Origin of the sequence: Streptomyces antibioticus, from assembly GCF_002019855.1 — a bacterium.
GTDB classification, from domain to species: Bacteria; Actinomycetota; Actinomycetes; order Streptomycetales; family Streptomycetaceae; genus Streptomyces; species Streptomyces antibioticus_B.
The window spans coordinates 1,408,250-1,464,715 of sequence record NZ_CM007717.1 but is presented as its reverse complement, the minus strand read 5'-3'; the positions used below and the strand labels follow the sequence as shown (position 1 = coordinate 1,464,715).

Below are 56,466 nucleotides of genomic sequence, written 5' to 3'. Positions count from 1 at the left end.
CCTGGTACATGCGCTCCAGCGCGACCTGCGGCGGCACCCCGAACACGGCGGCGACGGCGGCCGAGGAGGCGGCGTTGGCCTTGTTGGCGCGCCCCGGGAGCTGGAGCCGGATCGGCCAGGCGGAGCCGTGCGGGTCGAGGACGTGGTCCCCGGACAGTGCCCAGCTCGGCTGCGGCCGGCGGAATCCGCACTCGCCGCAGAACCAGTCGTCGCCGGGGCGCTGCATGACACCGCCGCAGGACGGGCACGACCAGGCGTCGTCCTTCCACATCTGCCCGGCGGCCACCCAGACCACGTTGGGGGAGGAGGACGCGGCCCACACCACCAGCGGGTCGTCGGCGTTGGCGACCACGACGGCCTTGGAACCGGCCAGGCCCTCGCGCCAGTTCTCCGCGAGCATCCGGGTCTCGGCGGCGCGGTCGAGCTGGTCGCGGGAGAGGTTCAGCAGGGCGATGCACTTGGGGTCGGTGTCCCGGGCGACGCCCGCGAGGTACTTCTCGTCGACCTCGATGACGCCGTATCTGGCCTCGGAGCCGCCGGCGAGGGCCGAGGTGATGCCGGCCGGCATGTTGGCGCCGAGCGCGTTGGACACGACCGGCCCGGCGGCGCGCAGGGCCTCGGCGATGAGCCGGGTGGTGGTGGTCTTGCCGTTGGTCGCCGAGACCAGGACGACGTCCAGGTTCTGGGCGAGGCGGGCGAGCAGGTCGGGGTCGAGTTTGAGGGCCACCCGGCCACCGATCACCGAGCCGCTGCCGCGTCCGGCCGCGCGGGATGCCGCAGCGACCGCCTTGCCCGCGGTCACGGCGATCTTCGCCCGCGGCGTGAGCGGGTCCGAGTTGCCTGCCATCAGTTCTCGATCCTCCTTGCGTACGCGCCGCGCCTTCGCCGTACGGCACCGTGGTGGGTGGTCAGCCTATCGAGATCCATTCACACTCCCGAATCGCGGCATCGTCCCACGCCCGTGCGGCATGCGCGTGTCAGAAAGGACCGTACCCTTGCCGCCATGCGACACGGCTCCATCCCGGGCGCCCACGGGCATGTCCGGCCTCTCACTCTGCTCGGTGACCCCGTCCTTCGGGAACCCTGCCGACAGGTCACCGACTTCGGTCCGGAACTCGCCCGACTCGTGGAGGACATGTTCGCCACGATGTACGCCGCCCAGGGCGTGGGCCTCGCCGCCAACCAGGTGGGTGAACCGCTCAGCGTGTTCGTCTACGACTGTCCCGACGACGAGGACGTCCGTCATGTCGGCCATGTGGTGAACCCCCGTCTGGTGGCGGCGGACGGCATCGTGCTGCGCGGTCCCGAGGGGTGTCTGTCCCTGCCGGGCCTGGAGGCGGGGACGGAACGCCACGACCACGCCGTGGTCGAGGGACACACCATGACGGGCGACCGCGTACGGATCCACGGCACCGGATTCTTTGCCAGATGCTTGCAGCACGAGTGCGACCATCTGGCGGGAACGGTGTACGCGGACCGGGTGGAGGGGTGGCGGAAACGCCGGCTGCTGCGCCAGGTGGCGCGGGCGCCCTGGAACCGGGGCTCCTGGAACCGGGGCTCCTAGAACGCGTGCCGGTGCCGGGCGGTGCTCAGAAGCCCGGGCCGCCGATCTTGTCGCCGGCGGCCGCGAGACGGCCCCACAGCAGGTCGGCGAGGCTGCGCACCAGCTCGGCGCGGGAGCAGGGGCGCTCGCCCAGCCACCAGTCGCCGGCCGCGTGCATCATCCCGACGATCCCGTGTCCCCACACCCGGGCGAGCTGCTGGCTGCCCGGTCCGAGGTCGACGCGCTCCTCGATGACCTGGGCCAGCTCCTCGCCCATCCGGCGCAGCAGCGGGGCGGAGTGCTTGCCGACGTCGAAGCCCTGGTCCCCGCCCTGGCCGCCCTCGGAGGGGTGCATCAGGAAGCGGTACACCTGGGGGCGGGCCTCGATCGCGGCCAGGTAGGTGTCGAGGGTGGACTCGACCCGCTCGCGGCGCTCGGCGGGGGCGTCCAGCGCCGCCCGCAGCGAGCCCAGCAGGGCGTCCGTGTGCCGCTTGGCGAGGGCGGCGTAGAGCCCGCCCTTGTCACCGAAGTGGCGGTAGAGGATCGGCTTGGTGATGCCGGCCTCGGCGGCGATGGCGTTCATGGAGGCTTGTGGTCCGTCGCGCAGCACCACCCGGTCCGCGGCCTCCAGCAGCTCGCGCCGACGGCGGTCGGCGGACCTCTGCTGCTCGGTCCGCTGTGTGGTGTCCATGTGCTCTCCCCACCCGTGCTGATTCGGTGACGCCTGCGCAAACTAACACTTGACGGCCCTCTCGCATCGAACGGGCTGCCGACCCGTCGTCAGGAGTTGACATTCCTTACTTGCGAGTAACAGACTTCGGGTTACCGCTAGTAACACGCACGCCCGCCGCTGGAGGGGACATGGCCGAGTTCACCATGGAGCTCAACGACGAACAGAAGGAGGTCCGGGACTGGCTGCACGGCTTCGCGGCCGACGTGATCCGCCCCGCGGCCGCCGAATGGGACGAGCGTGAGGAGACTCCCTGGCCGGTCATCCAGGAGGCGGCGAAGGTCGGCATCTACTCCCTCGACTTCTACGCGCAGCAGTACTTCGACCCCACCGGGCTCGGTATCCCGATGGCCATGGAGGAGCTGTTCTGGGGCGACGCGGGCATCGCCCTGTCCATTGTGGGCACCGGACTGGCCGCGGTGGGAGTCCTCGCCAACGGCACCGAGGAACAGATCGGCACCTGGATCCCCCAGATGTACGGCGACGCCAATGACGTCAAGGTCGCCGCGTTCTGCTCCTCCGAGCCCGACGCCGGCTCCGACGTGGCCTCCCTGCGCACGCGGGCCGTGTACGACGAGGCCAAGGACGAGTGGGTGATCAACGGCACGAAGACCTGGGCGACCAACGGCGGCATCGCCAACGTCCATGTCGTGGTGGCCGTCGTCGACCCCGAGCTGGGCTCCAAGGGGCACGCCTCCTTCATCGTCCCGCCGGGCACCCCGGGCCTCGCCCAGGGCCAGAAGTTCAAGAAGCACGGCATCCGCGCCTCGCACACCGCCGAGGTCATCCTCGACCAGGTGCGGGTGCCCGGCTCCTGCCTGCTCGGCGGCAAGGAGAAGCTCGACGAGCGCCTCGCCCGCGCCCGGGAGCGGGCCAAGGCCGGCGGCGAGCGGGTGAAGAACGCCGCGATGGCGACGTTCGAGGCGTCCCGCCCGGCGGTCGGCGCCATGGCCGTCGGCACGGCCCGCGCCGCCTACGAGGTCGCCCTCGACTACGCGAAGACGCGTGAGCAGTTCGGGCGCCCGATCATCGACAACCAGGGCGTCGCGTTCCAGCTCGCCGACATGCGCACCCAGATCGACGCGGCCCGGCTGCTGGTGTGGCGGGCGTCCTGGATGGCGATCAGCGGCAAGCCGTTCACCGCGGCCGAGGGCTCGATGTCCAAGCTCTACGCCAGCGAGACCGCCAAGAAGGTCACCGCGCAGGCCGTCCAGATCCTCGGCGGCAACGGCTACACGCGCGAGTACCCGGTCGAGCGGATGCACCGCGACAGCGCCATCTACACGATCTTCGAGGGGACGAGCGAGATCCAGCGCCTGGTGATCGCCCGCACGCTCTCGGGAATGCCGATCCGCTAGCCGCGACCGCGCCGTACGGCGGCGGGGGGTACGGGTTACGCCGTGCCCCCGCTGCTGTGCGCGATGCACGCGACGTCGATCCGGTCGGCCAGCTTCGCCAGCTCGATGGTCAGCGCGGCCACCGTGTCCTCGTCGAGTCCGTCCGCGCCCGCCTCGACCAGATGCAGCCACCGACCGCCCAGCGTGCGGAGCAGTTTGCTGACGTCGGCGGCCGACACCTGCAAGGTCCCCCGGTCGTCGACGATCAGAGGCAGAGTCACTTCGCGGTTCACATCCGGGATCGTAGCCGCGCGGCGCTCACGCACCGTGCCAAACCGTGGTGATGTTGCAGAACTCCCGGATTCCGTGCCCGGACAGCTCACGCCCGTACCCGGACCGCTTCACCCCGCCGAACGGCAGGGCCGGATGGGACGCCGTCATCCCGTTGACGAACACGCCGCCGGCCTCCAGATCCCGGACGAACCGGTCCACCTCCGCCTCGTCGCGCGTCCATACGTTGGAACTCAGGCCGAACGGCGAGTCGTTGGCGATGAGCACCGCCTCGTCCAGGCCGTCCGCCCGGTACACCGTCGCGACCGGCCCGAACGCCTCCTCGCGGTGGATGCGCATCTCACGGCCGACCCCGGCGAGCACGGTCGGCGGGTAGTACCAGCCGGGACCGTCGGGACGTTCGCCGCCGCACAGCACGCTCGCGCCGCCGCGCCGCGCGTCGTCCACCAGCTCCTCCAGATCGGCCCGGCCCTGCTCGGTCGCCAGCGGGCCGATGTCGGTGTCCTCCGCCTGCGGGTCGCCGACCCGCAGCGCCTTCATCCCTTCGGTGAACCGCTCGATGAACGCGTCGTACACGTCCGAGTGGACGATGAACCGCTTGGCGGCGATGCACGACTGGCCGTTGTTCTGCACCCGGGCGGTGACCGCGACCTCGGCGGCCCGCTCGACGTCGGCGGACGGCATGACGACGAACGGATCGCTGCCGCCCAGCTCCAGGACCGTCTTCTTCACCATCTCCCCGGCCGTGGAGGCGACGGCCCGCCCGGCCGGCTCGCTGCCGGTCAGCGTGGCCGCCTTCACCCGTTCGTCGCGCAGGATCTCGTCCACCGCGCCCGATCCGATCAGCAGCGTCTGGAAGACACCCTCGGTGAAGCCGGCCCGGTGGAAGAGGTCCTCCAGATACAGGGCGGTCTGCGGGACGTTCGAGGCGTGCTTGAGCAGCCCCACGTTCCCGGCCATCAGCGCGGGCGCCGCGAACCGCACCACCTGCCAGAGCGGGAAGTTCCACGGCATCACCGCGAGCACCGGCCCCAGCGGCCGGTAGCGCACCAGGGCGCGGGACGCGCCGGAGTCGCGTACGTCCGCCTCCGCCGGATGCTCGTCGGCCAGCAGCTCCGCCGCGCGCCCCGCGTACCAGCGCATCGCCTTCGCGCACTTCGCGGCCTCCGCGCGGGCCTGCCTGACCGGCTTGCCCATCTCGGTCGTCATGACCCGGCCGATCTCCGGCGCGTCCTCGTCCAGCAGGTCGGCGGCCCGGTTCAGCAGCCGCGCCCGCTCCTCGGACGATGTCGTCCGGTACGTCCGGAACGTGGCCTCGGCGAGCTGGAGCCGGCGTTCCAGCTCCTCCTCGCCCATGGCCTCGTACGTCTTGACCGTCTCGCCGTTCGCCGGATTCACCGTCGCGATGGGCATGACCGACCTCCCGCAGAGCTGGCTGTGCTTCGACCTTCCCGCGCCGCACCGGACGGCGCAACGCGTGGACGTCACACCGGGTGCTCCGCCAGCCGGTCCAGAAACGCGGCCTGCGCCGTGACGATCACCGCACGCGCCGCTTCCACACCGAACCAGGCGACCCGGTCCAGCTCGGGGAACTCCCGCTGCCGCCCGGACCGCGGCGGCCACTCCATGGTGAAGGTCCCGGGCACGACCGCCCCCGGATCGAGATCCGCCTCGATCGCCCATACGGTGACGATCTTGCCGTTCGTCTGCCGGACCTCCCCGAGCGCGATCGCCTCGCCGTCGGGCGGGGCCAGCCCCAGCTCCTCGCGGAACTCGCGCCGGGCGGCCTCCCAGGCGGGCTCGTCGGGCTCGTACTCGCCCTTGGGCACGGTCCAGGCGCCCGCGTCCTTCCGTGCGAAATAGGGGCCGCCCATATGGCCCAGCAGGACTTCGAGACCGGTGCCCGTGCGGCGGAACAGCAGCAGGCCGGCGCTGCGCCGGACGGTCACGGCCGTACCTCCGGATGGGCGGCCAGCAGCGTTTCCACGGTGTCGGCCTCCCCGGGCCGCTTGTCCTCGCGGTAGCGCAGCACCCGCGCGAACCTCAGGGTGACCCCGGCCGGGTAGCGGGTGGAGCGCTGGAGACCGTCGTAGGCGATCTCCACGACGAGTTCGGGGCGCACGGTGACGCCCCACGGATGCTCCTGCTCGGCGAGGCCCTGGAGCCGCTCGGTCTGCCAGGTGAGGAGGGCGTCGGTCATGCCCTTGAAGGTCTTGCCGAGCATGGCGAAGCCGCCGTCCGCGGTGCGCGCGCCGAGGTGCAGGTTGGACAGCTTGCCGGTGCGCCGGCCGTGGCCCCACTCGGCGGCCAGCACCACCAGGTCGAGGGTGTGCACGGGCTTGACCTTCAGCCAGGACGCGCCGCGCCGGCCCGCGCTGTACGGGGCGTCCAGGGACTTGACCACGACCCCCTCGTGGCCGCGCAGCAGGGTGTCCTTCAGGAACTCCTCCGCCGCGGGCGCGTCCGCCGGGCCGGTGACGACCGTACGGCGCACCCGCATCGGCTCCGGGACCAGCCGGGCCAGCTCCGCGTGCCGCTCGGCGAACGGCAGGTCGAGCAGGTCGCGGCCGTCGACCGACAGCACGTCGAAGAAGACGGGGGAGACCGGGACCGCCTCGGCGGCCGCCGCCACGTCCACCCGGGAGCCGACCCGGCCGGCCGTCTCCTGGAAGGAACGGGGACGGCCGTCGGCGCCGAGTGCGATGACCTCGCCGTCGAGCACGAACCGACGAACTGTCAGTTCGCTTGCCAGTGTGGTCAGTTCAGGGAGCCGGTCGGTGATGTCGTCCAGCGTGCGGGTCCAGACCCGGACGGTGTCGCCGTCGCGGTGCACCTGCACCCGGATGCCGTCCAGCTTCTCCTCCACCGCGCAGGCACCGAGCTTGCCGACCGCCTCGGTGACCGAGGACGCGGTGTGCGCGAGCATCGGCAGCACCGGGCGGCCGACGGTGAGCCGGAACGCCGCGAGCGCCTCCGGCCCCTCCGCGAGCAGCGCCCGCGCCACCGCGCTCAGCGAGCCCGCGAGCATCACCGCCCGCCGTACGTCCGCCGGGGGCGCCCCGGTGGCCTGGGCGAGGCCCTCGACGGCCACCGCGTCCAGGGCGCCCTGCCGGACCTCGCCGGTGAGCAGACCGAGCAGGAAGCGCTGCTCCTCGGCGGTGGCGGCGCCCATCAACTCCCCGACCAGCCGCGCCCGTTCGGCCTGCGAACCGGGCCCGGACACCTGGCCCAGCTCGGTGAGCAGGGCGTCCACCGCGCGCACGGTCAGCGTGGGCTCGGCGGCCGGGGCGGCCGGACGGCTCAGCGTCTTCCAGCCGACCCCGAGCCGCCCCTGCGGGAGCCGCCCGGCCAGATACGGGATGACGACGGGCGCCTCCTCGGCCTCCGCCTCCCGGAACAGTTCGGCGAGCAGGGCGATCTTCCGGGAGCGGGCCGAGGCGGCCGCGACCTCCCGGGACACATCGGCGAGCCGGGCGAGCAGCATGCAGCCATGGTGCAACGCCGGACGCGGGCGCACACCCGCGCGGCTCGGGGCAGCGGGCCTACCTGCGCTCCGCCGCCGCGTCCAGATCCGCCATCAGCAGCTCCCCGTTGATCGCCGCGCCGGACCGGTAGCCGCGGCTGGCGGCGTTGACGACCTGTTCGGCGAAGCCGGAGACGTTGCCCGCCGCCCAGAGGCCGGGGACGGTGGTCCTGCCCTGGGCGTCGACCACCGGATACGCGCCGAAGGGTGTCTCCGTCATCTCGGCGCCCAGCCGGGCCGGGAGGTCCGTGCGGGGTACCGCGCGCGGCGCGACGAACAGCACCTCGCGGTCGTACTCCGTGCCGTCCTGGAGGCGGACGGCGGTCAGCCGGTCGTCGGCGACGGTCAGCCCGGACACCTCGCCGGGGACCACGCGCACGCCCGCCGCCGCCAGTCGGCGCAGGTCGTCGTCGGACAGGTCCGCCTCGGCGACCGTGTGCAGGAACAGGGTCACGTCCTTCGACCACTGGCTCACCATCAGCGCCTGGTGCACGCTCAGCGGGGTGGTCGCGAGGACTCCGAAGGCCCGGTCGCGGACCTCCCAGCCGTGGCAGTACGGGCAGTGCAGCACATCGCGGCCGAACCGCTCGGCGAGCCCCGGCAGCGGCGGCAGCTCGTCCTTCAGCCCGGTGGCGACGACGAGCTGCCGGGCCCGTACGGTCCGCCCGCCCGCGAGGACGACGGCGAAGTCCGTGTCCCGCACGACGTCCACCGCCCGGTCCCGGACCAGATCCACGCCGTAGCGGGCGATCTCCTCGCGTCCGGCGGCCAGGAAGTCGGCCGGCGCCATGCCGTCCCGGGTCAGATAGCCGTGCATGTGGGCGGCGGGCGCGTTGCGCGGCTCGCCCGCGTCGACCACCAGGGTGCGGCGGCGCGCCCGGCCGAGGACCAGGGCCGCGGAGAGGCCCGCCGCGCCGCCGCCGATCACGATCACTTCGTATGTCTCGTCTGCCTCGTCGTATGTCTCGGTCATGCCGCCACGGTCGCTCCGCAGGCGCGGGATTGACAAACCTCTTTGCCGATCCTGCAATAAGAGACATGAGTGCTGACGATGTTCTGGCGGAGGTGGGGCCCCGGCTGCGCCGGATCCGGAAGGAGCGGGAGGTGACCCTCGCGGCGCTGTCCGAGACGACCGGCATCTCGGTCAGCACGCTGTCCCGGCTGGAGTCGGGGCTGCGCAAGCCCAGCCTGGAGCTGCTGCTGCCGATCGCGCAGGCCCACCAGGTGCCGCTGGACGAGCTGGTCGGCGCCCCGCCGGTGGGCGACCCGCGGGTGCGCTCCCGGCCGCTGGTGCGGCACGGGCGCACCTTCTGGCCGCTGACCCGGCAGCCGGGCGGCCTCCAGGCGTTCAAGGTGCTGGTCCCGCGGCGCGACGAGGAGCCGGAGCCGCGCACCCACGAGGGCTACGAATGGCTGTACGTGCTGTCCGGGCGGCTGCGGGTGGTGCTCGGCGAGCACGACGTGGTGATGACGGCGGGCGAGGCGGCCGAGTTCGACACGCGCGTGCCGCACTGGTTCGGGTCGACGGGGGAGGGCCCGGCGGAGTTCCTGAGCCTCTTCGGGCCGCAGGGCGAGCGGATGCACGTACGGGCGCGGCCGTCGGGGGCGTGACACGTCCGGCTGTTTCCCCGGGTTCCGCTGTTCCCTGATCGGCAAGCGACCGCTTAGTATGCGATCGACCCCGGTCGGAACACCGTCCGGGCACGCCGGTCGGGAACGCCGGTCGGACGACGCAGTCCCGTGGAGGCTCCGCATGCAGGCATGGCAGGTGCACGAGAACGGCGAGCCGAGCGAGGTGATGCGGCTCGAGGAGGTGGAGCGGCCCACGCCCGGCGACGGCCAGGTCCTGCTCAGGGTGCGCGCCGCGAACGTCAACTTCCCGGACGCGCTGATGTGCCGCGGCCACTACCAGGTCCGCCCGCCGCTGCCCTTCACCCCGGGCGTGGAGATCTGCGGCGAGACCGAGGACGGCCGCCGCGTCATCGCCAACCCGGCCCTGCCGTACGGCGGTTTCGCCGAGTACGCCGTCGCGGACGCCGCCGCCCTGCTGCCCGCCCCCGACGCGCTGGACGACGCCGAGGCCGCCGCCCTGCACATCGGCTACCAGACCGGCTGGTTCGGGCTGCACCGGCGGGCCGGGCTCGAAGCCGGCGAGACCCTGCTCGTGCACGCCGCCGCGGGCGGCGTCGGCACCGCGGCCGTCCAGCTCGGCAAGGCCGCCGGCGCCCGGGTCATCGGGGTCGTCGGCGGCGCCGACAAGGCCGCCGCGGCCCGGGAGGCGGGCTGTGACGTGGTGATCGACCGCCGTGCCGAGGACGTCGTCGCCGCCGTGAAGGAGGCCACCGGCGGCCGGGGCGCGGACGTGATCTACGACCCCGTCGGCGGCGACGCCTACACGCAGTCCACCAAGGTCGTCGCCTTCGAGGGCCGGATCGTGGTCGTCGGCTTCGCCAGCGGGACCATCCCGAGCCCCGCCCTGAACCACGCCCTGGTCAAGAACTACTCGATCCTCGGCCTGCACTGGGGCCTGTACAACACCAAGAACCCCAAGCTCGTCCTGCGCTGCCACGAGCAGCTCACCGAGCTGGCCGCGCGCGGCGCGATCAAGCCGCTGATCAGCGAGCGCGTCCCGCTCGCCGGGGCGGCCGCCGCCGTGCAGCGGGTCGCCGACGGCACCACCACCGGCCGGGTCGCCGTCGTACCGTCGCTGCGGAACGGAGCCGCCGCATGACGATCGACGCCGCCGAACTCACGCGCCGCACAGCCGAGTTGCTGGCCGCGCACCCGCCCGCCACCACCGACCGCCTCGACTTCCTCAAGGCCCGCTACGACGCGGGCCTGGCCTGGGTGCACTACCCGGAGGGCCTCGGCGGACTCGGCGCGCCGCGCTCCCTCCAGGCCGTCGTGGACACCGAGCTGGAGGCCGCCGGCGCCCCCGACAACGACCCGCGCCGGATCGGCATCGGCCTCGGCATGGCCGCGCCGACCCTCCTGAAGTACGGCACCGAGGAACAGAAACAGCGCTTCCTGCGGCCCCTGTGGGTGGGGGAGGAGGTCTGGTGCCAGCTCTTCAGCGAGCCGGGCGCCGGCTCCGACCTGGCCGCCCTCGGCACCCGGGCGGTCCGCGAGGGCGACACCTGGGTGGTCAACGGGCAGAAGGTGTGGACCTCCAGCGCCCATGTCGCCCGCTGGGCCATCCTCATCGCCCGCACCGACCCGGACGTGCCCAAGCACGCCGGTATCACCTACTTCGTCTGCGACATGACCGACCCCGGCGTCGAGGTGCGGCCGCTGCGCCAGATCACCGGTGAGGCCGAGTTCAACGAGGTCTTCCTCACCGACGTCCGCATCCCCGACTCCCGCCGCCTCGGCGAGGTCGGCGACGGCTGGCGCGTCGCGCAGACCACCCTGATGAACGAGCGCGTCTCCATCGGCGGCATGCGGCTGCCCCGCGAGGGCGGCATGATCGGCCCCGTCTCCCGCACCTGGCGCGAGCGCCCCGAGCTGCGCACCCACGATCTGCACCAGCGGCTGCTGAAGCTGTGGGTCGAGGCCGAGGTCGCCCGCCTCACCGCCGAGCGCCTGCGCCAGCAGCTCGTCGCGGGCCAGCCCGGCTACGAGGGCTCCGGTATGAAACTCGCCTTCGCCCGCCTCAACCAGGAGATCAGCGGCCTGGAGGTCGAACTGCGCGGCGAGGAAGGGCTGTTGTACGACGACTGGACCATGCGCCGTCCGGAACTGGTCGACTTCACCGGCCGGGACGCCGGCTACCGCTACCTTCGCTCCAAGGGCAACAGCATCGAGGGCGGGACCAGCGAGGTCCTGCTGAACATCGTCGCCGAGCGCGTTCTGGGCCTGCCCGCCGAACCGCGCACCGACAAGGACGTCGCGTGGAAGGACCTGTCCCGATGAAGCCGCAGCCGACGCAGCCCGACCTGCTGTACTCGGAGGAGGAAGAGGCGCTGCGCGCGGCCGTACGGGATCTGCTGGCCGACCACTGCGACGCGCCCTCGGTCATCGCGCGCGCCGAGTCCGACGCCCCGCACGACCCGGCCGCCTGGAAGGCGCTGGCCGACGGGATGGGGCTGGCCGGACTGCTGATCCCCGAGGCGCAGGGCGGACAGGGCGCCACGCACCGCGAAGCCGCCGTCGTCCTGGAGGAGTTGGGCCGCGCGGTCGCGCCCGTGCCGTATCTGACCAGTGCCGTGGTCGCCACCGAGGCGCTGCTCGCCTGCCAGGACGAGGAACTGCTCGGACGGCTGGCGTCGGGGCGAACCGTCGGCGTGCTCGCGGTCGGCCTCCACACCGCCCCCGGCGCCGCCTTCCCGGCCGTACGCCTCGAAGCGGGCGCCCTGCACGGCGAGTTGACCGGCATCGCGGACGCGGCGGCCGCCGACGTGCTGCTGGTGCCCGCCGCCGACGGCGGGCTGTACGCGGTCGAGGCCGCCGACGCGACCGTCACCCCGCAGATCTCCCTCGACCTGACCCGCCCGCTCGCCACCGTCACCCTCACCGGTGCCGCGGGCCGCCGGATCGGGGACGCCGAACCCGCCGTGCGGCGCGCGCTGTCGGCCGGTGCCGGGCTGCTCGCCTCCGAACAACTCGGGCTCGCCGACTGGGCGTTGACCGAGACCGTCCGCTATCTCAAGGACCGCAAGCAGTTCAACCGTCCGGTCGGCGGCTTCCAGGCGCTCAAGCACCGGCTCGCCCAGCTCTGGCTGGAGGTCGTCAACCTGCGGGCCGCCGCCCGGGGCGCCGCCGACGCGCTCGCCACCGGCCATGACATCGACGTGGCGGTCGCCGTCGCCCAGGCGTACGCGGCGTCCGTCGCCGTCCGGGCCGCCGAGGAGGCCCTGCAACTGCACGGCGGCATCGGCATGACCTGGGAACACCCCGTCCACCTGTGCCTCAAGCGGGCCAAGGCCGACTCGATCGCCTACGGCACGGCGGGCGCCCACCGCGAGGCGCTGGCCGAACTGGTCGACCTGCGCGCGCCCTGAGCGTCACGCGGCGAAGCCCGCCCCGGGCCGGGGCGGGCTTTTCCGTGCGCTCGCGCGGGAGGGGCGAAGAGGGGTGAACAAGGGGCGGCGGTCCGGCCAACTCCTCGCGTGCGGCGGTTCGTTGTGGTGCGCGCGGCCCCATACTCCCTGTGGTTCGGACCCGCCCCACAGGGAGGAACACCATGTCCTTCGTCACCCGTCGCCGAGCGCTCACCGGCCTCGCCGTCACCGCCGCCGCGGTGCTCGCCCCGCCCGCCGGCAGCGCCTTCGCCACCGATGCCTCGGCCGACGGCCGCCCGCCCGGCCCCCGCCCGCTGTGGCGGGCCCACGCCCACAACGACTACGAGCACCCCCGCCCCCTCCTCGACGCCCTCGACCACCGCTTCGGCAGCGTCGAGGCCGACATCTTCCTGGTCGACGGCGCACTCCTCGTCGCCCACTCGGCGGACCAGCTCGACCCCGCCCGCACCCTGGAGTCCCTCTACCTCGCCCCGCTCGCCGCCCGGGTGCGGGCCCACCACGGCTCGGTGTACCGGGGACACCGGCAGCCCCTGCAACTGCTCGTCGACATCAAGACCGAGGGCGCCTCGACCTACCTCGCGCTCGACCACCAACTGCGCCGGTACCACGGCCTGTTCACTACCTACGCGCACGGCAGGGTGTGGCCGGGCGCGGTCACCGCCGTCGTCTCCGGCGACCGGGCGGCCCGCGTCCCCCTGGCGGCGCAGGCCGTGCGCCACGCCTTCTACGACGGACGGCTCGCCGACCTCGGGACCACCGACGCCGCCTTCGCCCCGCTGATCAGCGACAACTGGACCCTGAACTTCGGATGGCTCGGCGTCGGCGCCTTCCCCGAGGCGGAGCGGCGCAGACTGCGCACGATCGTCGCGGCGGCCCACGCGCGCGGCCAGCGGGTACGGTTCTGGGCCACCCCGGACCTCGCCGGACCCGCCCGTGACGCGGTGTGGACGGAACTCCTCGCCGCGGGCGTCGACCACCTCAACACCGACGACCTGGCCGGCCTGGAGGCGTTCCTCGACGCGCGCCGGACGCCGTAGACACCACTCGTTCGGCGGACAGGTCAGCCGCCCTGACGAACCCTCCGTTACGCCACACTTGCGGCCGAACGCCGCGAAAGCGGACGTGGCGGAGGAGGTTGACGATGGCCGTTTCCATTTCCGTGGTGCTGTTGCTGCTGATCCTGGCGGTGATCTTCCTGCGCAACGGCGGACTGAAGATGTCGCACGCGCTGGTCTGTCTGCTGCTCGGCTTCTTCCTGGCCGGTACGAGCATGGCGCCCACCATCCAGAGCGGCCTCACGGCGACCGCCGACATCGTGGGCAGTCTCCGGCCCTGAGGCCGGGGCCGCCTATCGGGTGAAGACCCCGATGCCGTTCGGCACGGCACGCTCGGCGCCGCCCGAGGGACGGTTGCGGACCGTCACCCGGGCGGCGCCCGGCGCCCGGGTCACCAGGGTGGTCGAGCCGCCGCCGTCCAGGCTGAACCCCTCGGTGGCGCCGAGCGCCCTCAGCGCGGCGGCGACCTCGGCGACCGTCAGACCCGTGCGGTGAGCGGCCGCGCCGTCCAGCGCGAACAGATACACCCGCCGTCCGCCCGCGCCGATCCCGACGGCCGTCCGCACCGCCGTGACCCGGGTGTCCAGACCGGCCCGGGCCCTGCCGCCCGCCAGCACCGGGTACCCGCCGACCGCGAAGCGGTACGCCGCGGACGACGCGGAGTCCAGTCCGTACCGCACGGTCACGCGCTCGCCCACCCGGAGTGTCCGCAGGCGCGCCGCGCCCGCCTCCCGGCCGAGGAGCACCGTGGTGCCCGCGGCGACGGCACCGCTCCCGGGCCTGGCCGACGCCGACACCACCTGGCCCCTCCTGACCGTCACCTCGTAGGTCCTGGTGGCGCACGGGGCGGCCCGGTCGGTGTCCGTGCCGCAGACGGCCCGGGTGCGCGCGACGCCGCCCCAGTCGGAGGTGAAGGCGCCGATCGAGTTCTCCGGCAGCGCGTACTGGTTGAGCCCGCGCAACGTCAGCCGCCGTCCGAGGGCGCTCACCGAGCCCGACAGCGACAGACTGTCCACCCGGGCCCGGCCGCCGGTGTCCACGCCGACCACGGCCTCGGTGCCGGTGCCCGGCGGCAGCTCGGGCCCGAACCGCTGCCCGACCGGGACGGCCCCCTTGAGCACCCGGCCCTCGGCGATCGCCGGACCCACGCTCGCGCCGGTCGCCGGGACGCCCGGATGCTGGGTCTCCGAGATGTTGAAGAAGTCGCCGTTGATCCCGGCGACGGCCCGCCGGGCGTCGGCCAGCGAGGACAGGCGCGCACGCGCCGCGACCGCCCCCGGGTACAGCAGCCCGAGCCGCACCCGGCCATGGCCGAGGTCGACGTTCAGCACATGCGCGCGGGCCGTCCCCGCGGCCGCCGCAAGGTCGTACTGCCGGTACGTCACCCCCGGCGCCACGGTGGTCCAGACGGGCGCGGCGCCCGCCGGAGCCGCCCCCACCAGGACGGTCGCGGCGAGCGTCGCGAGCGCCGCCGACACTGCGGGCGTACGCTGTACGACCGTCCCGAACCATGTCCGACGTCGTGTCACGAAGCCGACCCCCCTGGGAAGTTCTGCCTGTCCGCAGCCATGGTCACGGGCAGGGGGAACGGCCGCCGGGAGCGCCGGGCAAGTCCACGCGGACGAGTGACAGCGGGGACACCGGCCGGTGCCGTCGTGGGGGAGGGGGCTCAGAGCACCCGGCCGCGCCGCCTGCCCCGGTTGCGGCGGCGGCGCAGCCGGGTGCGGCTGGTCCGCAGCAGGGCGGCGGACTCCGGGGCGCGCGCGGCCAGTTCGGTCAGGGCCGGATGGACGCCGGCCTGTCTCAGGTGTGCGGCGACCGGATCACCGAGGCGCGTGGCGGCGGCCTCCCGCCGTTCGCTCAGCCCCAGCCAGTGGAACTGCCCGAGCAGCGCCGCGCCGACGACGACGGACGCCGTCCAGTCGACGGCTCCCCGCGGCCGTCCGTCGAGCAGCGCGACCGTGGTGAAGGTCATCTCCAGGACCAGCAGCAGGACGCCGATCACCGTCAGACATCCGGCCGGGCGCGGCGGGCGCGGTCGCCCCGCCGCGAGCCGGTCCCGTACGGCCGTGTGGAAGTCCGCGCGGGCGGCACGGAAGGCGGTGTCGTGCGCCAGGAGGTTGCCCAGGGCGGCCGACGCGGTGCGGCGCCGCAGGGCGGTGAGCAGGGCGTCCGGCAGCGGGTGACCCGCCGTGCGGGCGGGATCGGCGCCCGCGGCGGTCAGGCTCAGATTGCCGCGGTGGTTGACGGTGACCAGCCCGTCCAGCACCAGTCGCGCGGCGGCGGCCTGGACGTCGTCCTCGGGCCACCAGCGGTCGTCGGCGCCGGCGTACGGATCGTCCGACAGCGCGGCGGCGCACCGCTCGGCCACCGCCCGCCGCCATCGTGTCTCCCGCCGGTGGCGCAGGCCGGACGACCCGTACAGCAGCGCTGTGACGGGCGGTACGACACAGGCCAGCGCCACGGAGATCACGGGCCGAGACTACGGGCCGCACCCATCGCGCCCGCGGCCCGTCCGAGATCTTTGTCCTGGGAGTGGAGAAAGTCGTGTCGAATTGCTGCACGACTTCTTCCCAGGGTCGGCGGCCGCTGCTACGTTCCCCTCGAAAGCCAGTCACCTGGTGGCCGAATCTTGGCGGGGAGGGGTTCGTGAGACGTATGACGGCACGACCTGCGAACGCGCACCAGTCCCGGCTGCTCACCCTGCTCCGTGACGGTGGCCCCAACTCCCGTGCGCAGCTCGGCGATCAGGTGGAGCTGTCGCGGTCCAAGCTGGCCGTGGAGGTGGACCGGCTGCTGGAGACGGGCCTCGTGGTCGCCGACGGACTCGCCGCCTCGCGCGGTGGCCGCCGCTCCCACAACATCCGGCTCAACCCCGGTCTGCGTTTCCTCGGCGTCGACATCGGCGCGACCTCGGTCGATGTCGCCGTCACCAACGCCGAACTGGAGATCCTCGGCCATCTCACCCGGCCGATGGACGTCCGCGAGGGTCCCGTCGCCGTCTTCGAGCAGGTCCTGGAGATGGCCGGGAAGCTCCGGGCCACCGGGCTCGCCGAGGGCTTCGACGGCGCCGGCATCGGCGTCCCCGGGCCCGTCCGGTTCCCCGAGGGCGTGCCGGTCGCGCCGCCGATCATGCCGGGCTGGGACGGCTTCCCGGTGCGGGAGGCGCTCAGCCAGGAACTCGGCTGCCCGGTCATGGTCGACAACGACGTGAACCTCATGGCCATGGGGGAGCAGCACGCCGGGGTCGCCCGGCCCGTCGCCGACTACCTCTGCGTCAAGATCGGCACCGGTATCGGCTGCGGCATCGTCGTCGGCGGGCAGGTCTACCGCGGCACCACCGGCAGCGCGGGCGACATCGGCCATATCCAGGCGGTACCGGACGGCAGGCCCTGCGCCTGCGGCAACCGGGGCTGCCTGGAGGCCCACTTCAGCGGCGCGGCCCTGGCCAGGGACGCCCTGGAGGCGGTCCAGCAGGGGCTGTCCGCCGAACTCGCCGCCCGGCTGGAGGCGAACGGCACCCTCACCGCCGTCGACGTCGCGGCCGCGGCCGCCGCGGGCGACGCCACCGCGCTCGACCTGATCCGCGCGGGCGGCACCCGGGTGGGGCAGGTCATCGCCGGACTCGTGTCCTTCTTCAACCCCGGCCTGGTGGTGATCGGCGGCGGGGTGACCGGCCTCGGCCACACCCTGCTCGCCGCGATCCGCACCCAGGTCTACCGCCAGTCGCTTCCGCTGGCGACCCGCAACCTCCCCATCGTGCTGGGCGAGCTGGGACCCACCGCCGGTGTCATCGGCGGAGCCCGGCTGATCAGCGACCACCTCTTCTCACCCGCGTAGCCGGCCGCCGCCCGCGCGGCCGCCCTCTCACCCCGCTCCGCCCCGTCGCGCTCACCCCTGCCCTGACACCGGCCCGCACGTCCGCCGAGGGGAACCACATGGCACCCGAACCACCCCTGCTCAGCATGTCCGGCATCACCAAGTCGTTCCCCGGAGTCCGTGCCCTGGACGGCGTCGACCTCGACGTCCAGGCCGGTGAGGTGCACTGTCTGCTCGGCCAGAACGGCGCCGGGAAGTCCACCCTCATCAAGGTCCTGGCCGGCGCGCATCTGCCCGACGAGGGCACCGTCCGCTGGCGCGGCGAACCCGTCGCCCCGCGCTCGCCGAGCGCCGCCATGCGCCTCGGCATCGCCACCATCTACCAGGAACTCGACCTGGTGGAGCATCTGTCGGTGGCGGAGAACGTGTACCTCGGCCATGAGCCGACCGCCGCCGGGTTCGTGGTCCGCGGCAGGGCGGCCAGGGCGTCGACGGCCGCGCTGCTGGGGCGGCTCGGGCATCCCGAGATCGATCCGGGCGCCCTGGTGGGGAGGCTGTCGGCCGCCCAGCGGCAGATCGTCTCCATGGCCCGGGCCCTCTCGCACGACGTGCGGCTCATCGTCATGGACGAGCCGTCCGCCGCGCTCGACCCCGACGAGGTCGACAACCTCTTCCGGATCGTCGGGGACCTCACCGCCGACGGGGTCGCGGTCGTCTACATCTCCCACCGCCTGGAGGAGATCCGCCGCATCGGCGACCGGGTGACCGTGTTGAAGGACGGGCGGGCGGTCGCGGGGGGACTGCCCGCCCGGTCCACCCCGACCCGGGACGTGGTCGCCCTGATGACCGGCCGCACCGTCGAGTACGTCTTCCCCGACCGGCCGTCCGAGCCGCCCACCGCGCCCGCCGTGCTCCAGGTGCGCGGCCTCGCCCGGGACGGCGAGTTCGCGCCCCTCGACCTCGATCTGCGGCCCGGGGAGATCGTCGGCCTCGCCGGCCTGGTCGGCTCCGGACGCTCCGAGATCCTGGAGACCATCTACGGCGCCCGCAGGCCGACGGCCGGTCAAGTCCTTGTTCAGGGACGGCCGTTGCGGCCCGGCAGTGTGCGCGCGGCGGTGCGGGCCGGGCTCGGGCTCGCCCCCGAGGAACGCAAGGCGCAGGCGCTGCTGATGCTGGAGTCCGTCACCCGCAACGTCTCCGTCTCCACCCTCGGACGCTTCGCGCGGGCCGGCTGGATCGACCGGGGCGCCGAACGCGCCGCCGCCCGGGCCGCCGTCCGTGAACTGTCGCTGCGGCCCGACGACCCGGACGTCCCCGTCCGCACGCTCTCCGGCGGCAACCAGCAGAAGGCCGTCCTCGCCCGCTGGCTGCTGCGCGGCTGCCGGGTGCTGCTCCTGGACGAACCCACCCGGGGCGTCGACGTCGGCGCGCGCGCCGAACTGTACGCCGTGGTGAGGCGGTTGGCCGACGAGGGACTGGCCGTGCTCCTCGTCTCCAGCGAGGTGCCCGAGGTCCTCGGCCTCGCCGACCGCGTCCTGGTGCTGCGGGAGGGGCGGGTCGTGCACACCGCGCCCGCCCGGCAGCTCGACGAACACCGAGTCCTCGATCTCGTCCTGGAAGGAAGCCCGGCGTCATGACGCAGCACGCCTCCCCGCCCCGGGACGCCACCGGCAAGCTCCCGCCGGCCGGCCGTCTCCCGTCCTGGCGCCTGATGTCGGCCCGCGCCGACGTGCGCACCCTGTCCCTGCTCGGGGTGCTCGCCGTCCTCGTCGTCATCGGCGGGGTCACCGAGCCCGACTCCTTCCTCGACGTACGGAACCTCCAACTCATCCTGACCCAGGCGTCGGTGATCGGGGTCGTCACCGTCGGCATGACCTTCGTGATCACCTCCGGCGGCATCGACCTGTCCGTCGGCGCGATCGTCGCCCTCGCCTCCGTGTGGGCGACCACCGTCGCCACCCAGGAGTACGGCTTCGCCGGGATCCTCTTCACCGCGGTGCTCGTCGGCCTCGGCTGCGGCCTGGTCAACGGCGTGCTCGTCGCCTACGGCCGGATGGTCCCCTTCATCGCGACCCTCGCCATGCTCGCCTCGGCGCGCGGCCTCGCCCTCCAGATCACCGACGGCCGCACCCAGGTCGTCACCGTCGACTCCGTCCTCTCGCTCGGCGAACGCGACGCCTACGTGCTCGGCATCCCGCCGCTGTTCCTGGTGTTCGCGCTGGTCACGGTCGTCGGCTGGCTGGTGCTCAACCGCACCACCTTCGGCCGCCGCACGGTCGCCGTCGGCGGCAACGCCGAGGCCGCCCGGCTCGCCGGCATCGACGTCCGCCGCCAGCGGCTCTACCTCTACCTGCTGTCCGGCCTGTGCTGCGGCATCGCCGCCTTCCTGCTGATCGTGCTCTCCGGCTCCGGCCAGAACACCAACGGCAACCTCTACGAACTCGACGCCATCGCCGCCGCGATCATCGGCGGCACCCTGCTCAGCGGGGGCCGGGGCACCATCACCGGCTCCGTCCTCGGCGTCCTGATCTTCACCACGATCACCGACATCTTCGCCCTGAACAACCTCCAGAGCGACGTCCAGCAGATCGCCAAGGGCGCGATCATCGTCGCCGCCGTCCTGGTCCAGCGCCGTACCGCGAACACGACCTGAGGAAAGGGTTCACCGCCATGCCAGAGCAGACCAGCCACGCCATGAACGGGCGCACCAGCCGCAGAGGACTCCTCTTCGGGACCGCCGCCGTCTCCGCCGGAGCCTTCCTGGCCGCCTGCACCAGCAACGAGCCCAAGGACCAGGGCCCCGCCGCCGACAGCGGGCCGGCCGCCGACGACAAGCCCGGCAAGCACGTCACCATCGGCTTCGCCGGACCCCAGGCCGACCACGGCTGGCTCAACGCCATCAACGACAACGCCGAGAACCGGGCGAAGAAGTACTCCGACGTCTCCCTGGAGATCACCGAGGGCTCCAACGACACCGCCCAGCAGATCGGCCAGATCGAGACCCTCATCAACAAGAAGGTCGACGTCCTGGTGGTGCTCCCCGCCGACGGCAAGGCGCTCACCCAGGTCGGCCTCAAGGCGATGCGGGCCGGCATCCCGGTCATCAACCTCGACCGCATCTTCAACTCGGCGCAGGCGTACCGCTGCTGGATCGGCGGCGACAACTACGGCATGGGCCTGAACGCCGGTCACTACATCGGCGAGAAGCTCAAGGACAAGCCCGACGCCAAGGTCGTCGAACTCGCCGGCCTCGACAACCTGGAGCTGACCAAGCAGCGCACCCAGGGCTTCGACGACGCCCTGCGCAACTACCCCAACATCCGCAAGGTGGCCCGCCAGGCCGCCGAGTTCACCGTCGAGACCGGCCAGGCCAAGATGGCCCAACTCCTCCAGGCACAGCCCGACTTCGACGCCCTGTGGAACCACGACGACGACCAGGGCGTGGGCGCGCTGCGCGCCATCGAGCAGGCCGGACGGGACGGCTTCCTGATGGTCGGCGGGGCCGGCGCGCTCTCCGCGTTCCAGGCCATCAAGAAGGACGACGGCGTCCTCAAGGCGACCGTGCTCTACCCGCCGACCATGGCCGCCTCCGCCATCGACCTGGCCCGCGCCCTCGGCCAGGGCAAGGGCGTCGGCGGACTCGCCGAGTTCGAGATCCCGGCCTCGATCACCCTCTACTCGGCCGTCGTCGACAAGGACAACGTCGACCAGTACATGCCCACCGGCTTCCGGTGAGCCGCCCCGCGGCAGGGCCGGAGGCGGAGAAGGAAGAAGACGAAAGGGAGGACGAGCGCATGGAACCGGACCCCGGGCAACTGCCGTTGCGCGTCGGGATGGTCGGATACGCCTTCATGGGCGCCGCCCACTCGCAGGGCTGGCGCACCGCGGGCCGGGTCTTCGACCTGCCCCGGCAGCCCGTCCTGGCGGTGCTCTGCGGCCGTAACGCCACCGCCGTGCGCGCGGCGGCCGACCGGCACGGCTGGGCCGACGTCGAGACCGACTGGCGGGCCCTGGTCGCCCGGGACGACATCGACCTCGTCGACATCTGCACCCCCGGCGACAGCCACGCCGAGATCGCCCTCGCCGCGCTCGCCGCGGGCAAGCACGTGCTGTGCGAGAAGCCCCTGGCGAACAGCGTCGAGGAGGCCGAGGCGATGGCCCGCGCCGCCGAGACCGCCCGGGCGCGCGGCCGCACCGCGATGGTCGGCTTCAACTACCGCCGGGTGCCCGCCACCGCGCTCGCCCGCCGGATGGTCGCCGCCGGGCGGCTCGGCACCCTGCGCCACGTCCGGGTGTCCTACCTCCAGGACTGGCTGGGCGACCCGGAGTTCCCGCTGACCTGGCGGCTGCGCCGGGAAGCGGCCGGATCCGGCTCGCTGGGCGACCTCGGCGCGCACATCGTCGACCTCGCCCAGCATCTGGCGGGGGAGCGGCTGGCCGGTGTCTCCGCGCTCACGGAGACCTTCGTACGGGAACGCCCGCTGCCGGCCGCGGAGGGGCCCGGCACCGGTCCGGTCACCGTCGACGACGCCGCGCTGTTCACCGGCCGCTTCACCTCCGGCGCGCTCGCCACCTTCGAGGCCACCCGGTACGCCACCGGCCGCAAGAACGCGCTGCGCATCGAACTCAACGGCGAGCGCGGCTCGTTGGCCTTCGACCTGGAGCGGCTCAACGAACTCTGGTTCCACGACGCCACCGGGCCCGGCACCGAGGCGGGGTTCCGGCGGATCCTCGTCACCGAGCCCGACCACCCCTATCTGGACGCCTGGTGGCCGCCGGGACACGGCCTCGGCTACGAGCACACGTTCGTCCACCAGGCCCGCGATCTCGTCCACACCATCGCCGAGGGCCGCCGCCCCGACCCCTCCTTCGCCGACGGACTCCAGGTGCAGCGGGTCCTCGCGGCGGTGGAGGAGAGCGCGGCGAAGAACTCCGTGTACACGCCCGTCCCCGACTGACGCCCGTCCCCGACCGAGGAGGCCCGCCCATGCCACGCCCCTTCACCCTCTTCACCGGCCAGTGGGCCGACCTGCCGCTGGAGGAGGTCTGCCGGCTCGCCCGCGACTTCGGCTACGACGGACTCGAACTCGCCTGCTGGGGCGACCACTTCGAGGTCGACAAGGCGCTCGCCGACCCCGGCTACCTCGCCTCCCGCCACCAACTCCTCGACAAGTACGGCCTGAAGTGCTGGGCCGTCTCCAACCACCTGGTCGGGCAGGCCGTCTGCGACGCCATCATCGACGAACGCCACCTCGCGATCCTGCCCGACCCGGTGTGGGGCGACGGCGACCCCGAGGGCGTACGGCAGCGGGCGGCGGAGCGGATGCGGGACACGGCGCGGGCGGCGGCCGCGTTCGGCGTCGACACGGTGATCGGCTTCACCGGCTCCTCGATCTGGCACCTCGTGGCGATGTTCCCGCCCGCCCCCGAGGCCATGATCGAGCGCGGCTTCGAGGACTTCGCCGAGCGCTGGGACCCGATCCTCGACGTCTTCGACGCGGAGGGGGTGCGCTTCGCCCACGAGGTCCACCCCGGGGAGATCGCCTACGACTACTGGACCACCCTGCGCGCCCTCGAAGCGGTCGGCCACCGCTCCGCCTTCGGCCTCAACTTCGACCCCTCCCACTTCGTGTGGCAGGACCTCGACCCGGTCGGCTTCCTGTGGGACTTCCGCGACCGGATCTACCACGTGGACTGCAAGGAGGCCCGCAGACGCCTCGACGGCCGCAACGGCCGCCTCGGCTCCCACCTGCCCTGGGGCGACCCGCGCCGCGGCTGGGACTTCGTCTCGGCGGGCCACGGGGACGTGCCCTGGGAGGACGTCTTCCGCATGCTCCGCTCCATCGACTACCGCGGCCCGGTCTCGGTCGAATGGGAGGACGCCGGCATGGACCGCCTCCAGGGTGCCCCCGAGGCCCTCACCCACCTCAAGAAGTTCGACTTCGACCCCCCGACGTCGTCGTTCGACGCGGCGTTCTCCCACTGACCCACCCCACGCCGGGGCCACGAGCGCCGCCGCCCCGCACAGGGGACGGGACGGCACGCGCCGAGCCCCGCTCGGCGTGGGGTGGGTGCCGGTGGTCCCGGCCGTGCGGATGCGGGGGTACGGCGTAACGTCGTCTGTGTGGACGTCAGTGCCGGTGAGCTGGTGGCCCGCGCCGCGCATCGGCTCGGTGCGGGCGCGGAGCTGTTGATCGCGGACGTGGAGGTGTGTCTGCGCAAGGAGGTCCCCGAGCTGTGGGACCCGCCCGACCTGGCCCGGATGGCGTCGGAGAACATCGCCGAGCACATCAACGGCGTCCTGACCGACGTCGCCCGGGGCGTCGACCCCGACCGGATCGAACCCCCGCCCGCGGACGCCGAGCGCGCCCGCCGGCTCGCCAAGCACGGCACCTCCGTCAGCGCGCTGCTGCGCGCGCACCGGCTCGCCCAGGGCATCGTCTTCGACCGGCTCCTCGCCGAGCTGCCCGCGCTCACCGACGACACCGCGCTGGTCGTCGAGGCCGCACGCCGGATGATCATGACCGGGACGGAGTACGTGGACCGCGCCTCCCAGCAGGGCGTGGCGGCGTTCCAGGAGGAACGCGACCGCAGACTGCGCTGGCGCCTCGCGCTGGTCAGCGAGGTCAGCATGTGCGTCGGCACCACCCTGGACATCGCCCGCACCACCCAGGAGCTGGCGGACGTCGTCGTGGAACACTTCGCCGACGCCGTCATCGTCGACCTCCTCGACTCCGTCCTCAGCGGCCACGACCAGCCCCAGGCGGACCCGCCCGTCCTGCGCCGCGTCGCCGGACGGGCCGTGCCGCCCGCCGTCGAGATCCCCGGCGGCACCGTCCCGCCGGACAGCCTGCACACCTACCCGAAGGACTCACCGCCGTACCGCGCCCTCACCACCGGCCGGCCCAGCCGCGAGCACCCCGAGGACGCCGCCCACGACGAACCCGGCGCCCGCGTCCACTCCACGATGGCCGTCCCGCTGCGCGCCCGCGGCACCACCCTCGGTGTCGCCCAGCTCTTCCGCTACCGCGACCCCGACCTCTTCCACGACGAGGACCTGCTGCTCGCGCAGGAGATCGCCGCCCGGGCCGCGGTGGCCGTGGACAACGCCCGCCGCTACACCCACGCCCGCGCCGCCGCGCTCGCCCTCCAGCACAGCCTGCTCCCGCGCCGCACCCCCGAGCAGTCCGCCGTCGAGGTCGCCTGGCGGTATCTGCCCGCCGGCGCCCTGTCCGGCGTGGGCGGCGACTGGTACGACGTCATCCCGCTCTCCGGCGCCCGGGTCGCCCTCGTCGTCGGGGACGTCCTCGGACACGGCGTGCAGGCCGCCGCCACCATGGGCCGGCTGCGCACCGCCGTCCGCACCCTCGCCGACATCGACCTGCCCCCCGAGGAACTCCTCACCCACCTCGACGACGTCGTCCTGCGGCTGTCCGCCGAGGCGTCCGACGACCCCCCCGACGAGACCGACGCGACGGCCCCGGACCGGGACGTGTTCGGCACCGGCGCCACCGCCACCTGCCTCTACGCCGTCTACGACCCCGTCTCACGGCACTGCGCCCTCGCCCGCGCCGGCCACGTCCTGCCCGCCGCGCTGCGCCCCGACGGCACCGCCGAGATCCTCGACCTGCCGCCCGGCCCGCCCCTCGGCGTCGGCGGGCTGCCGTTCGAGGCGGCGGAGTTCGACCTGCCCGAGGGCACCGTCCTCGCCCTCTACACCAACGGCCTGATCAAGGGCGGCGACCACGACACCGAGGCCGGGCTGAACCGGCTGCGCCACGCCCTGACCCTCGCGGGACCCTCCCTGGAGGCCACCTGCGACCGGATGCTCGACGCCCTGCTGCCCGACCGCCCGGACGACGACGTGGCCCTGCTGCTGGCCCGCACCCGCGCCCTCGGCGAACGCCAGGTGGCCGTGTGGGAGCTGGACGCCGACCCCGCCGCCGTCGCCGGGGCGCGCGCGGACGTCACACGCCAACTGAACGACTGGGGACTGGAGACGCTGGACTTCACCACCGAACTCGTCGTCAGCGAACTGCTCACCAACGCCATCCGCTACGGCCGCCCCCCGATCCGGCTGCGCCTCATCCACGACCGCTCCCTGCTCTGCGAGGTGTCCGACTCCGGCAGCACCACCCCGCATCTGCGCCGGGCCCGCCACTTCGACGAGGGCGGCCGCGGCCTGTTCCTGGTCGCGCAGCTCGCCGAACGCTGGGGCACCCGCCACGGCCGCGACGGCAAGACCGTCTGGGCCGAACTGAGCGAGTCCGACGGCCTCCTCGCCGCCCTCGCCCTCGAATAGAGCGTTCTCAAAAACACCTCACACCGCCCGCGCCACCAGCAGCGCCACGTCGTCGTGGTCGTCGGGGTGGCGCAGGCCGTACAGCAGGAGGTCGCAGATCTCCTCCAGCGGCCGCTGGGGTTCGTCCAGGAAGCCGAGAAGGACGTTCAGCCGGTCGTCGATGGGATGCTGCCGGGTCTCCACCAGGCCGTCGGTGTACAGCACCAGCAGATCGCCCCGGCCCAGCTCGACCGTGGCGGTCTCGAAGGGGACCCCGCCGACACCGAGCGGCGCGCACGGCGGCAGGTCGAGCAGCACGGGCTCCCGGCCGGGGCGGGCCAGCGCGGGCGGCATATGTCCGGCGTTGGCGATCCGGCACCGCCCGGTCCGCGGGTCGTACACCGCGTACAGACAGGTCACGATGTAGTGCTCCAGATCGCAGGTGATCTTGTCCAGGTGCTGGAGCACATCACCGGGGTCCAGGTCGAGATCGGCGTAGGCGCAGGTCGCGGTGCGCAGCCGGCCCATGGTGGCGGCGGCGTCGATGCCGTTGCCCATCACGTCCCCGACGACCAGCGCGGTCTTGTCGTCGGTCAGCGGGATGACGTCGTACCAGTCGCCGCCGACCTCGCTGGTGGCCTGCGCGGGCTGGTAGCGGGAGGCCAGCTCCAGTCCCGTGTGGTGCGGCGCGTGGTCGGGCAGCAGGCTGCGCTGGAGGGTGAGGGCGGTGTTGCGCACGCTCTGGAACCAGCGGGCGTTGTCGATGGCGACGGCCGCGCGCCCGGCCAGCTCGGTGGCGAGGACCACGTCGTCGTCGTCGAACGGCAGCGGATTGCGGGTCCGTTTGAGGTCGAGGGCGCCCAGCACCTCGCCGTGCGCGATCAGCGGCACCGCCAGATACGAGTGCACGCCCGCCCGCGCCAGCATCGCCGCGGCCTCCGCGTCCCGGGCGATCCGCGGGATGTCCCGTTCGCCGACGTGCCGCACCAGCACCGGCCGCCCGGTGTGCACGCACAGGGTCACCAGCCGGTCGCCCTCGTAGGAGGCGATGTCGCCCGGCGGATCGGCGGCCCGCAGCGCCACCGTGGGATGCGCCGCCTTGAGGGCGAGGGCCCGGAACAGCTCGGGGCCGTTGTCGGGACGGCGGGAACGGCGGCAGGCCAGCGCCGAGTCGAGGATGTCCACGGCCACGACGTCGGCGAGCTGCGGGACGGCGATCTCGGCCAGCTCACGGGCCGTGCCCTCCACCTCCAGCGTGGTGCCCACCCGCGTCGACGCCTCCGCGACGAGCGCCAGCCGCCGCCTGGCCCGGTCGGCCTCCGCAGCCACCCGGTGCCGTTCGGTCACGTCGACGACGGACACGGCCGCCCCCAGCACCCGCCCGCCGGGGTCCTCGAGGCGGTAGAACGACAGCGACCAGGCGTGCTCGTGGTCGGGATCGGTCCGCGGGCTGCCCACGTGGTACTGGTCGAGCAGCGGGGTGCCGGTGGTCAGCACCTGGCGCAGTGCGGACTCGATGGTGTCGATGTCCGGCAGCGGCAGGGTCTCGCCGAGCCGGCGGCCCACATGGTCCTCGGCGGCCACGCCGTCGATCCGCTCCAGCGCCGGGTTGACCAGGATGTACCGCAGATCGGGGTCCAGCAGGGCGAGTCCGATCGGCGACTGGTTGATCAGCCGCTCGCACAGCGCGAGGTCGGTCTCCACCCGCTGGAGCAGGGCGTGGTCGGCCGCGATGCCCAGGGCGTAGACGTCCCCCAGGTCGTCCTGGAGCCGCATGTTGCGGAACTCCATCAGCCGGCTGCTGCCGTCCTTGTGCCGGATGGGGAAGGCGCCGGCCCAGGACCGCCCGGTCTCCAGCACCTCGGTGAACAGCCGCACCACGGACGGCAGATGCTCGGGATGGACGAACAGCCGGGCCGCGTACGCGCCGAGCGCCTCCTCGGCGCTGTAGCCGAACAGCTCCTCCGCCTGCGGGGTCCAGAACACGATCCGGCCCTGGGTGTCGACGACCATCGCGGACACGCTCAGCACGTCCAGGAGCCCGGTGCTCGGCGGCGCCCCGGCGGGGCTCGGACCGGCGTCGGACCCGAAGGGTTCGGTTGTCATCCCATCCTCCTCCACCGTACGGCGGGGCGCGGCGCCACCTGTCGGCACGCACCGCCCGCCCGGGATCCCACCGCCGGTACCTCCATGCTCCCTCCGCCCCGCCGGGTGCGGTAACGCGACGGGCGCGCCGAGGGCGATGCGGCGGCCGGATCGGGCGTCGCGCCGCGGCCGGATCGGGCGTGACGCGGCGGTCGGATCGGCGGTGATGCGGCGCCGGATCGGTGGTGGCGTGGTGGGTGCGCCGGTGGCGGGGGGCGGGCGGATCGGCGGTGGCGCGGCTGGCGGACCGGCGGTGGCGCGGTGGGTGCGCCCGTGGTGACGCGGCTGGCGTATCGGTGGCGGTGCGGCGGCTGGACCGGTGGTGGCGTGGCGGGCGCGCCGGCGGCGACACGGCGGGTGGATCGGTGGTGACGCGGTGGGTGCGCCGGTGGCGGCGTGGCGGGCGGATCGGCGGTGGCGCGGCTGGCGGACCGGCGGTGGCGCGGCGGGCGCGCCCGTGGTGACGCGGCTGGCGTATCGGTGGCGGCGCGGCGGCTGGACCGGTGGCGACACGGCTGGCGTATCGGTGGTGACGCGGTGGGTGCGTCGGTGGCGGCGCGGCGGCCGCATCGGCGGTGGCGCGGCGGGCGGACCGGTGGTGACTCGCCGGGTTCCCCGGCGGCGGCGTGGCGGTCGTACCGGCGACGACATGGTGGGCGCCCGACGGGCGTGCCGTGCGCGCCGTGCGCATCGGGCGGACAGGCAGGAACATGGTTCGGGTAGAGGATGGAGCGATGGATTCTGCGCGTGAGGCTTCCGAGGCCCCGGCGGCCGCGGCGCCCCGCGATCTCCTCGACGCGTCCAGCGACGCGGCGGCGGTCGTCTCCGGCGACGGCGTCGTGACCGGCTGGACGCGGGGCGCCGAGGCACTGCTCGGTCTCCCGGCGTCGCAGGTGGTCGGCGGCCCCGCGGCGGCGCTGGTGGCGATGCCCGCCGACCCGTCCCGGGTGGCCGGTGTCGCGGAGCGCTGCCGTGCCGGCATGGGATGGAGCGGCCTGGTCTCCCTGCGGCACCAAGACGGCCGTACGGTCGACGTGGATCTGCGGGTCTCGGCGTCCTTCCGGATCGGTGAGGACGAGGTCTTCCTGCTGTCGGCCCGCCCGCAGCGCCGGCACTGGACGGTCGGCCAGTCGGTCCTCGACGGCTTCCTGACCCGCTCCCCGGTCGGCATGGCGGTGCTGGACCTGGAGCTGCGGTACGTCTGGCTCAACGACACGCTGGAACGCTTCGGCGGGGTGCCGCGGGAACAGCGGCTCGGCCACCGGCTGAGCGAGCTGCTGCCCGGCCTCCAGGCGGTCGCCATCGAGAGCCTGATGCGCAAGGTCCTGGAGACCGGCGTCCCGCTGACCGACTACGAGTACGTGGGGTGGAGCTGGGCCGATCCGCACCGCCGGCACGCCTACTCGACGTCGTTCTTCCCGCTGATGGGCGCCGACGACACCGTCACCGGCATCTGCTACATGGTGCTGGACGTCACCGAGCGCTGGACCGCCCGCCACCTCCTGGCGATGGTCAACGAGGCCGGGACCAGCATCGGCACCACCCTGGACGTGCTGCGCACCGCGCAGGAGCTGGCCGACTTCGCCGTGCCCCGGTTCGCGGACTTCGTCGTCGTGGACCTGCTGGAGCCGGTGCTCAGCACCGAGGGCCACGGCGCCTGGCTGCCGGACGCGGGACCGGCGCCCGCCTGGCCGGTGATGCGGCGCGCGGGGATGAGTTCGGTGCGCGAGGGCTGCCCGGAGGCGGTGGCCCGGGTCGGCGACCGGGTGGACTTCCGGCCGCCCCCGCCGCACGACGCGCATCTGCTGGGCGAGGGCGATCCGATCCTGGTGCCGGTCCTCGATCCGGCGGACGATCTGTGGGCCCGCCAGGAGCCGGAGCGGGCGGCGACCATCCGCGAGTTCGGTCTGCACTCCCTGGTCGCGGTGCCGATGCGGGCCCGCGACACCACCCTGGGCCTCGCCACCTTCATCCGGTCCCTCAACCCGGTCTCCTTCCAGCCCGACGACGTCCTGCTGGCCCGTGAGCTGGTGGCGCGGGCGGCGCTGTGCGTGGACAACGCCCGCCGCTACACCCGCGAGCACACGGCGGCCGTCACCCTCCAGCGCAGCCTCCTGCCGCACGCCCTGACCGGCGGCACCGCGCTGGAGGTGGCCTCCGCCTACCGTCCCGCCGACGCCACGGACGGGGTCGGCGGCGACTGGTTCGACGTGATCCCGCTGTCCGGGGCGCGGGTGGGCCTGGTCGTCGGCGACGTCGTGGGGCACGGCATCGCCGCCGCCGCGACCATGGGCCGGCTGCGCACCGCCGTGCAGACCCTCGCCGACATGGAACTGCCCCCCGACGAACTGCTGGCCCACCTCGACGACCTGGTGCTCCGGCTGAGCGCGGAGAGCGCCGACGACGGCGCGGCCCGCCAGAGCACCACCGCGGTCCTCGGCGCGACCTGCCTGTACGCCGTCTACGACCCGGTCACCCGGCGCTGCACGATGGCGCGGGCCGGCCATCCGCCGCCCGTGGTGGTGGCGCCCGACGGGCGGGTGACGTTCCCGGAGCCGCCGCCGGGGCCCCCGCTCGGGCTGGGCGGCATGGCCTTCGAGTCCACCGAGATCGAGCTGGCCGAGAACAGCCTGTTCGGGCTCTACACCGACGGTCTGATCGAGGGCACCGACCGGGACATGGAGGCGGGCATGGCCCGGCTGGGGGAGCTGCTGGCCGGCACCGCCGACGATCTGACGTCCTTGTGCGGTTCGGTGGTGGACCGGCTGGTGCCGGTGCCGCAGCCCGACGACATCGCCCTGCTCCTGGCCCGCACCCGCGCCCTCGGCGCCGACCACGTCGCGTCCTGGGAGGTGCCGGCGGACCCGGCGGCCGTGGCCGAGGCCCGGGCCCGGGCGACCCGCCAGGTGACGGACTGGGGGCTGGGGGAGCTGGCCATGACCTCGGAGCTGATCGTCAGCGAGCTGGTCACCAACGCGATCCGCTACGCCGAGGGCCCCATCCGGCTACGGCTGATCAAGGACGCCCGGCTGACCTGCGAGGTCGCCGACGCCAGCAGTACGGCGCCCCGGCTGCGGCACGCCCGCAGCACGGACGAGGGCGGCCGGGGCCTGTTCCTGGTGGCCCAGCTCTCGCACCGCTGGGGCGCCCGGTACACCGGCGAAGGGAAGATCATCTGGTCCGAGCAGGACATCCCGGGTCAGTAGTTGTCCCACTCGTGCTGCACGTACTCCAGCACGGCGGGGTCCATCAGCGTGCTCGGCCGGACGTCCTCGCGGCGGCGGTCGACGGGGAACACCGCGGCCGCCCGCAGCACGTCCGCGTCGAGATAGCGCAGCGGGGGCGCGTCCGCCGCGAGCCGCGGCCGCGGGGGCGGCCCGGAGCCCGGGGTGGCCAGCACGAAGCCCCAGTTGCCGAAGCTCGGCACGTCGACCTGGAACTCGCTCGTCGCATAGCCCGCCGCCTCGACGGTCGCGGCGATCGACCAGAACGTCTTCGGCGCGAAGAACGGCGACCCGCTCTGCACCATCACCTGGCTCCGCGGCGTCAGCACCTGCCCGAGCAGGTGGTAGAACTCCACGGAGTACAGCTTGGCCAGCGCCGCCGTGTCGGGGTCGGGGAAGTCGATGACGACCGCGTCGTACCGCTCCCGGGCGCCGCGCAGCCAGGTGAACGCGTCGGCGTTCACCACCTCGACCCGGGGGTCGGTGAGCGACCCGCGGTTCAGCTTCCGCAGCGGCGTGAAGTCGCGGGCGAGGCCGGTCATCGCCGGGTCCAGCTCGACCAGGGTGACCCGCTCGACGTCGTCGTAGCGCAGCACCTCGCGCAGCGCGAGCCCGTCGCCGCCGCCCATGATCAGCACATGGGAGCGGTCGCCCGACAAGGCCGGGTGGACCAGCGACTCGTGGTAGCGGTACTCGTCGACGGAGCTGAACTGGAGGTCGCCGTTGAGGAAGAGCCGCATGTCCGGCTCACCGGTGAAGGCGGTGGAGCGGGTGACCACGATCTCCTGGTACGGCGTCGTCTCGGCGTGCACGATCGGGTCCCGGTAGAGCTGCTGACGAGCCGTCACCTCCAGCTCGTCGGCGAGCGCGTAGGCCGTTCCGAGCACCCCCAGCACCGCCGTGACCGTCGCCAGCAGACCGAGCTGGACCCGGCGCCTGGTCTGCCGCCGGAAGATGACGACCACCACCACGACCCCGGCCACCGCGTTGACCGCGCCCACCACCAGCGCGCCCTTGAGCTGACCGAACGTCGGCAGGAGCAGCAGCGGGAAGCAGAGTCCGCCGACCAGCGCGCCGATGTAGTCGACGGCGAACATGTCGGCGACCGCGCTGCCCGCCTCCTGACGGCGGATCCGCTGGAGGAGGGTCATCAGCAGCGGGATCTCGGCGCCGATCAGCAGTCCGACCAGCAGCGTGATCACGATCATCACCGGTGTGTAGACCCGCAGCCAGGCGAACGCCGCGTACAGCACCAGCACCGACAGCCCGCCGACCAGCGCCAGCGCCGCCTCCACCAGGGCGAACGCGCCCACCGCGCGGCGGCGCAGCGGTTTCGCGGCGAGCGAGCCGAGCCCCATCGCGAAGACCATCACCGAGATGACCACGGAGGTCTGGAGCACGGAGTTGCCGATGAGGTAGCTGCCCAGCGCGGTGAGCGCCAGCTCGTAGACGAGACCGCAGGCCGCGCAGAGGAACACGGCGAGCAGCAGCAGGAAACGGGCCCCCCGGGAGTGCCGGGGGGCCGGGGGGCGGGTGACCGCCGCGGTGTCGCGGCCCCGCTCGGCGACGGTGGTCATGGGGTGCCGGCTACGAGAGCGCCGCGCCGACCATGACCGCGGTGCCCAGGTACATGGCGGCCTGGACCCAGGCGCCGGGGTGCGGACGGCCGTCGTTGTCGTCGAGGACGACCGCGCCCATCTGGCCCGGGGTGAGCAGGCCGATGACTATGCCGACGACCGTCATCACCACGACGCCCGCCAGGCCGTACAGCAGCGTGCTCACCAGGCCGTAGCCGAGGCCCTGTTCGGACTCGCTGGCGCGGATCGCCGCCATGATGACCAGGCCCACGGAGACGGACTGGCTGCCCAGCAGCACGGCGGCGCCGCGGTTGCGGTCCGTCCAGACCACGTGGAAGAGCTTGCCGGGCGTGACCAGGTCGAGCGCGAGGAAGCCGGCGGCCATCACCACGAGGCCCACGACTCCGTAGAGCAGGGCCTGGCCGGTCGACTCGAGGATGTCGGTCACTGCGTTGCCTTTCTTCAGGTCTTCGGGGCGTGCTCGGATGGCTCTTCAGGTGTGCGGGGGAGGGGGAGCCGCTACTTGCCCTCGCCGGGCCCGCCGCCGCGGAAGCTGTCGCTGTCCGGGCTCGGCCAGTTGTAGAGGTACTGGCTGTGGCGGCGGTAGCCGGAGCGGTAGTCCTCTATGTCGATGCGGCTGCCGGCGCCGGACGGCGAGACGGTGACCAGGTCGTCGCCGTAGCGCAGGAACTCCATGCTGTCGCCGCTGGCGCGGTCGAGCGCGTGGCGGTGGCCGTGGATGGCGTCGGCGACCACGATCGGATTGCTGTCCGGGTCCAGCCAGCCCACCCCCTCGGACCGGTAGGTGTCCCCGATCCAGCCGCGCGGGACCCCGTTGTCCCCGCCGGAGGAGCAGGCGGTGAGCAGGGCCGCGGCCAGCACGGCCGTCACCGCCGCGCGCGTCAGTCGGGAACCGTTCATCGGGCCTCCAGCCGGGTGTGCGTGGATACGATCTGGCCGTGCTGCGGATAGGTGTGCCAGGTGCGCCAGACCAGCCCGCCGCCGGACGGCCCGTCGGCCGCCTCGACGACCACCGCCGTGACCGCCTCCGGCGAGCCGGGGAAGATCCCGCACAGGCTGTCCGGGTTGGCGGCCACCAGGGCGAGCACCCGGGCCACCTCGGCGCTGAACGCCGCGGGCTCCAGGCGCCGGGTCTCGGCGCTGAAGTCGTAGGTCCAGCCGGGCAGTTCGCTGCGGTGGGCGGCCGGCAGCCCCCGGTCGGTCTCGCGCAGACACGCCACGGTCTCCCGCACCGGTCCCACGAAGACCTGGTGGGAGGCGCCGAGCAGACGCAGCCGTACGTCGATGCCGCCGACGGTGACCGCGCGTTCGGCGAGGGCGGGGCGTTCGGGCAGTTCCAGCGAGAAGCAGAGCTGATCCGCGTCCGTGTCCAGGTATGGGGCGCCCAAAGAAATGGCATGCATGTGGACTCCCCCGGTCGGATCTTGCTATAAGCGGCGCCGAGTATGGCACATCAGACACGTGAAACTTAAAACGGCCGGGCCCGCGTCCAGCCGAGCAGCACCAGCGAGCACAGGGCCGCGACCGCGCACCACGTGGAGACGAACTCCGTTCGCCACAGCGCCCAGCAGCCCACCGCGCCCGCCCCGGCCAGCACCCCGAGGAGCGTCAGCCGCCGGTCGCCGGAGAGCAGCAGGGCGCCCACGGTGGCCAGCAGATAGCCCGCGACGAGCACCGCCGGGCAGGGCACGTCGACGGCGTAGCCGACCGTGCGGCCGCGGATCTCGGCCGTCACCGGTCCGGTCGCGAGCCGGTACGCCAGCACCGCGGCCGTCCCGGCTCCGACGGTGAGCGGCAGCAGCAGCCGGGTCCTGGCGTCCGGCGGGGCGGCGCACCACACCCCGACCGGCACCCACACCGCGAGCAGCGGCAGCGCGATCGCCGCCCAGGCGAGGGTGGCGGGCCCGCCTCCGCCGCCGCCGTGCCAGACGACGGCCTCGACGATCTGATGGGCGCCGAGCAGCAGCGGCAGCGCGGCCAGCGGCAGTGTCCGGGGGTCGCGCACCCGCGCCACACAGGCCACCCCGACGGCCGAGATGCCGGCCCCGGCCACCAGATCGGCCGTCGCGCTCCAGCACATCACGCCCCCTCGAAGGCCAAGGTTGGGAGGACAGGTCGGGACGGCGGCACAGGGCCGCCCCTCAGGCCCGCCCGTGCGCCTCCTGGCTGCGGCGGGACACCGCGTCGATCATCACCGCGGCGAACAGCACCCCGCCCGTGATCACGAACTGCGCGGCCGGGGGCGTGTCCGTGATCGCCATGCCGGAGGCGATCGACTGGATGACCAGGATGCCGAGCACCGCCGACCAGGTCGTCCCGCGCCCCCCGAACAGACTCGTCCCGCCGATCACGGCCGCCGCGATCGCGTTGATCAGCAGCACCCCGGTGCCCGACGTCTGGCTGACCGACGTGATGCGGGAGGCGAGGAACAGTCCGCCGATCGCGGCCATGGTGCCCGACACCGCGAACACCGCCGTCTGCACCCAGACCACGTTGAGACTGGCCCGCCGCGCCGCCTCCTTGCTGCCGCCGAGCGCGTACACCTGGCGTCCGTAGTGCGTCCGGCGCAGCACGACGTCGAGGCCGGCCACCAGCGCCAGGAAGATCAGCAGGGCGAGCGGGAGCCCCTGGAAGCGGTTGAGCAGGAAGGCGATGCCGAACGCCAGGACGGCGATGCCGCCCGCGCGCACCAGGATGTACGTCAGTGAGCGGTGCGGCATGCCGGCGGCCCTGCGCCGCCGTCGGTCCAGGTCGGTCACGACGAACACCGATCCCGCGGCGAGGGCGGCCAGCCCGTAGCCGACGGCGTCGGGGAAGTAGTAGCTGGTGAGCTGGGAGACCAGTCCGTTCTCGTCGAGGTTGACGGTGCCGGTGCTGCCGAGGATGGCGAGCATGCACCCGTTCCAGGTGAGCAGCCCGGCGAGGGTCACCACGAAGGCGGGCACGCGGGTCCTGGCGATGGAGTAGCCCTGCACGGTGCCGGTCGCGGTGCCGGCGAGCACCGCGACGATCAGCGCCAGCCATTCGGGCATGCCGTTGTCGACGTTGAGCACGGCGAAGACGGCCGCGGCCAGGCCGCTGATCGCGCCGACGGACAGGTCGAGTTCGCCGAGCAGCAGCACGAAGACGATCCCGACGGCGATCATCCCGGTGCCGACGATGTCCACGCTGAGGTTGGACAGGTTGCGCGGCGAGAGGAAGTTCGCGTTGAGGGACTGGAAGGTGATCCAGACGACCGCGAGCACCAGGACGACGGGCAGCGAGCCGAGTTCCCCGGCCCGTACCTTGCGCTGTACGGCGGTGCCCCCGGCGCGCGCGGCGCGGGCCAGGGCCGCCCGGCCGCCGGCCCGCGGGGCGGCGGTGCCGGACTCGCCGCCCGGGGCGGGGGCGCCGGCCGCCGGGGTCCGGTCCGCCTGGCGCATGTCCTTCACCACGTCGACTCCCGGGTGGCGGGCCGGCGCGGCACGTTCTCCGTGGCGCCGGTGACGGAGGAGATGATCTGTTCCTGGGACGCGGTGTTCACATCGAAGAAGCCGTTGTTGCGGCCGAGCCGCAGCACCGCCGCGCGGTCCGCGAGCGCCTTGACGTCGCCCATGTTGTGGCTGATCAGCAGGACGCCCATGCCGCGGTCGCGGAGCCGGTCGACGATGTCGAGGATCTCGGCGGTCTGCTCGAAGCCCAGTGCCGCGGTCGGCTCGTCGAGCAGCAGCACCCGGGGCTCGCCGAGCAGTGAGCGGGCGATGGCGACCGTCTGCCGCTGGCCGCTGGAGAGCGCGGCGACCGGGCCGCGCAGGTCGGGGACGTGCCGGGTGAGGCGCTCCAGGAGTTCCCGGGTGCGCCGTTCCATCTCCATCTCGTCCAGGAAGCCGTACCGGCGGATCTCGCGGCCGAGGAACAGATTGCCGACGACGTCGAGGTTGCCGCACAGCGCGAGGTCCTGGAAGACGGTGGCGATGCCGAGGTCCCGGGCGTCGTGCGGGCGCCGGATCTGCACCGCCCGGCCCTGCCACTCGATGACGCCCTTCTCGGCGGGCGTCACCCCGGAGATCACCTTGATCAGGGTGGACTTGCCGGCCCCGTTGTCCCCGAGGAGAGCGACGACCTGCCCGGAGTGGATCTCCAGCTCGATGTCGGTGAGGACCTCGACGACGCCGTAGCGTTTGCACACGCCACGCAGCGCCAGCAGGGGCGGCTCCGGCACGGCGACCACTCTCCTTACCTAGGGTCCGGACCGGCCGGAACCGTCAGATCAGCCCGGCCCGGACGCAGTCGGCCTCGAGCTGGGGGGTGCAGATCTGCGCCACGGTGTACACACCGTCCTTGACGACGGTGTCCGCGATGGTGTCCACGGTCACGGACACCGGGGTGAGCAGCACGGCCGGGACGGGCTCCCCGCCGCGCGGCCGCACCTCGTCCGTGGCCTTGTCGTCCAGGTCCTCCCCGCGGGCCGCCGCCACCGCCATCGTGGCCGCGGCGGCGGCCTCCGGCTCGAAGGGCTTCAGGACGGTCATGTACTGCTCGCCCGCGACGATCCGCCGTACGGCGCCCAGTTCGGCGTCCTGTCCGGTGACCGGGGGCAGCGGCTCGACCTTGTTCGCCTTCAGGGAGGTGATGCTCCCGGCGGCCAGGGCGTCGTTGGCCGCGTACACCCCGTCGATGGCCTCGGGGCCGAGGGCGGCGATCGCGGCGGACATGTTCATGTTGGCGACCTCGGCCCGCCACTGGAGGGTGTCGTACGCCTTGCCGATCCGTACCTTCCCGTCGAGCACGGACAGCGCGCCCTCCTTGAAGGCCACCGCGTTGGGGTCGCTCGGATCGCCGTTCATCATCACGATCTGCGCGCCGGGCACCGCGTCGCCCATCGCCGTCAGCAGGGCCCGGCCCTGGAGTCTGCCGACCTCGCGGCCGTCGAAGGAGACGTATCCGGAGATCGGCCCCTCGGAGAGCCGGTCGTAGGAGATGACGGGGATGCCGGCGTCCCGGGCCTCGCGGACCGACGGGCCGAGGGAGCGGGCGTCCACGGGCGCCAGCAGGATCGCGTCGACCCCCTTGGTGATCATGGAGTCCATCTGGCCCTGCTGGAGCGCCACCTCGCCCTTCGCGTTGGCGTACTCCACCACACAGGTGGGGCACTCCTCCTCGATCCTGCTGGTGAGCAGCGGCCGGTCCTGGTGCTCCCAGCGGGCCGTGATGGCGTCCGGCAGCAGGATCCCGATCCGCGGCCGGCCCCCGTTGTCGGGGTCGCTGCCACCGCCGCCGGAACCGCAGGCCGCCAGGGCGACGGCCGTGGCGACCGTGATCACGGCCACGGCCGTGTCCCGTAGGGAGCCCTTCATGTGATCCCAGTCGTAGACGACAATAGGGTGGATACTCAGCGATATGTCCGGTTGATTCTTATATGCGATTCTGGTGGCTGGTTGCCCCGATCTCAACCTGTCGGAGGCTGCGGCGGGGACGGGAGGTACGGTGCGGACTTGCCTCGATCGGGCCCTGACCTTCGTCGGAGTGACCCGGGCAGCGGTCTACGTCCCGGACGCCGCGCACACCGAGCTGCGGCTCGTGGACAGCGTCGGCTTCCCGCCCGACGGCCGCCCCTGGCTCTCCGACCGGCTCGCCGTCTCGGGTGACGAGCCCGCGGCCCAGGCGTTCCGGGCCGACCGGCCGCTGTGGCGGAACACCGGGGGCGCCCTGGGCGCGCTGCCGCTCGACACCGAGGGCCGCCGGCTGGGCTGCCTGGTGGTCACCGGCGACCTCGCCGACGGCTTCCAGGCCGAACAGCGCCGCTTCCTGGAGCGCTACGCCGCCGCGGTCGCCTTCCTGCTGCGGCACGGCACCCCGGCCGCCCCCGCCGGGCTGCTCGGCCCCGCCCTGCGCAGCCTGCGCGTCGGCTCCTTCGTCCTGACCCCCGACACCGGAGTCACCGAGGCCGACGACACCCTGCTCGACCTGGTCGGCATCACCCCCGACGACTTCGACGGCAAGGCCGACACCCTGCTCGCCCACGCCCTCCCCGAGGACATGCACGCCCTGATGTCGGTCCTGGAGCCCGCCGCCGACACCTCCGGCCGCCGCGAGCTGGAGTTCCGGGTGCGCGGCCCGACCGGCGAGATGCGCTGGCTGAGCCTGAGCTGCCGCTCCGAACCGGCCGCCGACGGCCTGGGCGAGCGCGTCGTCGGCGTGATCACGGCGACCCCGGTGCTGCGCCGGGGCGCCGACGACGTCGCCCGGATCCAGTGGCTGACCGCCGCCCTGGACGACGCCACGACCGTCCAGGAGGTCGGCCGGGTGGTCGTCGCCGCCCTGCGCGATCCGCTCGGCGCCGCCCGGGTGGCGCTCGCGGGTCTTCAGGACGACCGGATGATGGTCGCCGTCCTCGATCCGCCGCAGCCCGCCGCCTGGCCGGCCGTCTGGCGGGCCGAATGGCGCACCGAATGGCCCGACGCCCCGGTCCGCCTTCTGCCCACCCTCCAGGAGGCCCTGCGCGACGGCCGGGTGGACCTGTGGCCGGCCGGCACCGAACTCGAACCCGGCCTCGCCGGCATCGGCCCCGGCGGCCTCGCCGTCCTGCCGCTGCCCGCCAAGGGCCGGATCACCGGCATCTGCCTGGTCGGCTGGGACGAACCGCACGCGTTCGCCCCCGAGGAACGCTCCCTGCTCACCGCCACCGCCGCCCTGGTCGGGCAGGCGCTCCAGCGCGCCCACGCGTACGACGCCGAGCAGGAACTCGCCACCATGCTCCAGCGCAGCCTGCTGCCCCGGCGGCTGCCCGAACTGCCCGGCGGCACCGCCGTCGCCCGCTATCTGCCCGCCCGCCGCGGCCTCCAGGTCGGCGGCGACTGGTACGACGTCATCGCCCTCTCGGAGGAACGCGTCGCCCTCGTCATCGGGGACGTGCAGGGACACAGCGCCGCCGCCGCCACGATCATGGGTCAGATGCGCACCGCCGTCCGCGCCTACGCCATGGAGGGCCATCCGCCCGACGTCGTCGTCTCGCACGCCAACCGGCTCCTCGTCAGCATGGAGACCGACCTCTTCGCCACCTGCTGCTACGCCGAACTGGACATGGAGGAGGGCAACACCCTCTTCGTGCGCGCCGGCCATCTCGCGCCGCTGCTGCGCGGCCCCGACGGCTCCGTCGAGGAGGTGGAGGTCGCGGGCGGCCCGCCGCTCGGCATCGTCGCCGAGGCCGACTTCCCGATGACCGCCGTCGCCCTGACCCCCGGCACGGTCCTCGCGCTGGTCACCGACGGCCTGGTCGAGGCGTCCGACCTGCCCGTCGACGAGGGCATGCGGCGCACCGGCGCCGCGCTCGCCGCGGCCGACCCCGCCCATCTGGGCCGGATGGCCGACGAACTGCTCGGCGACGGCGGCCGCCGCGAGGACGACGTGGCGCTGCTGCTCATGCGCTACGACGGCATGCGGATCAAGCCGATCCGGGCCGGCTGGATGGTGTGGCGGCTGCCCGACGCCGTGATGCACGCCCGCCGCTTCACCGCGCGCACCCTGCGCCGCTGGAAGGTCGAGGAGGTGACCGACGCCGCGCTGCTGGTCGTCTCCGAACTCGTCACCAACGCCCTGGTGCACACCCAGGGGCCGGTCCAGGTCGATCTGACCCTGCGCGGCGACCGGGTGCGGGTCGCGGTCAGCGACGCCTCGCCGCGCGCCCCCGCCAAGCCCGTGAGCGTGGACTGGGAGTCGACCGGCGGCCGGGGCCTGCTGCTGGTGGAGGCGATGTCGGACTCCTTCGGCACGGTGCCGGTGGCCGGCGGCAAGCAGGTGTGGAGCGAGATCACCGTGCCGGGCCACGCCCCGGACGTCACGGCCGACCTGGCCGGCACGGCCCTGGGGCGCGAGGGAGGCGGCCCGCCATGAGCACCGGGACCCGCACCCGGCATCTGGTCGCCCTGTTCCTCGCGGCCGTCCTGACCGTCTGCCTGGCCTCCTGCGGCGACGGCGGCGCGCGCAGCGAACGGGGCTTCACCGTCGGCCTGCTGCTGCCGAGCCGCTCCCTGCCCCGCTGGGAGAACGCCGACAAGCCGCTGATCGAGGAGCAGCTCAAGGCCCGCTGCCCCGCGTGCACCCTGACCTACGCCAACGCCGAGAACGACGCGGCCCGCCAGCGCCAGCAGATGATCTCCATGATCACCAAGGGGGCCCGGGTGCTGATCGTGGACGCCGCCGACACCAAGGCCCTGCGCTCCTCGATCTACGAGGCCCACCGGGCGGGCGTCCCCGTGGTCGCCTACGACCGGCTCGCCGAGGGCCCGATCGCCGGATACATCGGCTTCGACGGCGCCCAGGTCGGCCGGCTCCAGGGCCAGGCCCTGCTGACCGCCCTCGGCGACAAGGCCCCGGGCGCGACCGTCGTCATGATGAACGGCGACCCGACCAGCCCCAACGCCGCCTGGTACCGGGAGGGCGCGCTGTCCGTCCTGCGCGGCCGGGTCGACATCGCCCGCTCCTACGACACCCCCGGCTGGAACACCCAGGAGGCGCACACCAACATGGTCGCCGCCCTCGCCGCGCTGGGCCCCGAGGGGATCGACGCCGTCTACGCGGCCAACGACGCGATCGCCGCCGGGGTGATCTCCGCCCTCAAGAGCGCCGGCGTCCGCAGGATGCCGCCCGTCACCGGGCAGGACGCCGATCTGGACGCCGTACGGCGCATCGTCAAGGGCGAGCAGTACATGACCGTCTACAAGGCGTTCCGCGACGAGGCGGCCTCGGCCGTCGCCATGGCCGTCGCGCTGGGCCGCGGCGAGGACCCCGGCGGCACCCCCACCACCATCGACAGCCCCACCACCCGCGACATCCCCGCCGTCCTGCTCAGCCCGACCGCGATCACCGTCGCCGACATCGGGCCCGTCCTCGTCGACGGCGGTGTCTACCCGCTGTCCCGCATCTGCGTCCCGCGCCTGCGGGAGGCATGCGCCGCCGCCGGACTCACCGGCTGAGCACGGCCGGGGCCGGAGGGGGACGCGTCAGTGCTGGTACGGCTGCTGCTGCGGCTGCCCGTACGCCGGTGCGCCGCCCGCGGCCTGCGCCAGGAGCTGGTCGGCCTGCTCCTTCGTCAGCCGCTGCTCGGTGCCGCAGAAGGTGCACTGGGTGGCGTACTTCGTGGAGAACGGGAACAGCGGCACGAAGAACAGGGTGAACTTCGTGACCCGCTTGCGCAGGGTGTGCGCGGCCGGGTTGCCGCAGCCGCCGCACACCAGCGTCAGTATCGCGAGCTGGTACAGATATCCCTTGGTGCCGAAGATGATCACGCCGTGCGTCCTCCTGTGTCGGTGCCTGCCGTCCACCCCAGTCTCCCGCACGCCCGGCCGCCCTTCCGCATGCCCAGCCGGGTGAAAGCCTGAGCCGCCGTCAGCATCACGGGGCAAGGATGAGGAATCTCGGTCAGTACCGGCCGAAACGGCGAAAAAACCTTGCTGGAGGCGTGAGAGATGAACGAACGAGCCGATCAAGCCGACGACCACACCCTCAGAGTCCCGGTCCTCGTCGTCGGCGGCTCCCTGGTCGGACTGTCGACCTCGTTGTTCCTGAGCCGGCTCGGCGTGCGGCACGTCCTGGTGGAGCGCCATTCCGGCACCTCCATCCACCCGCGCGGCCGCGGCAACAACGTCCGCACGATGGAACTCTTCCGGGTGGCCGGCGTCGAGCACGACATCCAGGCGGCCGCCGCGACCCTCGCCGACAACCACGGCATCCTCCAGACGCCCACCCTGGTCGGCGAGGCGGGCGAATGGCTGTTCCGCAACATCGATCCCGGCGGCGGACTGGCCCGGTTCAGTCCCACCTCCTGGTGCCTGTGCAGCCAGAACGACCTGGAACCCGTGCTCCTCGACCATGCCCGCAGGCTCGGCGGCGATCTGCGCTACTCCACCGAGATGATGTCCTTCGACGCCGGCCACGACGGGGTCACCGCCGTCGTCAAGAGCCGGGAGACGGGCGAGCACACCACCATCCACGCCGAGTACCTGGTCGCCGCCGACGGCCCCCGCAGCCCCGTGCGCGAACAGCTCGGCATCGGCCAGAGCGGGCCGGGCGACCTCTTCCACAACGTGAGCGTCACCTTCCGCTCCCGCCGGCTGGCCGACGTGGTCGGCGACCGCCGGTTCATCGTCTGCTACCTGACGCATCCGGACGCCGACGGCGCGCTGCTGCCCGTGGACAACCGCGAGCAGTGGGTCTTCCACGCCCCCTGGCACCCCGAACAGGGCGAGACGCTGGAGGAGTTCACCGACGAGCGGTGCGCCGAGCACATCCGGCGCGCGGTCGGCGTCGCCGACCTCGACGTGGAGATCACCGGCCGCGCCCCCTGGCACGCCGCCCAGCGCGTCGCCCGCGGCTACCGCTGCGGCCGGGTCCTGCTGGCCGGCGACTCCGCCCACGAGATGTCGCCCACCGGCGCCTTCGGCTCCAACACCGGCATCCAGGACGCCCACAACCTCGCCTGGAAGCTCGCCGCCGTCCTGGACGGCTGGGCGGGGGAGGGGCTGCTGGACAGCTACGACGCCGAGCGCCGCCCGGTCGCCGAGGCCACCAGCGCCCGCGCCGCCGCCCGGTCGGCCGAACACAGCCACCCCGGCTTCGCCCCGCCGCCCGGCGCGGGCGGCGGCCGGCAGAGCGGCATCCTCGACGTGGCGCTCGGCTACCGCTACCCGCGCGGCGCCGTCGCCGGGGTCCCCGCCGGCGCCCCGGTCGTCCCCGAACAGCTCGACCTGAGCGGTGAACCGGGCAGCAGGGCACCGCACTTGTGGGTACGGCGCCAGGGCGAGCGGATCTCCACCCTCGACCTGTACGAGCGTCAGCCGGTCCTCCTCAGCGCCGCCGCGGGAACGGGGAAGTGGCACCAGGCCGCCGCCCGGCTCTCCGACGAGCTGCTGATCCCGCTGCGCTCCTTCCGGCTGGGCACCGACACCGACCCCGGCGCCGACCTCGTACCGGAGGACGGCGAGGACTGGGCCCGGCGGCACGGGATCGCGCCCGGCGGCGCCGTCCTGGTGCGGCCCGACGGATTCGTCGCCTGGCGCGCCACCGACGCCGACCCGGACGCCGTGTCGACCCTGCGTCAGGTCCTGATGAAGGTGCTCTCCCTGGGCTGAACCGACGTGCCGTCAGATCCCCGCCGCCCCCGGCCCCACCAGGGCCGGGGGCGGCCGCGTTCAGCCGGACGCCCCGCCCGTTCACCCGTGTGATCCTCCCGAGTGGTGGGCTCGCGCGCCCTGCCTGACGGTGGATCACGTCGGGGCCGGGTCTCGAAAGCTGACGAAGCGCCAGCTTCCCGGTCCAGGACGGAAGGACCATCAGATGCGTTCTGCTCGCGTGATCCTGGCCACCGCGGCGGCCACGGCCGTCATCGGACTCGGGGCGCCCGGCGCCTTCGCGGCCGGCAGCGACTGGGAGAAGGGCGACTCCAGCTCCAGCTCCAGCACGAAGGAGGAGTCCACCACCAAGGAGGAGTCCGGCTACCTGGCCAAGCACCCCGAGGACGCCGGCAAGTCCAAGGGCGACTGGGGCGGCAAGCCCAGCGGTGGCGTCCACACCGGCGGCGGCGCGCTGACCGCCGTCAACGAGGGCGACTGGGCCACCGCCAAGGACCCGAAGTACGACCCGGAGACCTACAAGGAGAAGGACTCCGGCAGCAGCACCAAGGAGGAGTCGGGCTACCTCGCCAAGCACCCCGAGGACGCGGGCAAGTCCAAGGGTGACTGGGAGAAGCCCAGCGGTGGCGTCCACACCGGCGGCGGCGGTCTCGCCACTCCGTCGGTGACGACCGGCGGCCTGGCCGTCCTCGGTGTCGCCGCAGCCGGCCTGTACGCGGCCCGCCGCAAGAAGACCGCCGGAAGCGTGATCTGACCATGGCGGCCGCGATAGCCGCGATAGCGCAGCCGAGGCCGCCACGCGTGCACCCGTGTGGCGGCCCGGCCCGTTTCCGGGGCCCTGTCTCCACGACGGCCCCGGCCCGTGCCCCGCCCCCGCTTCCTCCGCCCGCTGCCGTGCCCGAATGAGGTGGTCCTTCCGATGGCGGCCCCTTCCCCCACCCCCACTCCGCCGCACGCTCCGCCCTCCGGCGACGACCGGCCCGGACCGGACGAGCCGCGGTCGTCCCGCACCGGCGTGCTGATGATGTGCGCCGCGGCCGCCCTGGTCCTGGCGGTCAGCCTGACCGGCCGCGGCGAGGACCCGGCGTCCGACAGCTCCCGCCCCCCGCTCGCCCCCGCGGCCACCGCGTCGGCCCCCGTCACCTCGGAGTCCGCCGGACAGCCCCCGCGGTCCGCGCCCTCGCAGCCGCGCCCCGGACAGCCCGCCGCCGGGTCACCCGCCGGGAAACACCTGCCGCGCTCGCGCCCGGTGCGACTGATCGTCCCCAAGATCTCCGTCGACGCCCCGTTCGTCGACCTCGCGATCGACCCCACCGGCCGGCTGGAGGCACCCCCGGCGGCCGACACCAACCTCGTCGGCTGGCTCGCCAAGGGCGTCTCGCCCGGTGAGCCGGGCACCGCGATCATCGCCGGGCACGTCGACACCAAGACCTCGGCCGCCGTCTTCGCCAACCTCTCCGCGCTGAAGCGGGGCGACCGCTTCCACGTCCGCCGCGCGGACGGCAGCAAGGCGGTCTTCCTCGTCGACGACGTCGAGACCTTCGCCAAGGACGACTTCCCCGACCGTCTGGTCTACGCCGACACCGACGACGCCCAGGTACGGCTCATCACCTGCGCGGGCGCCTACGACCGCACCGCCAAGGACTACACCGAGAACCTCGTCGTCTTCGCCCACCTGGTCTGAGGGTCTGGGAGTCCGAGGGTCCGGGGGCCCGGGGGTCACCCGCGCAGTGCACACGAGTCGCGCGGTCGCGGGGACGGGCACACGATCGAGGAAGCTGACGTCGCATCACGCGGCCGGCGTCGGCTTCCGCCCCCGCGAAGGAGTTGTGCGCAGGATGACCACCACGTCCGAACGTCTCTCAGGTCCGACGGCGCGCCAGGCGTCGCAGAGGGTGTCCCAGTCCGTCTTCGACGGCTCCCGGCTCCGGGTCGTCCTGCTGGTGGACGTCTACGACGGCGCCCAGCAGGAGTTCCTGGAGGCGTACGAACAACTGTGCAACCAGGTCGCGTCCGTTCCCGGACACGTCAGCGACCAGCTCTGCCAGTCCATCGAGAACCCCTCCCAGTGGCTGATCACCAGCGAGTGGGAGAGCGCCCCGCCGTTCCTCGCCTGGGTCAACAGCGAGGAACACGTCCAGATGGTGCGGCCGCTGCACAACTGCGTCCGCGACACCCGCTCGCTGCGCTTCCACGTCGTCCGCGAGACCGGCGGCCCCGCCGAGAACGCCAAGAAGGGCGGCCGCCGGCTCCAGAGCGCCCCCCGGATGGGTGACGGCGTCATCCGCCACGCGCTCACCTTCACCGTCAAGCCGGGCAGCGAGAAGAAGGTCGCCGAGATCCTCGCCGACTACGCCTCGCCCGACCCGAAGGTCGACGACACCACCCGCCTCGTCCGAACCTCGCTCTTCATGCACGGCAACCGGGTGGTGCGCGCCATCGAGGTGCGCGGCGACCTGCTCGCCGCACTGCGCCACGTGGCCCGCCAGCCCGAGGTGCGCGCCGTCGAGGAGGCCATCAACCCCTATCTGGAGCAGGACCGGGACCTCGACGACCCCGAGTCCGCCCGGGTCTTCTTCACCCGCGCGGCCCTGCCCGCCGTCCACCATGTGACGGCCGAGCGCGAGGACCCGGCCGCCGAGCGGCACGCGCTGTACTACCCGGCCCGCCCCGGCCAGGGCATGCGGCTCGCCGAACTGCTGGCCGCCCAGGACGAGGCCGCCGCCGACGACCCGGCAAGCCCGGTGCTGCGCAGCACGATCTTCCAGCGCGACGACGTCGTGGTCCGGCTGATCGACGTGCGGGGCGGACCGGACGCCGCCGACCCCGCGCTCACCCTCGGCCTCGCCGACCCCGCCCGGGCGGCCGAACTCGCCGAGTTCCTGGACCCCGCCGCGGGCGGCGCCCCGGCGCAGTCGCGCGGACCGGTCCGGATGGCCCTCGTCACCGACCGCCGCTCGCCCGACGCCTGATGCGTCCTCATCCGGGGCCGGGCGGCCCCGCCCGCACGCCGACGCAGTACCTGATCGGAGGAACGTCGTGATCACACCCCGTCCCAGAGTCGTGGATCTCAGCGAGGCCGAGCCCAACACCCGGCGCGGCGGCGATCTGCGCGCCCTGCTCACCCCGGCCACGGTCGGCTCCACCAGCGGATTCATGGGCGTGGCCCTGATCCAGCCCGGCGACCGCATCGCGGAGCACTACCACCCGTACTCCGAGGAGTTCGTGTACGTGACGTGCGGACACCTCGAGGTGGACCTCGACGGCGAGCCGTACGCGCTCCAGCCCGAGCAGGGGCTGATGATCCCCGTCAACATGCGCCACCGCTTCCGCAACGTCGGCAAGGTGGAGGCCCGGATGGTCTTCCACCTCGGCCCGCTGGCCCCCAGCCCGCCGCTCGGCCATGTCGACACCGAGGAGACCCCCGCCCCGGCCGAGCCGGTCGGCGCCGGCGAGGGAGTCGGCGCCGCCGCCCGACGTCAGGTCCGCTCATGACCAGGCGGCGGGTGGCGGTCACCGGCATAGGCATCGTCGCCCCCGGCGGCATAGGCGGGCCGGCGTTCTGGGACCTGCTGGCCTCCGGACGCACGGCGACCCGCGGCATCACCTTCTTCGACCCGGCCGGACTGCGCTCGCGGATCGCCGCCGAGTGCGACTTCGACCCGGCGGCCCATGGCCTGGACGCCGAACAGAGCGCCCGCAACGACCGCTACATCCAGTTCGCCCTGGTCGCCGGCGCCGAGGCGGTCCAGGACGCCGGTCTCGATCTGGCCCGGGAGAACCCCTGGCGCATCGGGGTCTCCCTGGGCACCGCGGTCGGCGGCACCACCCGGCTGGAGCACGACTACGTGCTGGTCAGCCATGGCGGCACCCGCTGGGACGTCGACGAACGACGCGCCGAACCGCATCTGCACCGCGCGTTCGCGCCCAGCACCCTCGCCTCGACCGTCGCCGAGCACTTCGGCGCGGGCGGCCCGGTGCAGACCGTCTCCACCGGCTGCACCTCGGGGCTGGACGCCGTCGGATACGCCTTCCACACCGTCGAGGAGGGCCGCGCCGACATCTGCATAGCCGGCGCCTCCGACTCCCCGATCTCCCCGATCACCATGGCCTGCTTCGACGCCATCAAGGCCACCTCCCCGAACAACGACGACCCCGCCCACGCCTCGCGTCCCTTCGACGCCGACCGCGACGGGTTCGTGATGGGGGAGGGCGGCGCGGTCCTCGTCCTGGAGGAGCTGGAGCACGCCCGGGCCCGCGGCGCCCGTGTCTACTGCGAACTGGGCGGCTACGCCACCTTCGGCAACGCCTACCACATGACCGGGCTGACCAGCGACGGACTGGAGATGGCCCGGGCCATCGAGGACGCCCTCGACCACGCCCGGCTCGACCCGACGGCGATCGACTACGTCAACGCGCACGGCTCGGGCACCAAGCAGAACGACCGCCACGAGACCGCCGCGGTCAAACGGACCCTGGGCGAGCACGCCTACGCCACCCCCATGAGCTCCATCAAGTCCATGGTGGGGCACTCCCTCGGCGCGATCGGCGCGATCGAACTCGTCGCCTGCGTGCTCGCCCTGGACCACCAGGTCGTACCGCCCACCGCGAACTACGAGACCCCGGACCCCGAATGCGACCTGGACTACGTGCCCAAGGTCGCCCGTGAGCGCGCCCTGAACAGCGTGCTCTCCGTGGGCAGCGGGTTCGGCGGCTTCCAGTCCGCGGTGGTCCTGAACCGGCCCAGGGAGAGAACACGATGAGCGCACCACGAGGACGGCGTGCGGCCGTCACCGGCATCGGGGTGATCGCGCCCAACGGCGCCAGCACCGAGACGTTCTGGAAGTCCACCAAGGAAGGCATCAGCGTCCTCGACCGGGTCACCCGCGAGGGCTGCGAGGACCTGCCGCTGCGGGTGGCGGGCGAGGTCCGCGACTTCGACCCGACGGCCGCGGTCGAGGAGCGCTACCTCGTCCAGACCGACCGGTTCACCCACTTCGCGATGGCCGCCGCCGACTTCGCGATGGAGGACGCCCGGTTCGGCCGCCCCGAGGTCGACGCGGCGCCCTTCTCGGTCGGCGTGATCACCGCGGCCGGCTCCGGCGGCGGCGAGTTCGGCCAGCGGGAGCTCCAGCAACTGTGGGGCAAGGGCAGCCGGTTCGTCGGCCCCTACCAGTCCATCGCCTGGTTCTACGCCGCCAGCACCGGCCAGATCTCCATCCGGCGGGGCCTCAAGGGCCCCTGCGGGGTGGTCGCCGCCGACGAGGCCGGCGGTCTGGACGCCCTCGCCCACGCCGCCCGCGCGGTACGGCGCGGCACCGAGGTGATCGTCGCCGGCTCCACCGAGGCGCCGCTCGCCCCCTACTCGGTGGTCTGCCAGCTCGGGTACGACGAGCTGAGCACCGTCGAGGACCCGACCCGCGCCTACCGGCCCTTCACCGGCGCGGCCTGCGGGTTCGTGCCCGCCGAGGGCGGCGCCATGCTCGTCGTCGAGGGCGAGGACACGGCACGCGAACGGGGCGCGCCCGTCCGGGCGTTCCTCGCCGGGCACGCGGCGACCTTCACCGGCGCCTCCCGCTGGGAGGAGTCCAGGGAAGGACTCGCCCAGGCGATCCGCGGCGCCCTGGCCGAGGCGGACTGCGCCCCCGAGGAGATCGACGTGGTCTTCGCGGACGCCCTCGGCGTACCCGCGGCGGACCGGGCCGAGGCGCTGGCCATCACCGACGTCCTCGGCGCGCACGGCCGGCGGGTGCCGGTCACCGCCCCCAAGACCGGCATCGGCCGCGGCTACGGCGCCGCACCCGTCCTGGACACCGCGGCCGCGGTGCTCGCCATGGAGGACGGGGTCGTGCCCCCCACCCCGAACGTCTTCGACATCTGCCACGACCTCGATCTCGTGACCGGCCGGGCCCGGCCCGCCGAGGCACGCACCGCGCTGATCCTCAGCCGCGGCCTGATGGGGTCGAACGCGGCGCTCGTGCTGCGGCACGGCGCCGAGTGAACCGTACGAGGAAGACAGAAGGAGAGACACCCAATGAGTGAGCGCATCACGGTCGAAGAGCTGGCCGAACTCATGAAGAAGTCCGCCGGCGTCACCGTCCCGCCGGCCGAACTCCGGCAGCAGTCCGACACCGGCTTCGACGCCCTGGGCGTCGACTCGCTCGGACTGCTCGGCATCGTCGGCGAACTGGAGAACCGGTACGGCACCCCGATGCCGCCGGACGCGGAGCGCAGCAAGACGCCCCGGCAGTTCCTCGACCTCGTCAACAGTGCCCTCATGACAGGAGCGTGACATGGCCGGACACACCCAGAACGAGATCACCATCGCCGCACCGCTGGAGCTGGTCTGGGACATGACCAACGACGTGGCCAACTGGCCGCAGTTGTTCAGCGAGTACGCCTCCGCCGAGATCCTCTCGGTCGAGGGGAACAAGACCACGTTCCGGCTCACCATGCACCCGGACGAGAACGGCACCGTGTGGAGCTGGGTCTCGGAGCGGGAGACGGACCGGGACGCGCGCACGGTCAAGGCCCGCCGGGTCGAGACCGGCCCCTTCGCGTACATGAACATCCGCTGGCGCTACGAGAAGGTGCGCGAGGGCACGCGGATGGAGTGGACCCAGGACTTCGAGATGAAGCCCGAGGCGCCGGTCGACGACGACTGGATGACCGACAACATCAACCGCAACTCCAAGGTCCAGCTCGCCCTGATCCGGGACCGCATCGAGAAGGCCGCCGCCGAACAGGGCGCCGCACCGGGCCTGACCGACTGAACCGGGCAGCCCGACCGACCGAGACCGGACGGAGAACACACCCCATGCACCAAGCCCTGATCGTCGCCCGGATGGCCCCCGGCGCCGCCCCGGACATCGCCGGCATCTTCGAGGAGTCCGACCGGGGGGAGCTGCCGCACCTGGTCGGTGTCCGCCGGCGCAGCCTCTTCCAGTTCGGTGACGTGTATCTGCACCTCATCGAGTCCGAGCAGGACCCGGGACCCGCCATCGCCAAGGTGTCGGGACACCCGCAGTTCCAGGACATCAGCACCCGGCTGACCCCCTTCGTCAGCGCCTACGACCCCGCGACCTGGCGGTCCCCGAAGGACGCGATGGCGCGGCGCTTCTACCTCTGGGAGCGCGAGACGGCGGGCTGATCCCGCCGACCGCCACGGTGGCCGGGCCCGCGTCCTCGCGGTCCCGGCCACCGGCGTGTCACGTCCCGGACGCTCAGGCGGGCACGTGGCAGTCGAAGGCGTGCAGATACGGGTTGACCGGGCGGATGTCGTCGATGACCAGGCCCGCCTCCGTCAGCCGGGACACCATGCTGTCCGTGGTGTGCTTCGCCCCGCCCACGTTGAGCAGCAGCAGCAGGTCCATGGCGGTGCTGAACCGCATGGACGGCGTGTCGTCGACGAGGTTCTCGATGACCACGACCCGGGTGCCCGGGCCGCCCGCCGCGATCACGTTGCGCAGGGTGCGCGCGGTGCTCTCGTCGTCCCACTCCAGGATGTTCTTGATGATGTACACATCGGCCTGGACCGGGATCGCCGCGCGGCAGTCGCCGGGCACGACCTCGACCCGGCCGGCCAGCGCGCCGCCCTCGCGCAGCCGGGCGTCGGCGTTCTCCACCACGCGCGGCAGGTCGAGCAGGGTGCCGCGCATCGCCGGGTACTTCTCCAGCAGGCTCGCCACCACATGCCCCTGGCCGCCGCCGATGTCGGCCACCGACGCGGCCCCCGACAGGTCGAGGAACTCGGCGACGTCGCGCGCGGACTGCACGCTGGACGTCGTCATGGCCCGGTTGAAGACGTCCGCCGACTCCGGGGCGTCCTCGTTGAGGTAGACGAAGAACTCCTTGCCGTACAGGTCCTGGACGACGTTGTGGCCGGTGCGGACCGCCTCGTCCAGCTTGGGCCAGGCGTCCCAGGTCCAGGGCTCGGTGCACCACAGGGTGATGGCGCGCAGGCTGTGCGGGTCGTCCTCGCGCAGCAGCCGGGAGACATCGGTGTGCGCGAACGTGCCGTCGGGCCGCTCGGCGAAGACGCCGTAGCAGGACAGGGCCCGCAGCAGCCGGCGGAGCTGGCGGGGTTCGGTCTTCACCGCGGCCGCGAGGTCGTCCACGGTCGTGGGCCGCTCGCCGAGGGCGTCGGCGACGCCGAGCCGGGCGGCCGCGCGGAGGGCGGCGGCCGCCGCGGCCCCGAACGCGAGTTCCCGCAGGCGCATGGACGGGGGCGGGGACGCGGGCGGGGGCTGGGGCGGGGCAGTCTGTGCGGTCGTCATGTGCCGCCTTCCTTCTTTCGTCGGCTCACTGTCGTCGGTCGCGCTGTCGTCGTTCGCGGTTCACCGGGACGCGGGTCGGATGTGCGGGGTCAGCACAGTCCGGTGGGACGGGACGCCCGGCAGTCGTTGCGCTCGAAGGTGTTGCCCTGCCCGGTGTCCGCGTTCACGAGGTCCGCCGGGGCGTTGTCGCGCAGCACGTTGTCGCTGATCCGGTTGCGTTCGCTGGCGGCGCCCACGATGGACTTGAACAGGACGATGCCGCCGGACAGCGGGGAGGCGCCGGCGTTGCCGGTGATCACGTTCCGGGTCACGAGACTGTCCTCGGCGCCGGTCAGGACGATCCCGGAGCCCTGGAGGGCGTCCAGCCGGGCGGTCTTGGGACAGGACTTGTTGTTGTCGACGATGCGGTTGCCGCGCACGGTCACCAGACCGGCCTTGGGCTTGTTCTCGTCGCCGACGACGAAGACACCGGCGCAGTTGCCGGTGAAGTGGTTGCGGTCGACGGAGAGGTTGCGCAGCCGGCGGACGGTGACGCCGATCCGGTTGCCCTCCAGCCGGTTGCGGGCGACGACGGTGCCGCGGGTGTCCGTGGCGCCCTGCTCCGCGGTGACGGTGTTGGCCAGGAACAGGCCCGCGTCGCCGTTGTCACGGGCGGTGTTGTCCCGGTAGACGCCGCGCGTGGAGGCTTCGGTGGCGATGCCCCACACGCCGTTCTTCTCGGCGGTCACCCGGCGCACCGTCAGCCGGTCGGTGTCCACGGCGTACACACCGTGCTTGGTGAAGCCGGAGACGGTCAGCCCGGCGATCGTCACGCGCTCGACCTTGCGGTCCTTGGTGCCGGTGACGCAGATGCCGTGGCCGGCCGCGGCGCAACTGTTCGCGGCCTTCTTGGTGGTGGTCACGGGGGCCGGCCGCAGGACCGTACGGGGGCCGGTACCGCGCAGGGTCACCCCGGACGTGGTCAGGGAGACGCTCTCGCGGTAGGTGCCCGGGGTGAGGAGAACGGTGTCGCCCGGCTTCGCGGCGTCCACCGCCTTCTGCACGGACTCGCCCGGATGGACCACATGGAGCGTGCGGTGGTGGACCGGTGGGGCGGCGCCGACGGCCGTTCCGACGAGCGCGGCGGTGCACGCCAGGTACGCGATATGGCATTTCTTCATATGTAGCACGGTATGACCGGATGGTGTGCGGGCCAGCCGGATGGGCCATCCGACGGCGTGTCACGCCCCCGTCGCAGGCGGGGGCGTGACAGCCGGTGCCGTGCCGAGACGATCCGGACCGGTCAGCGAGTCGCCGTCCAGCTATGGGCGACGTCCACCACGAGACGGCCGTCCAGTGGCAGCACCCGGAACGGCAGCCGGGCGCGCACGCCGAGCCCGAACTGCGTCTGGCCCTCGAAGCTGCCGCCGTACTTGGTGTCCCGGAAGGTGCTGTACCCGGTGACGTTCACGCCCGGCAGCGGCCGTGCGAACCGGCCCGGGTAGGTGGAGGCGCCGGTCTCGGGGTTGTACGCGGGCGCGTTGACCCGCACTTCGAGGATGGCGCCGCCGGTCACGGGGATCGGGATGCCGGACGGGTCGGCGATGAACCGGTCCACGTACTGGACGAAGTAGCCGATGTCCGCGGCCGCCGCGCCCGGGACGTCGACGACGAACCGGTCGTAGCAGTCGTGGCGGCCGGTCCGCGCGTTGGTCACGGAATCCAGGGTGCCGGTGTAGTCGGTCTTCGGGAGGCTGCCCCAGCCGGTCGGGCAGGCGGCGGCCGCGCGCGGCGCGGCGGCGGGAGCGGCCGTGGCGGGCACCACGGCGGCGCCCAGCGTGGCGGTCATGAGAGCGGCGGTGACCCAGATGGTTCTGCTTCGTGCCATGTCGTCCCCCCTGGACGGATGTGACGGGGGTGTGTCGGGTATCGGGTGAGACGTTCGGTCCGCCGGAAAGGTTGCACGCCGGGCGCGCCCGGTGTCGCCAGGTGTTGCCGGGTGCCGTCAGAGGCCGCTCAGGCTGTTCGTCGTGTAGGCGCACTCCGTGTAGATGTAGCCGGACTGGAGCTTCGCGGTGTCCGAGGCGGGCGTGGCGATGCTGCCGGTCTGCGGCTTGTGCAGGAAGTACGTGGTGCCGACGGGCAGCCTGATGGTGCGCTGCGGGTAGTTCTTGCCGCTGCTGCACGGCTTGAACCCGGACAGCAGGGTGCTGCTCAGGGAGTACGCCTTGCAGCCGGAGCAGCCCTTGAGGGTGAAGCTGCCGGTGACCGGGCCGGTGTACATGACGGTGACCGGGTCCGGGCTGTCGTTCTTGACGACGACCTCGATGCTGCCGCCGGTCCGGGTGGTCGGCAGCTTCTTGCCGGCCGCCGGCACGGTCTGCGCGATCTCCGCGGCTATCGCGATCTTCTTGGCGAGCGCCGCGTTCTTGGCGCTCTTGTGCTCCGAGGCGTACTTCGTCAGGGTCGTCTGCGCCTCGGCGAAGTCCCCGTCCTTGTACTGGTCCACCCCGCAGGTGTACGCGCCCGCGTCGGCGCTGCTCTTCGCGCGGTCGGCGTCCTTGTCGAGCCCGGCGGCGACGGTCGTGCCCTGGGCGGGCAGATCGGCGATCCGGGTGCCGAGGGAGGTGAGCTGCTCGACCGCCGCGCAGGGCTCGCTGCCCCGCAGGCCGCTCTGCGTCTTCGTGACGGCGGCGGTGACGGCCGGCCCGACCTTCGTCGTCTGGTCCGACTCGGGGAACGTGGTGAGCAGCTCGCCGAACTGCACGGCCCAGCTCGACTGCCCGGTCGTCAGCCCGTCCGCCCCGCACTCGTACAGCGAGGTGGCCAGCCGCTCGTCGGGCCAGGACTCCAGATCGCCGAGGTCCGTGTCGTCGAGAGTGCCGGGCACCGTCCGCAGATACGTCAGCGGCTCGATCGCCTCGCAGTACTTGTCCTCGGCGTAGGGGGCGCCCACCGACTCGTAGTAGTCCCTGAGGCGGCCGGGCACCTTCGCGGCGGCCCGGGAGTCCGGGTGGTCGTCGCTGAGGTTCTCGTAGATCTTCAGCGCCTCGCGGTAGTCGGACCGGCCGGCGGTGAACGTGCCCTTGCCGGCCGACGCCACCAGGGTGTCCGCCTCGTCCAGCCGGTCCAGCAGCATCTGCTCCACGGCCTCGTCGCGCGCGTCGTCGTACAGCACGACGGCACCGGCCGGTACGGCGATCAGGAGGAGCCCCAGGACCAGCGCGAGCGGCGCCTGCGGGGGCCAGGCCAGCCGGGTGCGCAGCCCCACCACGGCGCCGTGCGCGGCGGCCGCGGCGAGGAACACCCCGTACACCACGAGCGCGGTCCTGGACACGCCGTCCGGGTCGGCCGGGAGCGCCACGAACAGCAGGACGGCGGTGGCCGCCCAGCACAGCGCCGTGAGCGCCCACTTGCGGGTCAGGGCGTAGCCCAGTCCCAGACCGCTGAGATTGAGCACCGCGACCGCCACGGCCCGCACCCCGTCGGCCGGCGCGGGCGGCGGCGCCGACGGCATCGGCGGCACGCCGTATCCATGGTTGTACGCCCCGAATCCGTCACCGGACATGCCCGGCCTCCCCCGCTCAACTTCCCCCACGAACTTAAGATTTGTCAGTGTACGGCCGAAGCCGACCCCCGGACAGGCCGAAAGCCGCCGGGGTCCGCTGGACCGGCCTCGGCGGTGAGCGGGTCGGCCAGGGCCACGGGTCGGCTGTCGCCCTCGGGGCGGTCACGCGTGCCGGGCGGCTCGGTCGGCCGGACCGGCCATGGCCGTCGAACCAGCCTCGATCGGCGGGGCCGGTCGGTGTCGGTGGGTTGTCAGGGCCTCTGCCTCGACTGCGCCCGCTGGATCGGTCTGGGCTGTCCGGCCGGCTCGGGTCGGCGGACCGGCTCCGGCCGTTGCGCCGGGCGGGTCGGCCAGGGCGCCGGGCCGGCTGCGGCTGGTGGACCGGTCAGGGCCGCCGGGTCGGCTCGGGGCGTCGGATCATGCTCGGCGTCGGGGCGGCCGCCGTCGGACGGTTCGAGTGGTGTCGGTCGGACCGGGCGGCGCCGGTGGAGGGGCGTCGTGGGTGGTTCGGGGGCGGGCCGGCGTGGCACGATCGGTGGGTGGGGAGTCGGAGTGAGCAGGGGCAGCGGCTTGAGGATCTTGCCCGGTTGCGGCGGGTCCGTGACCGGATCGACCGGGAGTACGCGCGGCCGCTGGACGTCGAGGCGCTGGCGCGGGGTGTGCACATGTCGGCGGGGCATCTCAGTCGGCAGTTCCGGCTCGCCTACGGGGAGTCGCCGTACGGCTACCTGATGACCCGGCGGATCGAGCGGGCCATGGCGCTGCTGCGGCGCGGGGATCTCAGTGTCACCGAGGTCTGTTTCACCGTCGGATGTTCCTCGCTGGGCACCTTCAGTACGCGTTTCACCGAGCTGGTCGGGGTGCCGCCGAGCGTCTACCGGCGTGAGCAGGCGGCCGCGACGGACGGGATGCCGTCCTGTGTGTCGAAACAGGTGACGCGTCCGGTCAGGAATCGAGAAGCGCCGGCA

The 56,466-nt window shown here is 73.3% G+C and carries 52 protein-coding genes (2 of these 52 only partly in view); 29 read left to right on the top strand and 23 right to left on the bottom strand.

The annotated features are described in order from the left end of the window. Positions 1 to 847, bottom strand: the 5' portion of a protein-coding gene (locus tag AFM16_RS06395; protein ID WP_030786247.1) for a MurT ligase domain-containing protein. The gene continues 392 nt to the left of window position 1, outside the view; the window shows 847 of its 1,239 coding nt (coding positions 1-847); it begins with the start codon at positions 845 to 847; its stop codon lies beyond the left edge, outside the window. Between the two features lie 156 nt (positions 848 to 1,003). Here AFM16_RS06395 and def point away from each other — a divergent pair, with 156 nt between their 5' ends. Next, complete coding sequence (gene def, locus AFM16_RS06390) at positions 1,004 to 1,564, top strand: peptide deformylase (protein WP_030786249.1); 561 nt, start codon at positions 1,004 to 1,006, stop codon at positions 1,562 to 1,564. Between the two features lie 25 nt (positions 1,565 to 1,589). On the opposite strand, the gene AFM16_RS06385 is transcribed toward def, so the two are convergent. Beyond that, entirely contained in the window at positions 1,590 to 2,234 is a 645-nt protein-coding gene (locus AFM16_RS06385; RefSeq protein ID WP_030786251.1) for a TetR/AcrR family transcriptional regulator, read from the bottom strand. 170 nt (positions 2,235 to 2,404) lie between these two features. On the opposite strand from AFM16_RS06385, the gene AFM16_RS06380 reads away from it, so the two are divergent. Further along, the gene (locus AFM16_RS06380) at positions 2,405 to 3,631 is read left to right on the top strand and encodes an acyl-CoA dehydrogenase family protein (protein WP_030786255.1); all 1,227 of its coding nucleotides are present in this window, start codon (positions 2,405 to 2,407) and stop codon (positions 3,629 to 3,631) included. A gap of 35 nt (positions 3,632 to 3,666) precedes the next feature. Here AFM16_RS06380 and AFM16_RS06375 read toward each other — a convergent pair whose 3' ends face one another. From AFM16_RS06375 to AFM16_RS06355, 5 genes are all read right to left on the bottom strand, one after another. After that, complete coding sequence (locus AFM16_RS06375; protein ID WP_030786258.1) at positions 3,667 to 3,903, bottom strand: DUF6213 family protein; 237 nt, start codon at positions 3,901 to 3,903, stop codon at positions 3,667 to 3,669. Between the two features lie 25 nt (positions 3,904 to 3,928). Continuing rightward, on the bottom strand, positions 3,929 to 5,314 hold the full coding sequence (locus AFM16_RS06370; RefSeq protein ID WP_078632720.1) for an NADP-dependent succinic semialdehyde dehydrogenase: 1,386 nt from the start codon (positions 5,312 to 5,314) through the stop codon (positions 3,929 to 3,931). 71 nt (positions 5,315 to 5,385) lie between these two features. Next, the gene (locus AFM16_RS06365) at positions 5,386 to 5,850 is read right to left on the bottom strand and encodes an NUDIX hydrolase (protein WP_030786270.1); all 465 of its coding nucleotides are present in this window, start codon (positions 5,848 to 5,850) and stop codon (positions 5,386 to 5,388) included. Further along, positions 5,847 to 7,385 (bottom strand): ATP-dependent DNA ligase, encoded by a 1,539-nt coding sequence (locus AFM16_RS06360; protein ID WP_078632719.1) that lies wholly within the window; start codon positions 7,383 to 7,385, stop codon positions 5,847 to 5,849. Before AFM16_RS06360 ends, AFM16_RS06365 begins: the two co-directional genes overlap by 4 nt. Before the next feature lie 58 nt (positions 7,386 to 7,443). Next, positions 7,444 to 8,397 carry an NAD(P)/FAD-dependent oxidoreductase gene (locus tag AFM16_RS06355; protein WP_078632718.1) on the bottom strand — a complete coding sequence of 318 codons (954 nt, stop codon included), beginning with the start codon at positions 8,395 to 8,397 and terminating at the stop codon, positions 7,444 to 7,446. A 65-nt stretch (positions 8,398 to 8,462) separates the two neighbouring features. Between AFM16_RS06355 and AFM16_RS06350 the strand changes: the two genes are divergently transcribed. The 6 genes from AFM16_RS06350 to AFM16_RS06325 all read left to right on the top strand — a co-directional run bounded on the left by AFM16_RS06350 (position 8,463) and on the right by AFM16_RS06325 (position 13,781). Further along, complete coding sequence (locus tag AFM16_RS06350; RefSeq protein ID WP_078632717.1) at positions 8,463 to 9,035, top strand: helix-turn-helix domain-containing protein; 573 nt, start codon at positions 8,463 to 8,465, stop codon at positions 9,033 to 9,035. Positions 9,036 to 9,177: 142 nt separating this feature from the next. After that, positions 9,178 to 10,155, top strand: a complete 978-nt coding sequence (locus AFM16_RS06345) for an NADPH:quinone oxidoreductase family protein (RefSeq protein ID WP_078632716.1) — start codon at positions 9,178 to 9,180, stop codon at positions 10,153 to 10,155. Then, positions 10,152 to 11,336 (top strand): acyl-CoA dehydrogenase family protein, encoded by a 1,185-nt coding sequence (locus AFM16_RS06340; protein WP_078632715.1) that lies wholly within the window; start codon positions 10,152 to 10,154, stop codon positions 11,334 to 11,336. The genes AFM16_RS06345 and AFM16_RS06340 overlap by 4 nt, the downstream gene beginning before the upstream one ends. Continuing rightward, positions 11,333 to 12,424: an acyl-CoA dehydrogenase family protein gene (locus AFM16_RS06335; protein WP_078632714.1), complete on the top strand. Its 1,092-nt coding sequence runs from the start codon at positions 11,333 to 11,335 to the stop codon at positions 12,422 to 12,424. Before AFM16_RS06340 ends, AFM16_RS06335 begins: the two co-directional genes overlap by 4 nt. A 182-nt stretch (positions 12,425 to 12,606) precedes the next feature. Then, complete coding sequence (locus tag AFM16_RS06330; RefSeq protein WP_078632713.1) at positions 12,607 to 13,482, top strand: phosphatidylinositol-specific phospholipase C/glycerophosphodiester phosphodiesterase family protein; 876 nt, start codon at positions 12,607 to 12,609, stop codon at positions 13,480 to 13,482. Between the two features lie 104 nt (positions 13,483 to 13,586). Continuing rightward, positions 13,587 to 13,781, top strand: a complete 195-nt coding sequence (locus AFM16_RS06325) for a hypothetical protein (protein ID WP_030786295.1) — start codon at positions 13,587 to 13,589, stop codon at positions 13,779 to 13,781. 12 nt (positions 13,782 to 13,793) lie between these two features. On the opposite strand, the gene AFM16_RS06320 is transcribed toward AFM16_RS06325, so the two are convergent. Both AFM16_RS06320 and AFM16_RS06315 read right to left on the bottom strand, forming a co-directional pair. Continuing rightward, complete coding sequence (locus AFM16_RS06320; protein ID WP_078632712.1) at positions 13,794 to 15,029, bottom strand: phosphodiester glycosidase family protein; 1,236 nt, start codon at positions 15,027 to 15,029, stop codon at positions 13,794 to 13,796. Positions 15,030 to 15,169: 140 nt separating this feature from the next. Continuing rightward, a complete protein-coding gene (locus AFM16_RS06315) occupies positions 15,170 to 15,973 on the bottom strand; it encodes a hypothetical protein (RefSeq protein ID WP_078632711.1) in 804 nt (267 codons plus the stop codon). A gap of 185 nt (positions 15,974 to 16,158) precedes the next feature. On the opposite strand from AFM16_RS06315, the gene AFM16_RS06310 reads away from it, so the two are divergent. From AFM16_RS06310 to AFM16_RS06280, 7 genes are all read left to right on the top strand, one after another. Next, the gene (locus AFM16_RS06310) at positions 16,159 to 17,340 is read left to right on the top strand and encodes an ROK family protein (protein WP_030786304.1); all 1,182 of its coding nucleotides are present in this window, start codon (positions 16,159 to 16,161) and stop codon (positions 17,338 to 17,340) included. A gap of 98 nt (positions 17,341 to 17,438) precedes the next feature. Then, positions 17,439 to 18,956 (top strand): sugar ABC transporter ATP-binding protein, encoded by a 1,518-nt coding sequence (locus tag AFM16_RS06305; RefSeq protein ID WP_078632710.1) that lies wholly within the window; start codon positions 17,439 to 17,441, stop codon positions 18,954 to 18,956. Next, a complete protein-coding gene (locus AFM16_RS06300; protein ID WP_030786309.1) occupies positions 18,953 to 19,972 on the top strand; it encodes an ABC transporter permease in 1,020 nt (339 codons plus the stop codon). The genes AFM16_RS06305 and AFM16_RS06300 overlap by 4 nt, the downstream gene beginning before the upstream one ends. 41 nt (positions 19,973 to 20,013) lie before the next feature. Next, positions 20,014 to 21,054, top strand: a complete 1,041-nt coding sequence (locus AFM16_RS06295; protein ID WP_078636858.1) for a substrate-binding domain-containing protein — start codon at positions 20,014 to 20,016, stop codon at positions 21,052 to 21,054. Between the two features lie 59 nt (positions 21,055 to 21,113). After that, complete coding sequence (locus tag AFM16_RS06290) at positions 21,114 to 22,277, top strand: Gfo/Idh/MocA family protein (RefSeq protein ID WP_030786313.1); 1,164 nt, start codon at positions 21,114 to 21,116, stop codon at positions 22,275 to 22,277. 29 nt (positions 22,278 to 22,306) lie between these two features. Further along, on the top strand, positions 22,307 to 23,305 hold the full coding sequence (locus AFM16_RS06285; protein WP_030786316.1) for a sugar phosphate isomerase/epimerase family protein: 999 nt from the start codon (positions 22,307 to 22,309) through the stop codon (positions 23,303 to 23,305). A gap of 138 nt (positions 23,306 to 23,443) precedes the next feature. Further along, the gene (locus tag AFM16_RS06280) at positions 23,444 to 25,621 is read left to right on the top strand and encodes an ATP-binding SpoIIE family protein phosphatase (RefSeq protein WP_078632709.1); all 2,178 of its coding nucleotides are present in this window, start codon (positions 23,444 to 23,446) and stop codon (positions 25,619 to 25,621) included. A gap of 18 nt (positions 25,622 to 25,639) precedes the next feature. Here AFM16_RS06280 and AFM16_RS06275 read toward each other — a convergent pair whose 3' ends face one another. Continuing rightward, on the bottom strand, positions 25,640 to 27,706 hold the full coding sequence (locus AFM16_RS06275) for a SpoIIE family protein phosphatase (RefSeq protein ID WP_078632708.1): 2,067 nt from the start codon (positions 27,704 to 27,706) through the stop codon (positions 25,640 to 25,642). A gap of 773 nt (positions 27,707 to 28,479) precedes the next feature. Between AFM16_RS06275 and AFM16_RS06270 the strand changes: the two genes are divergently transcribed. Beyond that, positions 28,480 to 30,951 (top strand): SpoIIE family protein phosphatase, encoded by a 2,472-nt coding sequence (locus tag AFM16_RS06270; RefSeq protein ID WP_078632707.1) that lies wholly within the window; start codon positions 28,480 to 28,482, stop codon positions 30,949 to 30,951. Here the strand turns inward: AFM16_RS06270 and AFM16_RS06265 are convergent. The 8 genes from AFM16_RS06265 to AFM16_RS06230 form a co-directional block, all read right to left on the bottom strand. Then, a complete protein-coding gene (locus AFM16_RS06265; RefSeq protein ID WP_078632706.1) occupies positions 30,945 to 32,546 on the bottom strand; it encodes a polyamine aminopropyltransferase in 1,602 nt (533 codons plus the stop codon). The two genes, AFM16_RS06270 and AFM16_RS06265, sit on opposite strands and share 7 nt — an antisense overlap. Before the next feature lie 10 nt (positions 32,547 to 32,556). Next, positions 32,557 to 32,994: a DUF350 domain-containing protein gene (locus AFM16_RS06260; protein WP_030786329.1), complete on the bottom strand. Its 438-nt coding sequence runs from the start codon at positions 32,992 to 32,994 to the stop codon at positions 32,557 to 32,559. A 71-nt stretch (positions 32,995 to 33,065) separates the two neighbouring features. After that, the gene (locus AFM16_RS06255) at positions 33,066 to 33,467 is read right to left on the bottom strand and encodes a DUF4247 domain-containing protein (protein ID WP_030786337.1); all 402 of its coding nucleotides are present in this window, start codon (positions 33,465 to 33,467) and stop codon (positions 33,066 to 33,068) included. Further along, positions 33,464 to 33,970 carry a DUF2617 family protein gene (locus tag AFM16_RS06250; RefSeq protein ID WP_030786339.1) on the bottom strand — a complete coding sequence of 169 codons (507 nt, stop codon included), beginning with the start codon at positions 33,968 to 33,970 and terminating at the stop codon, positions 33,464 to 33,466. Before AFM16_RS06250 ends, AFM16_RS06255 begins: the two co-directional genes overlap by 4 nt. A 65-nt stretch (positions 33,971 to 34,035) precedes the next feature. Continuing rightward, entirely contained in the window at positions 34,036 to 34,647 is a 612-nt protein-coding gene (locus AFM16_RS06245) for a DUF6629 family protein (protein ID WP_078632705.1), read from the bottom strand. A gap of 61 nt (positions 34,648 to 34,708) precedes the next feature. Then, a complete protein-coding gene (locus AFM16_RS06240; protein ID WP_256861269.1) occupies positions 34,709 to 36,001 on the bottom strand; it encodes a sugar ABC transporter permease in 1,293 nt (430 codons plus the stop codon). Next, positions 35,995 to 36,768: an ATP-binding cassette domain-containing protein gene (locus AFM16_RS06235; RefSeq protein WP_107419253.1), complete on the bottom strand. Its 774-nt coding sequence runs from the start codon at positions 36,766 to 36,768 to the stop codon at positions 35,995 to 35,997. The genes AFM16_RS06240 and AFM16_RS06235 overlap by 7 nt, the downstream gene beginning before the upstream one ends. Positions 36,769 to 36,811: 43 nt before the next feature. Further along, positions 36,812 to 37,903, bottom strand: coding sequence for a sugar ABC transporter substrate-binding protein (locus AFM16_RS06230; protein WP_030786349.1), 1,092 nt, complete (start codon positions 37,901 to 37,903; stop codon positions 36,812 to 36,814). A gap of 169 nt (positions 37,904 to 38,072) precedes the next feature. On the opposite strand from AFM16_RS06230, the gene AFM16_RS06225 reads away from it, so the two are divergent. Then, positions 38,073 to 40,439: a SpoIIE family protein phosphatase gene (locus tag AFM16_RS06225; protein ID WP_245177655.1), complete on the top strand. Its 2,367-nt coding sequence runs from the start codon at positions 38,073 to 38,075 to the stop codon at positions 40,437 to 40,439. Next, complete coding sequence (locus AFM16_RS06220; RefSeq protein WP_078632703.1) at positions 40,436 to 41,521, top strand: sugar ABC transporter substrate-binding protein; 1,086 nt, start codon at positions 40,436 to 40,438, stop codon at positions 41,519 to 41,521. Before AFM16_RS06225 ends, AFM16_RS06220 begins: the two co-directional genes overlap by 4 nt. A 27-nt stretch (positions 41,522 to 41,548) precedes the next feature. Here the strand turns inward: AFM16_RS06220 and AFM16_RS06215 are convergent, their stop codons facing one another. Then, positions 41,549 to 41,833 carry a zinc ribbon domain-containing protein gene (locus tag AFM16_RS06215; RefSeq protein ID WP_078632702.1) on the bottom strand — a complete coding sequence of 95 codons (285 nt, stop codon included), beginning with the start codon at positions 41,831 to 41,833 and terminating at the stop codon, positions 41,549 to 41,551. A gap of 180 nt (positions 41,834 to 42,013) precedes the next feature. Between AFM16_RS06215 and AFM16_RS06210 the strand changes: the two genes are divergently transcribed. The 10 genes from AFM16_RS06210 to AFM16_RS06165 all read left to right on the top strand — a co-directional run bounded on the left by AFM16_RS06210 (position 42,014) and on the right by AFM16_RS06165 (position 50,825). After that, complete coding sequence (locus tag AFM16_RS06210) at positions 42,014 to 43,675, top strand: FAD-dependent oxidoreductase (protein ID WP_078632701.1); 1,662 nt, start codon at positions 42,014 to 42,016, stop codon at positions 43,673 to 43,675. A 205-nt stretch (positions 43,676 to 43,880) separates the two neighbouring features. Further along, entirely contained in the window at positions 43,881 to 44,429 is a 549-nt protein-coding gene (locus AFM16_RS06205) for a hypothetical protein (RefSeq protein ID WP_078632700.1), read from the top strand. A gap of 165 nt (positions 44,430 to 44,594) precedes the next feature. After that, complete coding sequence (locus AFM16_RS06200) at positions 44,595 to 45,359, top strand: class F sortase (RefSeq protein ID WP_078632699.1); 765 nt, start codon at positions 44,595 to 44,597, stop codon at positions 45,357 to 45,359. Between the two features lie 154 nt (positions 45,360 to 45,513). Then, positions 45,514 to 46,647, top strand: coding sequence for a SchA/CurD-like domain-containing protein (locus AFM16_RS06195; protein ID WP_030786363.1), 1,134 nt, complete (start codon positions 45,514 to 45,516; stop codon positions 46,645 to 46,647). A gap of 67 nt (positions 46,648 to 46,714) precedes the next feature. Next, complete coding sequence (locus tag AFM16_RS06190) at positions 46,715 to 47,170, top strand: cupin domain-containing protein (protein ID WP_030786366.1); 456 nt, start codon at positions 46,715 to 46,717, stop codon at positions 47,168 to 47,170. After that, a complete protein-coding gene (locus tag AFM16_RS06185) occupies positions 47,167 to 48,438 on the top strand; it encodes a beta-ketoacyl-[acyl-carrier-protein] synthase family protein (RefSeq protein ID WP_030786368.1) in 1,272 nt (423 codons plus the stop codon). Before AFM16_RS06190 ends, AFM16_RS06185 begins: the two co-directional genes overlap by 4 nt. Continuing rightward, positions 48,435 to 49,676, top strand: a complete 1,242-nt coding sequence (locus AFM16_RS06180; RefSeq protein WP_078632698.1) for a ketosynthase chain-length factor — start codon at positions 48,435 to 48,437, stop codon at positions 49,674 to 49,676. The genes AFM16_RS06185 and AFM16_RS06180 overlap by 4 nt, the downstream gene beginning before the upstream one ends. Positions 49,677 to 49,709: 33 nt before the next feature. Then, complete coding sequence (locus tag AFM16_RS06175; RefSeq protein WP_030786374.1) at positions 49,710 to 49,967, top strand: acyl carrier protein; 258 nt, start codon at positions 49,710 to 49,712, stop codon at positions 49,965 to 49,967. A gap of 1 nt (position 49,968) precedes the next feature. Then, positions 49,969 to 50,448, top strand: a complete 480-nt coding sequence (locus AFM16_RS06170) for an SRPBCC family protein (RefSeq protein ID WP_030786377.1) — start codon at positions 49,969 to 49,971, stop codon at positions 50,446 to 50,448. A gap of 44 nt (positions 50,449 to 50,492) precedes the next feature. Continuing rightward, positions 50,493 to 50,825 (top strand): TcmI family type II polyketide cyclase, encoded by a 333-nt coding sequence (locus AFM16_RS06165; protein ID WP_030786380.1) that lies wholly within the window; start codon positions 50,493 to 50,495, stop codon positions 50,823 to 50,825. A gap of 73 nt (positions 50,826 to 50,898) precedes the next feature. Here AFM16_RS06165 and AFM16_RS06160 read toward each other — a convergent pair whose 3' ends face one another. The 4 genes from AFM16_RS06160 to AFM16_RS06145 all read right to left on the bottom strand — a co-directional run bounded on the left by AFM16_RS06160 (position 50,899) and on the right by AFM16_RS06145 (position 55,498). Further along, the gene (locus tag AFM16_RS06160) at positions 50,899 to 51,951 is read right to left on the bottom strand and encodes a methyltransferase (RefSeq protein ID WP_030786382.1); all 1,053 of its coding nucleotides are present in this window, start codon (positions 51,949 to 51,951) and stop codon (positions 50,899 to 50,901) included. An 89-nt stretch (positions 51,952 to 52,040) separates the two neighbouring features. Next, positions 52,041 to 53,111 carry a right-handed parallel beta-helix repeat-containing protein gene (locus AFM16_RS06155; RefSeq protein WP_107419036.1) on the bottom strand — a complete coding sequence of 357 codons (1,071 nt, stop codon included), beginning with the start codon at positions 53,109 to 53,111 and terminating at the stop codon, positions 52,041 to 52,043. A 122-nt stretch (positions 53,112 to 53,233) separates the two neighbouring features. Next, entirely contained in the window at positions 53,234 to 53,818 is a 585-nt protein-coding gene (locus AFM16_RS06150) for an AMIN-like domain-containing (lipo)protein (RefSeq protein ID WP_051780408.1), read from the bottom strand. A gap of 117 nt (positions 53,819 to 53,935) precedes the next feature. Next, the gene (locus AFM16_RS06145) at positions 53,936 to 55,498 is read right to left on the bottom strand and encodes a hypothetical protein (RefSeq protein ID WP_078632697.1); all 1,563 of its coding nucleotides are present in this window, start codon (positions 55,496 to 55,498) and stop codon (positions 53,936 to 53,938) included. 539 nt (positions 55,499 to 56,037) lie between these two features. Between AFM16_RS06145 and AFM16_RS06140 the strand changes: the two genes are divergently transcribed. Next, on the top strand, positions 56,038 to 56,466 hold the 5' portion of the coding sequence (locus AFM16_RS06140; protein WP_030786391.1) for a helix-turn-helix transcriptional regulator. The gene runs 15 nt beyond the window's last position; the window shows 429 of its 444 coding nt (coding positions 1-429); its start codon is at positions 56,038 to 56,040; its stop codon lies off the right edge, out of view.

Bases quoted from the DNA above. Each gene is read 5' to 3' on its own strand.
- AFM16_RS06370 (WP_078632720.1), bottom strand. From the start codon at position 5,314: ATGCCCATCGCGACGGTGAATCCGGCGAACGGCGAGACGGTCAAGACG.
- AFM16_RS06350 (WP_078632717.1), top strand. From the start codon at position 8,463: ATGAGTGCTGACGATGTTCTGGCGGAGGTGGGGCCCCGGCTGCGCCGG.
- AFM16_RS06305 (WP_078632710.1), top strand. From the start codon at position 17,439: ATGGCACCCGAACCACCCCTGCTCAGCATGTCCGGCATCACCAAGTCG.
- AFM16_RS06150 (WP_051780408.1), bottom strand. From the start codon at position 53,818: ATGGCACGAAGCAGAACCATCTGGGTCACCGCCGCTCTCATGACCGCC.
- AFM16_RS06300 (WP_030786309.1), top strand. From the start codon at position 18,953: ATGACGCAGCACGCCTCCCCGCCCCGGGACGCCACCGGCAAGCTCCCG.
- AFM16_RS06295 (WP_078636858.1), top strand. From the start codon at position 20,014: ATGAACGGGCGCACCAGCCGCAGAGGACTCCTCTTCGGGACCGCCGCC.
- AFM16_RS06265 (WP_078632706.1), bottom strand. From the start codon at position 32,546: ATGACCACCGTCGCCGAGCGGGGCCGCGACACCGCGGCGGTCACCCGC.
- AFM16_RS06355 (WP_078632718.1), bottom strand. From the start codon at position 8,397: ATGACCGAGACATACGACGAGGCAGACGAGACATACGAAGTGATCGTG.
- AFM16_RS06270 (WP_078632707.1), top strand. From the start codon at position 28,480: ATGGATTCTGCGCGTGAGGCTTCCGAGGCCCCGGCGGCCGCGGCGCCC.
- AFM16_RS06330 (WP_078632713.1), top strand. From the start codon at position 12,607: ATGTCCTTCGTCACCCGTCGCCGAGCGCTCACCGGCCTCGCCGTCACC.
- AFM16_RS06220 (WP_078632703.1), top strand. From the start codon at position 40,436: ATGAGCACCGGGACCCGCACCCGGCATCTGGTCGCCCTGTTCCTCGCG.
- AFM16_RS06200 (WP_078632699.1), top strand. From the start codon at position 44,595: ATGGCGGCCCCTTCCCCCACCCCCACTCCGCCGCACGCTCCGCCCTCC.
- AFM16_RS06285 (WP_030786316.1), top strand. From the start codon at position 22,307: ATGCCACGCCCCTTCACCCTCTTCACCGGCCAGTGGGCCGACCTGCCG.
- AFM16_RS06210 (WP_078632701.1), top strand. From the start codon at position 42,014: ATGAACGAACGAGCCGATCAAGCCGACGACCACACCCTCAGAGTCCCG.
- AFM16_RS06335 (WP_078632714.1), top strand. From the start codon at position 11,333: ATGAAGCCGCAGCCGACGCAGCCCGACCTGCTGTACTCGGAGGAGGAA.
- AFM16_RS06170 (WP_030786377.1), top strand. From the start codon at position 49,969: ATGGCCGGACACACCCAGAACGAGATCACCATCGCCGCACCGCTGGAG.
- AFM16_RS06345 (WP_078632716.1), top strand. From the start codon at position 9,178: ATGCAGGCATGGCAGGTGCACGAGAACGGCGAGCCGAGCGAGGTGATG.
- AFM16_RS06385 (WP_030786251.1), bottom strand. From the start codon at position 2,234: ATGGACACCACACAGCGGACCGAGCAGCAGAGGTCCGCCGACCGCCGT.
- AFM16_RS06275 (WP_078632708.1), bottom strand. From the start codon at position 27,706: ATGACAACCGAACCCTTCGGGTCCGACGCCGGTCCGAGCCCCGCCGGG.
- AFM16_RS06160 (WP_030786382.1), bottom strand. From the start codon at position 51,951: ATGACGACCGCACAGACTGCCCCGCCCCAGCCCCCGCCCGCGTCCCCG.
- AFM16_RS06325 (WP_030786295.1), top strand. From the start codon at position 13,587: ATGGCCGTTTCCATTTCCGTGGTGCTGTTGCTGCTGATCCTGGCGGTG.
- AFM16_RS06175 (WP_030786374.1), top strand. From the start codon at position 49,710: ATGAGTGAGCGCATCACGGTCGAAGAGCTGGCCGAACTCATGAAGAAG.
- AFM16_RS06145 (WP_078632697.1), bottom strand. From the start codon at position 55,498: ATGTCCGGTGACGGATTCGGGGCGTACAACCATGGATACGGCGTGCCG.
- def (WP_030786249.1), top strand. From the start codon at position 1,004: ATGCGACACGGCTCCATCCCGGGCGCCCACGGGCATGTCCGGCCTCTC.
- AFM16_RS06230 (WP_030786349.1), bottom strand. From the start codon at position 37,903: ATGAAGGGCTCCCTACGGGACACGGCCGTGGCCGTGATCACGGTCGCC.
- AFM16_RS06155 (WP_107419036.1), bottom strand. From the start codon at position 53,111: ATGAAGAAATGCCATATCGCGTACCTGGCGTGCACCGCCGCGCTCGTC.
- AFM16_RS06180 (WP_078632698.1), top strand. From the start codon at position 48,435: ATGAGCGCACCACGAGGACGGCGTGCGGCCGTCACCGGCATCGGGGTG.
- AFM16_RS06310 (WP_030786304.1), top strand. From the start codon at position 16,159: ATGACGGCACGACCTGCGAACGCGCACCAGTCCCGGCTGCTCACCCTG.
- AFM16_RS06290 (WP_030786313.1), top strand. From the start codon at position 21,114: ATGGAACCGGACCCCGGGCAACTGCCGTTGCGCGTCGGGATGGTCGGA.
- AFM16_RS06380 (WP_030786255.1), top strand. From the start codon at position 2,405: ATGGCCGAGTTCACCATGGAGCTCAACGACGAACAGAAGGAGGTCCGG.
- AFM16_RS06245 (WP_078632705.1), bottom strand. From the start codon at position 34,647: ATGTGCTGGAGCGCGACGGCCGATCTGGTGGCCGGGGCCGGCATCTCG.
- AFM16_RS06195 (WP_030786363.1), top strand. From the start codon at position 45,514: ATGACCACCACGTCCGAACGTCTCTCAGGTCCGACGGCGCGCCAGGCG.
- AFM16_RS06360 (WP_078632719.1), bottom strand. From the start codon at position 7,385: ATGCTGCTCGCCCGGCTCGCCGATGTGTCCCGGGAGGTCGCGGCCGCC.
- AFM16_RS06255 (WP_030786337.1), bottom strand. From the start codon at position 33,467: ATGAACGGTTCCCGACTGACGCGCGCGGCGGTGACGGCCGTGCTGGCC.
- AFM16_RS06340 (WP_078632715.1), top strand. From the start codon at position 10,152: ATGACGATCGACGCCGCCGAACTCACGCGCCGCACAGCCGAGTTGCTG.
- AFM16_RS06205 (WP_078632700.1), top strand. From the start codon at position 43,881: ATGCGTTCTGCTCGCGTGATCCTGGCCACCGCGGCGGCCACGGCCGTC.
- AFM16_RS06185 (WP_030786368.1), top strand. From the start codon at position 47,167: ATGACCAGGCGGCGGGTGGCGGTCACCGGCATAGGCATCGTCGCCCCC.
- AFM16_RS06165 (WP_030786380.1), top strand. From the start codon at position 50,493: ATGCACCAAGCCCTGATCGTCGCCCGGATGGCCCCCGGCGCCGCCCCG.
- AFM16_RS06250 (WP_030786339.1), bottom strand. From the start codon at position 33,970: ATGCATGCCATTTCTTTGGGCGCCCCATACCTGGACACGGACGCGGAT.